The following is a 57,671-nucleotide window of genomic DNA, read 5'->3' on the forward strand; positions in this document are numbered from 1 at the left end:
CTATTCCTTAAAATCAAGTTAAAGATATCTTAAAGTCTTCCGTAAATAGTCAATTAGTCTATGCTTATTGTTAATTTAACGCAGAAAACTAATTAATCAAATCTATGTTAAGAAAATTACCATTATTTCTTTTGGGGATTTTGCTGATTTCTGTTACTTCTTGTTCGACGGCTAAAAAGGCTTCTGCAAGTAAAAAAGGAGCAACAGCTTCGGCAAAACAACCTTCTAAGATGCCAAAAAAAGGTGGCATTCAGCCATATAGTAAAGTTATTACTAAAGATGCTAAAAGTGATTCAGGGTTATTTACTGTTCATGAATTAGACGATAAATATTACTATGAAATACCAGATTCTCTTTTTAATAGAGAAATGTTAATGGTTACAAGAATTGCTAAAACTGCTTCAGGCTTAGGTTTTGGAGGAGGAAAACAGAATACGCAAGTACTACGTTGGGAGAAGAATAAAAAGCAAGTTTTATTAAGAGTTGTTTCACACAGAGTAGTAGCGGCAGATTCTTTGCCAGTTTATGAAGCGGTGGTCAACTCTAATTTTGAACCTATTTTATATGCATTTCCTATTAAAGCGTTTAGTAAAGACTCTTTAAATACAGTTATTGATGTAACACCTTTATTTTCAAAGGATATAAGTACATTAGGGATTCCTCAATTTAGAAGAAGACAATACAAAATTACTCGATTAGATGATTCAAGATCGTATATTGATAAGCTGAAAAGTTATCCATTAAATATTGAAGCACGTCACATCAAAACATATAATGCGGGCGCACCACCGTCAAACGAAAGTGTTGGTTCTATTTCGGTTGAAATGAGCAATTCTATGATATTATTGCCAAAAGAACCAATGAAAAGACGCTATTTTGATGAGCGTGTAGGTTGGTTCACTAGCAATCAAATTGATTACGGACTTAAAGCTCAAAAAAGTAAAACCATAACTTTTTTAGATCGTTGGAGACTAGAAGTTAAGGAAGAAGATATTGAAAAATTTAAAAGAGGGGAGCTAGTAGAACCCAAAAAACCAATTGTTTATTATGTTGATAGAGCTACACCAGAAGAGTGGAAACCATACATTAAGCAAGGTATTGAAGATTGGCAAGTTGCATTTGAGGCAGCAGGGTTTAAAAATGCAATTATAGCTAAAGACCCTCCTACTGTTGAAGAAGATCCAGACTGGAGCCCTGAAGATGTTCGTTATTCGGTGGTACGTTATTTGGCATCACCAATTCCAAATGCAAACGGACCACACGTAAGTGATCCAAGAAGTGGAGAAATATTAGAAAGTGATATCAATTGGTATCATAATGTAATGAGTCTATTAAGAAATTGGTTCTTTATACAAACTGCAGCAATCAACCCAGAGGCACAATCTCTAGAATTTAAAAATGAAGTAATGGGACGATTAATTCGTTTCGTATCTGCACACGAGGTTGGTCATACTTTAGGTTTGCCTCACAATATGGGAAGTAGTGCAGCTTATCCAGTAGATAAATTAAGAGATGCTGAATTTACCAAAAAGTTTGGAACAGCTCCATCTATTATGGATTATGCACGTTTTAATTATGTAGCGCAACCAGGAGATGAAGGAGTAGCCTTAATGCCAAATATTGGACCATATGATAAATATGCAATCAATTGGGGATATCGTCCTATATTAGAAGCAAAAACAGGAGAAGAAGAAAAAGCAATTTTAGACAAATGGATTCTTGAAAAAGATGGAGATCCTTTATACAGATTCGGACACCAACAAGTAGGAGATGTAGTTGATCCAAGTTCGCAAACAGAAGACCTTGGTGACGACGCAATGAAAGCTAGTGATTATGGTATTAAAAACTTAAAGCGAATTGTTCCTAATTTGATTAAGTGGACAGCAGAAGATGGTAAAAATTATGACGATTTGGAAGAAATGTACGGACAAGTATTAGGGCAGTTTAATCGTTATATGGGACATGTTTCCTCAAATATTGGAGGTGTATACGAACACTACAAAACATACGATCAAGAAGGAGCTGTATATACTCATGTTGACAAAGTAAATCAAAAAAGAGCTTTGCAATTCATTAATGAGCAATTGTTCCAAACGCCAAATTGGTTAATTAATCAAGACATTTTCGAAAAAACTCAATATTCTGGAGCTGTTGAACGTATTCGCGGAATGCAAGTTCGTACATTAAATAGAATTTTAAGTTTAGGAAGACTTGCACGTGTTATGGAAAATGAAACGCTCAATGAAAATGATGCATATAAATTTTTAGACATGATGCGTGATTTACGTAACGGAATCTGGACTGAGTTACGTTCTGGTAAAAAAATTGATGCGTATCGTCGTAACTTACAAAGAGCACATATTGACAGATTGGCATATTTAATGACTGCTGAAAATCAAAGTAAAAGTAGAGGCGGTGCCTATGTAAAATCTACAGCATTAAACACAAGTCAGTCTGACTTAAGAGCTGTAGTTCGTGCTGAACTAACTACGTTAAAAAATAATATCAGAAACGCAATTGGTCGTACAAGTGATACTATGAGCAAAATTCACTTGCGTGATGCTATTGAACGTATTGATGCAATACTAGATCCAAAATAAAACGATCTCACATAAAACCAAAAAAGCAGCCTTCGGGTTGCTTTTTTTTTACTGCAAAGACAGGAATATTAGTTTTTTTAGCTTCTAAAAAAAACGGTTAGCATGTATTTTTATACAAAATTCCCCTTAAATATGTATGCAATAATTGACTGTAACAGTTTTTATGCTTCTTGCGAAAGAGCTTTCGATCCAAGCTTAATAGATAAACCGTTGGCAATTCTATCAAATAATGATGGATGTGTAATTTCTAGAAGTAAAGAGGTAAAAGCTTTAGGAATTCCGATGGGTGCACCACTATTCAAATACAAAACACTTATTGCTGAAAAAAATATACAAATCCGTTCCTCCAACTATTCACTATATGGAGATATGAGCGAACGAGTAATGAAACTTCTAGAAGATTTTTCTCCAGAAGTAGAAGTATATAGTATTGATGAAGCCTTTGTCAAATTACCATATTCAGAAAACTATCAAGTCGTTGGTCTTCATATCAAACAATACATTTATCAGCGCACAGGAATTCCTGTTAGTATCGGAATTGCTCCTACAAAAGCACTCTCCAAAGCAGCCAACAATATTGCCAAAAAATTTCCTGAACAAACCCAAGGCTGTCACGTAATTGATTCTGAAGAAAAACGCATCAAAATGCTTAAATGGCTTCCTGTAAAAGCTATTTGGGGAATCGGAGTAGGTAATACCAAGCGCTTGGAAAACAAAAATGTACACACGGCATATGAGTTTACGCAACTTGCTGATGATTGGGTAAAACGAAACATGTCAATTATAGGATTACGCCTCAAAAAAGATTTAGAAGGAAAGCCTACTATTCAACTTGAAGAATCTGTAGTGCACAAAAAGGCCATTGCGACCACTCGAAGCTTTGAATTTACCTTTTCAGATCGCGAAAATCTAAAAGAACGTATTGTGACATTCGCTTCTCGTTGTGCTGAAAAATTAAGAGGACAAAATTCTTCCTGCAATGTAATCATGGTATTTCTTAGAAGCGATCGAAACAAGCACAATAATGTCTATGTCAGATCAAAAAGGGTGCTTACCTTACCCTATGCTACCAATTCAACACTTATTATCAATCAATATGCTTTAAAAGCACTTGCCGATATATACAAACCCGGAATAGCCTATAAAAGAGCAGGTGTTATTCTTACAGGACTTGTTGATACGAATGCATTACAGCTTGATTTATTTCAAAATGAAAACCCGAAACACAAAAAATTAATGGCAGCTATGGATGCCCTAAATGGAAAGTATGGTGTGCAAAAAATTAAGATGGGAAACCAAGATTTACAGCGCACTTGGAAAATGCGACAAGCTTACTTATCTCCCGAATACACCACAAAATTTAAAGACATTATTGTTTTAAACTGTGCTACGATTTAATTTTGTACACATGATGAAGAAGGAAGAAAATGACAAATTGTTAACATTCTACAAAACGCGACAAGGAAATACACAACTCGAATTTGTAGAAGCAGGAATCTCTGCGGGATTTCCCTCACCAGCAGACGATTTTAGAAACAAGCGCATCAGTTTGGACGAAGAATTAGTCAAGGATAAACAAAGTACCTATTATGCAAGAGTTAATGGCGAGTCAATGATTGGTGCAGGATTAGATCATGATGATTTATTAGTCATAGATAAAAGTATTTCTCCCAAAGATGGAAAAATTGCAGTATGTTATGTAGATGGTGAATTTACAGTAAAACGTTTAAAAATAACAAACGACTGTATTTATTTAATGCCTGCCAATGACAAATACAAACCCATTAAGATTACTAAAGACAAGCAATTGCTTATATGGGGAATTGTCACATACGTAATTAAGAAAGTGTAATAAATATAAACAGTCTACAAATCTAACATTCAACAGGTCTAATATGTCAAAAATTAAAGCTGACTGAGCTTGTCGAAGTCAAGCCTTAATAAAATCTTCGTACTCATAATAAAAAGCTTCAAATTGCAGCATGGTTTCATTGAGAAAAACCATAGTTTCTTGCCAAGTATTCTTATTATGAATAGAAACGTTGTGCTTTTCTATATATACTCTAGAAATCTCTTTTCCGTTTTTTAAAATATATGCCTCATCAAAAATAGCTTCAGGAAGAAACTCTTCAATCAGAATAGTTTTCAATGAAATCATCTTTTCCCAATACTTAATACGGTTTTCTAAGTTTTGGTCTTCAATATCTAGTGAAACCATTGCTTTCTTTGTGTCAAAATAAAACTTAAATGAAAAATCTTTAATCTTTGTATTATACAAAACCCACTTTCGCGGAAATGACTTCCCAAATGAGATCCAAAAATCTTCTCGTAACTTTCTTGATTCGGCTTTACTAAACATTAAAATAAAATAATCACTTTCGAGTACCAAAGATATTATATCTTTGGCAGAATATTTACAAAATAGAACGTACATTAATTAAATACACAATACTCGATGTCTGACGAAATGAAACCTTGTCCACAATGTGAATCTCCTTATGGATACTCTTTAGGAACTGGAATATATGCATGCCCAGAATGTGCACACGAATGGAATCCTGAAGAAGTAACGACAGACGATTCTCTAACTGTTATAGATGCAAATGGAAATGAACTAGCAGATGGTGATTCGGTAATCGTAGTAAAAGATTTGCCTGTTAAAGGAGCTCCGAAACCTATCAAAGCTGGAACGAAAGTAAAAAACATTCGCTTAAAAGAAGGCGATCATAATATTGATTGTAAAGTAGATGGTTTTGGTGCTATGGCACTCAAATCAGAGTTTGTTAAAAAGGCGTAGTATTGCACACATACGTCCTTACGTTATATAAAATAAGCAATTACTGTAGCAGTAATAATTACTAATAGTTTGGTTAAATTGAACTTGTGTCCTTCTGAACTTTCAAACAAAATCGTAGTAGAAATATGAAGAAAGATACCTATAACCAATGCAGAGATTTCATTTTGGTATGCTTCTAAAAAAGTCAATTGCTCAGACAAGAAACTACCCAATGGCGTCATAAATGCAAACAATACCAAGAAGCTCAAAATAGAAAGTTTGGACATTTTTGATTCATAAAAAAAGGTAGTCAATAAAATGGCAACAGGAATTTTATGTACCACAATTCCATATACCAAATGATCGTGATGATGCATAGGGAAGCCTTCCAATATCGCATGTACGCTTAAGCTTAAAAATAATAACCATGGAAACGTGCTGCGATCTTTCTTAATATGTACATGGCCGTGTTCAGCTCCTTTTGAAAAGAATTCTAAGAAAATTTGCAGCAAAATACCTGCCATGATAAAAATACCATAACTATTTTGGTAATGCCCAAAAACAACAGGAAGTAAATTAAATACTGTTATAGCCAACAAAAAAGCACCACTAAAGGCAAGTAGTAACTTCATGTGTTTTTTGTTGCGTAATCGAAATACCGTTACAAAAACAAAACCGAGTAATACGGCAATAATAGGAAGTAAATAATGCATCATTTAAAAATCATTATCAGCCTTGTGGAAGTTTTCTGATCAAACTTTCCTAAGTTATAATCTCCAAAAATAGCTAATAAATCAATACCTGCAGCAGTAAAATACGATTCAAAATCTTGTAGCGTCAATGCTTTTACCTTTTCAGTATACAAATGTTCTTGTCCGTCAGCTTCAAATCGAATTTCTTTATAAATGAATCCATCTTTAACATATCGGTGTAATGTAAACGTAATACCTTCTACTTCTTTGACTTCGTGTGGAACTAAATTTTCAATAACATAATCGGCATTCAAGAAATCAATTACACCAAAGCCGTACTCATTCAGTTCTGCTTTAATAGCTTGTAGTGTGCGTAAATTATCAGATTCATGTTCAAAATATCCAAAACTGGTAAATAGGTTACATACAGCATCAAACTGTTTTGGATAAGGCTTGCACATATCGTGTACTTCAAAGCGCAATGTGTCGTTTGCAAATTGAGAAGCGTATGCAATACTATTAGGAGATAAGTCAACACCTGTTACGTCGTATCCCATCGAATTCAAAAACACTGAATGCCTCCCTTTTCCACAAGCCAAGTCTAAAATAGTGGCTTTTTCAGGTAAATTCAAAAAGGCAACTAAATTTTTCATAAATGATTCTGCCTCGTCATAACCTCTATCTTTGTACAAAATATGATAATACGGTGTGTCAAACCACGATGCATACCACTTTGTTTCCTTTTCTTGCATAGTATTTTTTATGGGTTTTTCGTTGATACACGTCAACGCTATTCAGTGTATATTATTTGTATTCAATACAGTTAGTAAACTTTTATGTTAGCTTAATTTATCGTAACAAATAACAAAGCGCAAAATTACACTATTTTACATTTTTTACAGTCGTTGTATTGAGTAAATAATTTCAAAAAGATTCAATTTTAGGTGAAAAATCAACGTTTACGAGATAATCTTTATCGAGATGTTTCTCGAGAGTTTTCTATGACTAGTGTTTAGAAAGTTTCGGTAATGACATTTTTTATATAACGTTTTTAGTATATCACATACATTTTATTAACTATAAAAATCATGAAAGTTTCAGTAAAGGATTGATAATGTTATGTGAATCAAAAAAATATTACTGGATATAATTAAATATAAAATGCAGCATATAATAATTTGATTTTTAACATAAGGTTTGCTAAAATTCATTTAGTTTTAATTTGTAAATATGCCATAGAATATAGGTGTGTTTTCAACTTAAAAAATAAGCTAAATGAAGAAAACTATAATTGCACTAATAATAATCACTTTTTTTGGATGCACTAAAAACGAAAGTAAAGAAATAGAGTATAAACAACAACAGGCAGTACAACAACAGGATACTAATAAAGTAAAGGTGCTCAATTTTGGAACAATGCATTTAAGTGGAAGCGGAGACGCTTATGCATCAACAACCAATAGTAATGATTCTGTTGTAAAGCACAAACTACAAAAAGTTATAGACAAATTGGTCGCTTTTAAGCCAACGGTGATTTGTATTGAAATTCCTTGGGAATCTAATGATCACATTGCAGCAACCTATAAAAAGTATATAAAAGATCAAACGCATCGCTTAAATTGGTCGGAAGAAGTTAATGTATTAGGACTTGAGGTTGGAAGGCTTTCAAATACCAAAAGAATATACGGAATTGATAATCCGTCAGGGTTGGAATGGGGAAGGTTAGTGGAAATGGCCAATACTAAAAAAGAAGATAGTATCTTTTTAAAAAATATTTTGGATGGTTATGAAGGCTTTTATAAGCTTGATATACTAGAGCAATTTAAAAAAATGAACAGTACAGAGTATAAAAGAGAAACGTTTGATTTGTATAATTTTTTGGCAACCACCTATGAAACAGAAGAAAAAAGATATGAGGGTTCTGAAATTGTTGCTGGATTTTATAAACGAAATTTACAGATGTACACTAATTTTAGAGCAATTCCTCTATCAAAAGATGATAGAGTATTAATCATTTTAGGAACAACACATACGGCATATTTAGACGAATTTATAGGTAATAGCTCTCTCTATCATTTAGAAAATGCTGAAGAGTATACTAATTTCTAATAAAAGTAATAACATATATTTCTTTACTTAAAACTCAGTTCGTTTTGCTAACTTTAACACATCAATAATAAAGAAAGTTCATTTTTTTGTTATAAATATCTACGTAAAACCGTATCATACCATACTGCAAAAGGTTAATTAGATTAATGAAACAAAGCATAACGTATTATATTACTTTATGGGTTATTAAACTCAAAGGAATTAAAAAGAAATTCAGTAAAGATCCTATAAATTATAAAAAGGTTAGGAAAGAAGATGTTCCTGTTCCTAAAGGAGCTTTCTTCAAAAAGCATCAATTGCGTACGTTTACAGTTTTAAAAACGAAGGTAACCGAAATAACGGCTAGCGAACATTCAACACATCTATTAATCTTCATACACGGAGGTGCATTTATTTCAGGTCCTGCACAACATCATTGGGATACGGCAGCATATATAGCAAAACACACACAGCATACTCTTTGGATGGTAAATTATCCAAAAGCGCCTGAAAATCAAATCAAAGAAATATCAAACAATATTGATGCAGTATATACTGAGGCCTTAACAAAATACTCGGCAAATCATATTTGTATCATAGGCGATTCTGTTGGAGGTACTTTAACCGCAGCTCTCGTACAACGATTGGTGTTAAACAACATAAAAAGTCCTAAAAAAATCATTTTGGTGTCGCCAGTAATGGATGCAAGTATGTCAAATCCAGCTATTGAATTATTAGAAAAAAAAGACCCAATGCTTTCCAAAGCAGGAGTGTTGAGTGCCAAAAAAATGTGCGCAGGAACAATAGATTTGAAAGCACCTATACTGTCTCCTTTATACGGTAGTTTTACAAAATTTCCGCATACATTTTTATTTCTTGCTCAAAATGATATAACGTATCCAGATGCAAAACATGCAGCACTTAAAATGAAGGAAGCAGCCATTTCTGTTGAAGTAATTGAAGGAGCTCATATGCCACATATATGGCCGTTCTTGCCAGTTATGAAAGAAGCAAGGAATTCTTTAAACCAAATTATTCAAATTTTGAATACACACTAAATGCATCCCAATTTAATTGAATACATAAAAAGATATGTTTCTATTACGGAAGCTGAAATTGCTATTTTTCAAACATATCTACATTCTAAAAAAATAAAGAAAAAAGAATTTTTACTAAAAGAAGGTCAATTTTGTAAATCGAGATACTTTATCATTAAAGGTTGTGTGCGTTTATTTCATTTTGACAATAAAGGCAACGAACAAATTATACATTTTGGAATTGATAATTGGTGGATAACCGAATATGAAAGTCTAATAAACCAAATACCTTCTCAATTGAATATACAAGCCGTTGAAAATACAGAATTACTTGAATTACCGGAGGCTTATTTTGATGAATTATGTGAAAAAGTACCAATCATAGAACGATTATTTCGAAAAATTATGGAAAAAACGTATATCGCTATTCAAAAAAGAATTGAATACATATACAGTCTCTCAGGCGAAGAACAATTTCGTTTCTTTATAGATGCAAACCCAGAATTTACACAAAGAGTCCCACAATATATGATTGCATCTTACCTAGGTATGTCGCCAGAGTTTGTAAGCAAAGTGAAAGCCAAAATAAAGTAAATACATTTCTTAATCATGATTAAGTTTTTTTAAGTAAAAAGGACAGACCTTTGCTTAAAACAATATTAAACATGAAAAAAATACTCGTACTGTGCGTCATTGGTCTTGTTACTTTTAGTTGTAATTCAGATAAGTCATCTTCACAAATTACGACAGAAACAACCCAAACAACTAGCAATACAAAAACAGCGGCAACGCATGTTCGTCCTTTTAATAAAGAGCTTCCAACCATTGGACTTTTAATGTATGATGGTGTTTTGCAAGGAGAAGTAATTGCTACATCAGATGTGTTTGCAAAATTAGACATAGAAGGAAAGCAACTTTTTAATGTTATCTCCATTGCAGAAACCCAAGCTCCAATTATTACCGAAGAAGGAATGAAGTTTGTGCCCGACTTTACGTTTGATAACTGTCCAAAATTGACAGCACTATTTGTGCCAAGCGCCTACGATATGTATGGGCAAGTGAACAATCAAAAAATAATTGATTTCATTAAAAAGAAAAACGAAGAAACCGAATATATTGTAAGTAATTGTGCAGGTGCTCAGTTAATTGGAAAATCGGGTATTGCAGATGGACATAAAATTGTTACTTGGATTGGAGGAGGAACACAGTTGCAAACAGATTATCCAAATCTAAAAGTACAAAATGACAGTATAGTAACTTTTGTAGAAGATGGAAAGTTTAGCTCGTCTAATGGCAATTTGGCAAGTTATATTTCTGCCTTACACTTGTTAGAAAAAATGACAAGTACTGAGCATAGAGTCTTTGTAGAGGGCTATTTATATCTTGACCGACTTCAAAACTGGAAAAAATAATGTACAGATGTGATGTGTGTTTTAAATGAACAAAAACTAGTATTTAAATTCGAAATCTGTATTTCGAAAGGAGAAAATCAAATACTATCATTACTTATTCAGTACACAAATTATATTTTCGAACAGGTGAATCATCAATTTAATGTACTTTTGCAGATAGATGACAAAGTACATGGGAGAAAATTTTAAAATGGTAGCCAAAACCATGCATGGTTTTGAAGACTTACTGGAGAAGGAATTACTACAATTGGGAGCGCAAGATGTGCGCAAAGGAACTCGAAATGTAAGTTTTCGTGGCGATAAAGGCTTTATGTACAAAGCTAATTTATGTTTGCGTACTGCAATTAAAATCTTAAAACCTATTAGATATTTTTCTATACGCAGTGAAAAAGAGTTGTATGAACAGGTGTATAAAATGCCTTGGGACAAATATTTGACAGCAAATGATACTTTTGCAATTGATGCGACGGTTTCTTCTACACAATTTACACACTCTAAGTTTATTGCCCTTAAAGTAAAAGATGCCATAGCTGATAAGTTTAGAAACACTGAGGGCAAGCGTCCTAATGTTGATTTAAAATTCCCAACCTTGCGAATTCATGTGCATATTCAACATAATGAATGTACAATTTCGCTAGACAGTTCTGGTGGATCACTTCATAAACGTGGATATAAAACAGCTACTAATATTGCTCCTATCAATGAAGTATTGGCAGCAGGATTAATTATGCTTTCGGGTTGGGACGGACAGTGTGATTTGCTCGATCCAATGTGCGGAAGCGGAACCATTGCTATTGAAGCTGCTATGATTGCATGTAATATCCCTGCAAACATTAATCGTAAAGAATTTGGCTTTGAAAAATGGCAAGATTGGGATGTTGATTTGTTTGAAACGATAGAAGATTCAGTACTAAACAAAGTTCGTGAATTTCATCATCATATTTACGGATACGATAAGGCTCCTTCAGCGGTACATAAAGCAAAAGATAATGTGCGCAATGCAAATCTAAGTGAGTATATACAAATACAACAAGCAAATTTCTTTGAAACAAAGAAAGAAACCGAAGGAAAACTTCATATACTATTCAATCCGCCTTATGGGGAGCGTTTGCACATTAATATGGAAGAGTTTTACGCACAAATAGGGAATACATTAAAGCATGGATATGCCGATACAGATGCATGGTTTATTACCTCAAATATGGAAGCTTTAAAATCTGTTGGATTACGTCCGTCGAGAAAAATAAAAGTGTTTAATGGAAAGCTTGAGTCTCGATTAGTGAAGTATGAAATGTATGCCGGAAGTAAAAAAGCAAAATACCTAGATAATAATTCCTAAAGAAAATTTTATGAAACCTAAAACGAAAGCCATACTATACAATTTTATTGCGTTTATGTTGATCTTTTTAGCATTTCGTCTCACAATTGGTTTTGTTCTAAAATTAAATACCTTGTGGTTGGCGTTGATATCTGCCGTAATAGCAAGTATCTTAGCTCCAAAATTTGCAGTTGTCAATGAAGGAGGTAAAGAAAAAGTACTAATGAGTTCAATATTTACCAAAGGTCATAAAGAAATGTAATAGGAAAGGGCTTGACTATTAGTCAGTATCCTTTTCTTTTTTCTTCTTTTTTGCCTTTTTATAAATTGGAATTGAATAACTGATTGTATAGTTGAATCCTGCGCCCACATTATTGTCGGTGGTAACTTTGTTAAACCCTGGAATGAAAAGGTTTTGAAAATTCTCAGGCTCTTTTGTATTTAACAAGCGATTCAAACGAAGACTGAATCCCATGTATATGTTTTGTAGTACTTCAACTTTAATTCCAGCAACAACTTCTACCCAATGACCGTTTAAGCTAGAAAATTCTGTACCAGGCATTAATAATAATGAATCTTCACCTTCTACATGTTGATTGGTTTGGTAAATAGTGTAACTATTTAATGTCTGCTTGTGTGTACTAAATCCATAACGCAATCCTACATAAATAGAATTTCGCATTCCAAACCAGTTTTCATAAGCATTATAGTCAAAACCAATCTTGATGAAACTTCCTTCAGTAGTAAAGTTAATTTGGTCTTCATCAACTGTTTTTTTCTCAGTTCCTAGTTCTGCTGCTATATAAAATTTATCTGTAATTCTAAAATCCCCAACAATTTCCAATCCTTGATAATCATCTTCAAGTAACATACGGATGGGTTTGCTTATATCTACTCCAACACGAAGTCCATACGTTTCTTTGGCAGGAATAGAATCATTTGTTTTTAGAGTACCAGTTTCTTGGGCAAAACTTACGCTACCCACAAAAAACGCAAGAATACTAATGATATATTTTGACATGTGTAACGTTTTCATTTTGAATATTAATTTCTGAAACTTGTATACCAAAAGCTGGGTTGATCCAATTGTTTCCATCATCAGTGACAACAGCACCATTTGAAACATTCATGGTATAATTGGTAATATAGCCACATGCTCTTGAAAGGAAAATTTCTCGTGTAGTATAGTTGAATGTTATGATATCTTCATTTCCTAACTGTCCGCCCATATCGTCTAACTCGTAATTAGAAATAAAGCGATATTGAGTACTATCGTCTTGAGTTCGAAGCGGAATACTAACAGTATTTGTTGTTTGAGGAGATAGTTGTATGGGGTCTACAATTACACCATTATCGTCAGTGTTAGGATTTACAGCTTCTACCCAAAGTTTGGTTACATTTTTAGCAACTTCTTCGCCACTGGTATTATTGGCATCGAAAAACTCAATGACTAGTAAAGGAGTTGTTATTGTACCTTCTACACAAATATCATCTTTTTCGCATGAAAAAAACAAGCTAGTTAAGATGAGTAAACATAGAATGCTTCCAAGAACGGAATATTTTTTAATCATATTATTTTCTCTTTTCTAATAGTACAACATTTTCTATGTGATGGGTTTGCGGAAACATATCCACCGCTTGTACTTTGGTTACTTTATATAAATTATCCATCAAAGCAAGATCACGAGCTTGTGTAGCACTATTACAACTTACATATACGACTTTTTTTGGTGCAATAGCTAAAATTTGTTCTACTACGTCAGCATGCATGCCATCACGTGGCGGATCAGTAATAATTACATCAGGAGTGCCATGTGTTTCAATAAATGAAGCGTTGAACACTTTTTTCATATCACCAACATAAAACTCTGTATTGGTAATAGTATTATGTTTGGCGTTTTCTTTGGCAGCTTCAATGGCTTCTGGAACTGACTCGACACCAATTACTTTTCTTGCTTTTTTAGAAACGAATTGTGCAATAGTTCCTGTTCCTGTATACAAGTCATAAACCAATTCATCTCCTTGTAAACCTGCAAAATCACGTGTGATTTTATACAATTCATATGCTTGTTCAGAATTGGTTTGGTAAAAGGATTTCGCATTGATTTTAAACTGCAAACCTTCCATTTCTTCAAAAATATGATCACGACCGTGATAGCAAATCACTTCTTGATCGTAAATGGTGTCATTGCCCTTTTCGTTAATTACATACAACAACGATGTAATTTCAGGAAATGTTTCTTGTACGTAATTTAGCAATAATTCACGTTTTTCTTGCTCATCTTTATAAAATTGGATCAATACCATCACTTCTCCAATTGATGAGGTGCGAATCATCAAGGTGCGTAACAAACCTGTTTGATTGCGTGTGTTAAAGAAAGGTAAATCATTCTCTGTCGCAAACTCTTTAATTGCATTTCGAATAGCATTTGAAGGATTTGCTTGTAAATGACATTTATTAATATCTAATATCTTATCCCACATACCAGGAATATGAAATCCGAGTGCATTTCTACTACCCAAATCTTCCTGCGAATCTACTTCCTCTTGCGTCAACCAACGACTGTCGGAAAACGAAAACTCCATTTTATTGCGGTAAAAATATTCGTTGGCACTTCCTAAAATTGGTGTGAGTTCAGGCAATTCTATTTTTCCTAAGCGAGTTAAGTTATTATATACTTCTTTTTGTTTGTAAAACAATTGATGTTCGTATGCCAAATGTTGCCATTTGCAACCGCCACACACACCAAAATGTTCGCATACAGGTTCTGTACGCTTGTCAGAAAGTGAGTGAAACTTTACCGCTTTCCCTTCATAATATGCGCGTCGCTTTTTAAACGTTTGAATATCTACCACATCACCAGGAACGGCATTTGGAACAAAAATGACGGTGCCATCTTCTGTTTTGGCAACCGATTTTCCTTTCGTAGCGGTGTCAACTACAGCTACTTGTTCAAACAATTTCTTACGATTCTTTCTTCCCATTCGGCAAAAATAACAATAGCAATAAATATACAGCTAATTTATACAGTCAATATTTAAAAAAGTGTGAAAAGTTTTGGTTGATGGTTTATCAGATTATTTTCTGTGTAGTAGAAGATATAATTCAACATTTAGCTACTCAAACTTCTCCATCAAGTCATTCACAACGTTTTCTGTGATACGATACTTTTCTTCTTTCTGTAGAATAATTGGTGCCGCTTTCCGAACTTCACAATCTGTAATCGCACAGCGTTCACATGTGACGCCTACATTTCTGGTTGGAATGGCATTATCTTCTATAAAAGATAACTTGCGTTGCAACTGCTTATCAATCAATAAACCTACACTAATACTGCGATACTGATTTTCTTTAAAAGGATCTTTAGTAGCGGAAGAAAGTACTAAATAATTCATATTGTCTTCTGGATAGTGTGAGATTTGAAGGTCAAATACATGTGATTTGTTTTGTTGTGAAATAGTTTTCAAAACATCCAAAGAAACCCAACGACGGCAATAATGTTCATTTGTTTCATTTGCATGTGGCGAATGTTGATGTGATAGATGTAACTCTTTCTTTAAATGAAACTTTTCAGAGCCTTTTTTGTGAGTAAAACGAAGAAAAAATAAATTTTGGATGTTAAAATCTTTAGGCAAAATGTTTGTTAAACGTTGATAAAATGCCTCAGGTGACGCATTATAGTTAGCAATCAATTGTAAAAAAGCATTTTTTTGAAAAGTTTTTTGCTCAAATAAATTTGTCAATTGTTGAGTTAACGAAGCTCGTGGGATCATTAATGCGCCCGCAAAATAGGACGCATAAAAATTATTCAGTACTTGGTCAAAATTATCAAACTTAATCCAAGAAAACGTATACAATCGATCTTCAATATCCAAGTAATGATAAGCTAATTCTTTTCCATAAATAAATGTACGTTGTGCGTCGTCAATATGATTAGATAGCAACAATGTTTTTGTTTTAGGAACAAAAATAGAGCGTAAATTTCCCAACTCGTGATGCTTGGTCAGCTCTTCATTATTAATGGTATATCCAAATTCTTCAACTAAAATATCTTCCAATTCTTGAGAAGAAATGCGTTTTGTCAAATCAACTTGATATGTTTTGGCAAACGCTACTACTTTTTGCTCTAAATCGTCAAAATAATTATTGTTTGCTTCTTGAAATGAACGTACAGAAGCCAAGTAAAAACTTTCTCGGCTAAAATTATAATGTTGAGCGATTTCGATTATTGTACTAATAAAAGCATTTACCTTAACGGGTGCATTAGCAACAATGTCAATTAAAGTACTCTCTTGAATTCCAAACAGTTCAAGCGGAATCTCTTTAAGGATTTTGGATTGAAGAATTTCACCAATAGGAGCTAAATTTTTATCCAACTTCAATGACACCAAATGATCATAAGGGACTTCTAACTTTTCAGCAAGAACGACAATTTTGTCTGTTTTTGGAAACTTTTTTCCTTTTTCAATCTCGTTTAAATATGATTTTGACAACCCTGTTAATTTGGAAAGTCCGAACAAGGATAAATTTCTCTCAGTACGAATTTGCTTGAGTTTCAAGCCAAAAATCAATTTGATGTATTCTTCTTCCATAAAGACAAATATAAAACAATTTGCGAACAATAATTTTTTAGCGAATAAAAATAATTTAGCGAACGTTCGCTAAATTCAAAAAAAAGTTTTAATATTGTTGCATAAAATTATGAGTCATGGAAGAAACTTTATTACAACAATCTAAAATTCAGTTCGCTAAAACAGTGAAAAACTACTATCCTGAAATTCTAAATGATGAAGCATTAGCATTTATTATTGCTTTGCATGAAAAGTTTAATGCAAGTAGATTAGAACTGTTGGAAAGGCGGAAGTTGCAACAAGAGGTGTTTGATAAAGGACGATTTCCTGAATTTCCAAGAGAAACAAAAAATATACGAGAAGGCGAGTGGAAAGCGGCGGAAATTCCACAAGATTTATTAGACAGACGTGTAGAGATTACCGGACCAGTGGATCGTAAAATGATTATCAATGCATTAAATTCTGGAGCAAAAACATTTATGGCAGACTTGGAAGATAGCAATGCTCCAAGTTGGGCAAATGTGATTGAAGGACAGCAAAATTTATTGGATGCCAACAAACGAACAATCTCTTTATATGATGTGAAACGCGATAAATCATATAAATTGAATGAAAACGTAGCAGTTTTATTAGTGCGTCCGCGTGGATTACACTTAAATGAGTGTCACATCCTTATCAATGGAGAAGAAACTTCTGGAAGCTTAGTTGATTTTGGGTTATATGTCTTTCACAATACCAAAACACTACTCCAAAACAATACAGCTCCCTACTTTTACCTACCAAAGTTAGAACACTATTTGGAAGCACGTTGGTGGAATGATGTATTTGAATTTGCGCAAGCGTATCTTAAGGTAAAAAAAGGAACTTTTAAAGCAACAGTTCTAGTTGAAACCATTACAGCCAGTTTTCAATTAGACGAAATCATTTATGAATTAAAAGAACATATTGTAGGGCTAAATTGTGGAAGATGGGATTATATATTCTCTTACATCAAAAAATTTAGAAACCATAAAAACTTTATGGTGCCCAATAGAGATCAAGTTACAATGACTACACCGTTTATGGATGCATACTCCAAACTGGTCATTCAACGATGTCACAAACGTGGAATTTTGGCAATTGGAGGAATGGCAGCCCAAATTCCTATAAAGAATAATAACTACGCCAATGAAATTGCATTAGAAAAAGTACGAAAAGACAAAGAACGTGAAGTTAAAAATGGACATGATGGAACTTGGGTAGCACATCCTGCCTTGGTAGAAGTTGCGATGGACGAATTTAATAAGCACATGCCTTTGGCGAATCAATTGCATGTAATGCGAGAAGATATTCACATTACAGAAAAAGATTTGGTAGAACTTCCTTTGGGAACTGTGACAGAGCAAGGAATTCGTAAAAATATCAATGTGGGGATTTTGTATATCGAAGCTTGGTTGCGCGGTTTTGGAGCAGTAGCATTGTATGATTTAATGGAAGATGCAGCCACGGCTGAAATCTCTCGTACACAAGTTTGGCAATGGTTGCAAAATGAAGTAATCCTTGATGATGGACGAAGGTTTGATGACACTCTGTTCAAAGATATATTTGATGATGAGGTTGAAAAATTGATTACAGAAATAGGAGAAGATACACTGCCTTCAACCAAATTCAGTTTGGCAATTACACTCTTTAAAAAACTTGTTACTACAGAAGCATTTGAAGAATTTTTAACGCTTCCGGCATATCAATATTTATAAAAAAACAATCCTGCGATTGCGGCAACAATCAACAGGATCTAATTATTAATAATAAATAACAGTACACAAATTTATGAAATCTCAAGACAGAATTCAAGCATTAATTGCAGATTGGACTACAAATCCTCGTTGGGAAGGTGTTGAACGCCCATATACTGCAGAAGAAGTAGTGAAATTACAAGGCTCATACAAAATTGAACACAGTATTGCACGTTTAGGAGCTGAAAAGTTATGGCAAAAACTAAATGATCAAGACTTTGTGGCAGGTTTGGGAGCATTAACAGGAAACCAAGCAGTGCAAGAAGTAGAAGCAGGTTTAGAAGCTATTTATCTAAGTGGTTGGCAAGTTGCCGCAGATGCAAATTTAGCGGGTGAAATGTATCCAGATCAATCGTTGTATCCGGCAAACAGTGTTCCTCAGGTGGTTAAACGAATTAATAACGCACTATTACGTCGCGATCAAATTCAATGTGTTAATGGAGCAGAAAAAAAATTAGATTATTTAGTGCCAATTGTAGCGGATGCGGAAGCAGGTTTTGGTGGAAATCTAAATGCATTTGAGCTCATGAAAGCAATGATTGAAGCTGGTGCAGCAGGTGTACACTTTGAAGATCAATTAAGTTCTGCAAAAAAATGTGGTCACTTAGGAGGAAAAGTATTAGTGCCAACGCAAGAAGCTATTAATAAATTAGTGGCTGCTCGTTTGGCTACAGATGTAATGGGAGTGCCAACATTAATTATTGCACGTACAGATGCGGATGCTGCAAATTTATTGACGAGTGATATAGATACAAGAGATGCAAAATTTATTACTGGAGAGCGTACCAATGAAGGTTTCTTTAATGTAAATAACGGAATTCAACAAGGAATTGCACGCGGATTGAGTTATGCGCCGTATGCAGATTTAATTTGGATGGAAACTTCCAACCCTGATTTGGAGTATGCAAGGGAATTTGCAGAAGCAATTCATGCGCAATACCCAGGAAAAATGCTAGCATACAATTGCTCACCATCGTTCAATTGGGCAGCAAAACTTAGTGTTGCAGAAATGGAAACCTTTAGAGAAGAATTAGCAGCAATGGGATACAAGTTTCAATTTATCACCTTGGCAGGTTTCCATGCGCTAAATACAAGCATGTTCGAATTATCAAAAGCTTATAAAGAACGAGGAATGGCGGGTTATTCAGAATTACAAGAACGTGAATTTGCTTTGCAAAAAGACGGATTCAATGCCGTAAAACATCAAGGTTTTGTGGGAACTACTTATTTTGATGCTGTGCAAAATACAGTAACTGCTGGGGCATCAAGTACTGTTGCGATGAAAGACAGTACCGAAGTTGCACAGTTTTAGGTGTAAGTAGTTTGAATTTTTTTCGATAAGAAAGCTTCTGTTTTGCAGAAGCTTTTTCTTTGTCTATCTTTCTTTAGTTTTCCGAACGTTTGATATGTGTTGCGATTTTGTAGCAAAAAAATCTTAAAAAAAATGAACCTTTCCAAACTTTCTACGTCAGTATAATAAAACAGGATGTTTTTTATGCATAAAAATGATCATACAGAAGCTAGTGAATTGGTACGACAATATGTGCTTGGCAATTCTGAAGCGTTGACACAGTTGGTCAAACGATTTCACAAACGCTTTTGTAATCATGCGTATTACATAGTTAAAGATGTTGAGGTAGCAAAAGACATAGCGCAAGATAGTTGGAATGTAATCATGAATAAAATTTCAAAACTACAAGATCCTACACAATTTAAAAGCTGGTCATTACGTATTGTGCATCGAAAAGCAATTGATTGGACAAGGAATCGTTTGAAACAACAACAGCAAAACGATGCATATCAAGTTACAAAAACCATTCATGAATTGCCTTCAACAGATTATTCACAAGTAAAACAACAATTACGAAGTGCTATTCAAGAGTTGTCAATACATCATCAACAAGTGATTCGTCTGTTTTATGTGGATGAATACTCATTAAAAGATATTGCAAATACATTACAGATTTCAGAAGGTACCGCAAAATCCAGATTATTCCATGCAAGAGAACAATTAAAAAAACAATTAAAAAAATAAAATCATGAGTACAGAAAAAGACATTGATAAGTTAATCAAAGAGACATTAACAGAAGAAGAAGCTAAATTTTATGACGAGCTTGAAGAACAAGGGCTTTTAGGGATGTTGGGAAGTACTTTTAAAGGAAAACTAGCATGGCTAGCAGTCGTGATGAATGTGGTAAACTTGGTAGGATTTGCTTTTTTCGTGTATTGCGCTGTTCAGTTTTTTAATACCGATGTTACCAATGAATTGATTCGATGGGCGGTTTTTGGCTTTATAGCGTGGTCATTTATGGCAATGATTAAACTATTTGTTTGGATGCAAATGCACAAGAATACACAGATTAGAGAAATTAAGCGTTTGGAATTGCAAATTTCAATTCTGTCCAACAAACTTTCAGATAAAAATTAAGTTTAGTATGAATTGTTTTTTCAATCGAGGAATAATGTTACAATGAGACCTGTTGGGATGTATTTAAAATGGCATATTGTTTTTAACTTTTAACAGCATCAATATATATGTTTGAGCTGATAACTACTGCAATTCTTCACATTTAAATAATACTAATAAATTATAATGTTAAAATCTGCCATAATAAATTTCAATTCAAAATGAATATTTAGTATTTTGCAAGCTCTAGGGATGATTTCTCTCCCACGCTGAATTTTCGAGTTCTTCGAAAGGATAAAGGTACAGTAGGAATGGTTATTTTATTCACTTAAAAATTTATTAAAATGGCTGTTTTAGAACAACTAACATCTCAAAAAGCAATCGAATTAGAAGACAAGTATGGAGCACACAACTACCATCCACTACCAGTGGTTTTGAGTAGAGGAGAAGGTGTCCATGTTTGGGACGTAGAAGGAAAACAATATTATGATTTTCTATCTGCCTATTCTGCTGTTAATCAGGGGCATTGTCATCCAAAAATTGTGGATGCTATGGTTTCTCAAGCAAAAACGTTAACACTGACATCTCGTGCATTTTATAATGACATGCTGGGACGCTATGAAAAATTTGCTTCAGAGTATTTCAATTTTGACAAGTTATTACCTATGAATACAGGTGCTGAAGCGGTAGAAACTGCTTTAAAGATTTGTAGAAAATGGGCTTACGAAAAGAAAGGAATTGCAGAGAACGAAGCCGAAATTATTGTTTGTGAAAACAACTTTCATGGACGTACAACCACAATCATATCATTTTCTAATGATCCTGTAGCACGCAAGAATTTTGGACCGTATACAGACGGGTTTATCAAAATAGAATACGATAATATATTAGCATTAGAAGAGGCTCTCAAAAACAATCCAAATGTAGCAGGTTTCTTGGTAGAGCCGATTCAAGGAGAAGCAGGTGTATATGTGCCATCAGAAGGGTATTTGGCTAGAGCAAAAGCATTATGTGCGCAGTACAATGTATTATTCATTGCTGACGAAGTACAAACGGGAATTGCTCGTACTGGGCGATTATTAGCAACTTGTGGAAATTGTTCATGTGAAAAGAAAAACTGTAGCGGAACTCCAGAGGTAAAACCAGATATCTTAATTTTAGGAAAAGCCTTATCTGGCGGAGCGTATCCAGTGTCGGCAGTATTAGCAAATGATGATATTATGGGAGTAATTCGTCCAGGAAATCACGGTTCTACTTTTGGAGGAAATCCTGTAGCAGCAGCTGTGGCAATGGCAGCATTGGAAGTAGTAGCTGATGAAGAATTGGCGGAGAATGCATATCAACTAGGAGAATTGTTCCGTAGTGAACTGAACAAATACATTGAAACAAGCAATATTGTTACCTTAGTGAGAGGAAAAGGACTATTGAATGCAATAGTAATCAATGATACGGAAGATAGTGACACAGCGTGGAATATTTGTGTAGCACTAAAGGAAAATGGATTATTAGCAAAGCCTACACATGGAAACATTATCCGTTTTGCACCGCCTTTAGTAATGACAAAAGATCAGTTGCTTGAGTGTGTTTCAATAATTACAAAAACACTTAAAAAATTTGAATAGTGCCTATTCGCAAAGAAGAAAATAATTCGGTTTTTGATAACTTTGAACTTCGATTAAATGAAAGTTCTAAAAAGTTTTTACGTGAAACTTCTAAATGGGCTTTCGTACTGTCTATTGTTGGGTTTGTAATTGTAGGACTGTTTGTCTTTATGGCTGTTTTCTTCTTTGTGATGCTAGTAGATGTTCGCAGTAACTTAAATCCTTTTCACGAACTTGGTATGCCTGCATGGTACTTTGGTTTGGTGTATTTGCTTATTGCAATCATTTACTTTTTTCCAATCTTGTATTTATATAAATTTTCTCGTAAAATGAAGTCTGCATTGATTGATAAAAGTACTGAAGATCTTACAGCTGCATTTTCGAACTTACGATCACACTATAAATTCATCGGAATTATTGTATTAATCATTGTCGGAATTTATATTTTGCTATTTGGAATAGGACTTGTAACTGCTTTGTTACAGTAATTAAGAAAAACTCAATAAATAAAAAAGCGGATACTTATATTGTATCCGCTTTTTTTAATTTTATTGTTGAAAATATTCTTGAAGAACTCGTTGAAACTCTTCTTTATCTTGAACAACTTCCCAACCAAAAGTCGTAATAGCCCAAACCACAAAAAGTATACTTAATACATTTAAAACGATTCCAATAATGGCCAAAACTTTTCCAATCACAACTGTAGAATGATTGTCCCAAGCCGAAGGATCTTCTTTATATAGTTTAGTTGCTTTAAAACCGTAATAAAGAGCTATTAATCCAAGGATTAAGCCGACGTAGTAAAAACAACAACCAATGATTGATAATGCTCCTAAAACAACAATTAGCGTAGCATTGGGTAAATTTCTTTGTTCCATAATAATAGTTATATTGATTAGTTAAAAAAGTTTATTTTATTGTCTATTACGTTCAAATTCTTCCATTGCTTTTTGCCACTCAATCATAAATTCGTCCCAACCACCTGTCATAAAATAGTAAACAGTATACAAGAAATGTAAAATGTTGATGATTAATATAATTAAAGCTACAATTTTAGCCGTTTTCATCGCATTAATATCACCATGGTAATTATCAGGCTCAGTTTCTAATTTTTTTAAATTGTTTTCAGCAATGTAGTAAGCAGGAATTCCTAAAATAAATCCCAAACCACCAAAGCAACAGCAAAGAAGGCTAATTACTGATAAGACATAGGATACTGTAGTGTTTAATTCTTTTTTCATGGCACTTATAAAAGATGTTTAATTGAAAAATTAATAATAATGATTAAAATATTAATAATAGCTAAAATTCGAATTAGGCGTTGCGAATTATTGAATTTATAAAAGATACTAATAAAAACTACTCCAAAAAAAAGAAGTAAAGTGTAAATAGCAGGATACATTTTAAATGCAGCTACCAATTCTCCACGCATTATCAAAGCTAATGCACGTTGAATACCACAACCAAAACAGTCAAAACCAAAGTACTGTTTTGTCAGGCAAGGAAGCATATAATCCTCTATTGAAAGCAAGAGTAAAAAATTCAAAATAATATAGAATTAGTTCTGTAAAACTACTTAAAAAAATATGTTTTTATATCTCTATGTGCAATAAGTATTGTTCTGGGGAGTTTTGTTACACCATAAAAATGATTTATTAAATCAATTCAATATACAAAAATGTATTGTTAGTTAGAATGTAGTACTTTTGTAGTTAAACAAAGTAGTAGAGTGAAGAAAAAATACACGACAACCATTTATTTTGCACTAGCGCTTTTTAGTGCAGGATTCTTGTTTTTAGGAGAATATTTTTTTGAAAAAAAACCAATTATACCCACTATACTTGCCGTTGTAGTACTGATGTTTGGAGTATATCGAATGATTTCATTGCAAAAATCAAATATACATACTGAATACAAAGATCAAGAGTATTTTAATGGTGAAAAATATTGGAAAGACGAGGAAGAATAAAAAGAATTGAAGATGAATTTTGAAGTAGGTGATCCTGTAGAAACGATTGATGATATTATTAAAGGAGTTGTAACAAAAATAGATAACACAACCATTACTATTGAAACGCTAGAAGGTTTTCCGTTGAAATTTGAAGCGAATGAGTTGGTAAAAGTACAAACCGATGAAATTGCGGGCGATTTGACTTTTCAAAAAATTCACTCAGCAATGCAGGAAAAAGAAGTTCGAAAAAGAAAAAAACAAACGCTACCGAAGTCGAAAAAAGAACGTGTAGAACATATTTTGGAAGTTGATCTTCACATCCATCAATTAACAAATTCATATAAAGGAATGAGCAATCATGAAATGCTCGAGTTACAATTGGATACTGCGAGGAGACAGTTGGAATTTGCCATTCGAAACCGAATTCCTAAAATTGTATTTATTCACGGAGTTGGCGAAGGTGTGTTGAAACTAGAATTGGAATACTTATTTGGTAGATACGACAATATCAACTATTATGACGCAAACTATCAAAAGTACGGATTAGGAGCAACCGAAGTCTATATATATCAAAATCCAAGATAAAGATTAATTAGTAACAGCAGTCTTAATAGTTCCAAATTCAAAAAGGCCATAGCGAACATCTTGTCCATTGTCTCCTGTAAATACTACTTCTCTTAATCGGATAGTGTGTTCGTAACTTTCTACTACAGAACCATTCAAAATTTCTACAGTAGTAACTTCAAGTGTGCCTGCAACAGCAACATATTCTAAATTAGAACTAATATTGGAAGGAAGTTCATCACAAAAATAGGAACTACCAATACTTTCGTTAAAACTTCTATAATAGCAAGATGCTTGACTTGTATTTAATGTTTTAGTACGAGGTACAGGAACCATTTCTCCATCTACTTCTTGAAAATCAGTTTCTTCATTGATAAAAACATCATCTGAAGTTTCAAGGATTAAAGTTTCAGTCCCATTGATTTTAAACAACAAAGTAACACCTTCTTGAGTTTCTTCATTTTCCATTATACACGCTTGTACATTGGCAGTTGAAGTCAAATCAATCTCTTCTAACGTAAGATCTCCATCATCACAACTTACAAAAACCGTCAATAACACAAAAAACAAGCAAAATTTTTTCATCAAAAAAGACTTAAATATTATCATATGAATAGCAAAAATAGGAGAAAACTCTATTTATAACGAAACTTATTGTAAATAATTTTATTTCCGTTATTTTTGCTCATCTTTAGTATACCCAATCCTATTTATATAAACAACAGCATGAAAAATGTATATTTTGACAGTGCCGCAACTACACAAGTTCGACCAGAAGTCGTAGACCGTATCAAAAAAGTATTGGAGGAAAATTATGGAAACCCTTCTTCTACACATAGTTATGGACGATCGTCTAAAACATTAATTGAAACAGCACGAAAAACAATTGCCAAATACTTAAATGCATCTCCACAAGAAATAATTTTTACTTCAGGAGGAACAGAGGCAGATAATATGGTATTGCGCTGCTCTGTGAGAGATTTAGGCGTTACGACAATTATAACTTCTCCAATTGAGCATCATGCTGTGTTACATACAGTAGAACAATTGCGTATAGAATGTGATATCAAAGTAACGTATGTAAAACTACAACCGTGTGGAACGCCTGATTATGATGATTTGGAAGCGTTGTTAAAAGCAGATAATTCAAAAAAAATAGTGAGTTTAATGCATGTAAATAATGAGATAGGGAATATTCTAGATGCAGATCGCGTAGCAAAATTATGTACGGAGTATGGTGCATTATTTCATTCAGACACAGTGCAGTCAATAGGACATTTTGAATGGGACGTGCAGAAAACTTCCGTAGATTTTATGGCAGCTGCCGCACACAAATTTCACGGACCTAAAGGAATTGGTTTTGCGTTTATTCGAAAAGATTCAGGATTAAAACCCTTAATTTTTGGAGGATCGCAGGAACGTGGATTTAGAGCTGGAACTGAAGCAGTGCATAATGTAGTTGGATTGGAAGAAGCATTTCGTTTGGCGTATGATAATCTTGCAGAAGAAAAAGCGTATGTAGAAGCGTTGAAAGTGTATTTTATGGAAGAACTTAAGAAAGTTTTACCTGATGTCAAATTCAATGGAAACTGTCATGAAACGACTAAAAGTACATACACGTTAGTAAATGTATGTTTGCCGTTCGATCAACAAAAAGCGTTGATGTTGTTGTTCCACATGGACTTAAAAGGAATTGCATGTTCCAAAGGAAGTGCGTGCCAGTCAGGAAGTAGTAAAGGTTCACACGTTTTGCGTGCTATTTTAAGTGACGAAGATTTAGAAAAACCATCGTTGCGTTTTTCTTTCTCAAAATTCAATACCAAAGATGAAATTGATTATGTAGTGCAAGTACTGCATGAGTATGCAAATTCATAAGACTAAACATATAGTGAAAAGGCGAGTTACAATAGAAACTCGCTTTTTTTTGTAGCTACACTATCAAATATTTATATGTAGGCTTTAAATTTTAGTTACTGCTTTTCTTCATACGGAAACTTTCTAGAAGCTTGTCGCATCATTTTATCAATGATTGCATTGGTGTTTTTTCCAGATTTCCGATCAATAGTTTTTTCATAGCGCCACAGTAACTTTCCGGTATGTTTATCACTAAGTTTGATGATAATTTTTCCGTAATCCGATTTTCCTTTTAAAAAAGTAATAAAGTCAAAAGACGTATCAACTTCTTTTGAGATTAGTAAGCGAGATGTTAGTGAACCGCTAATGATGGCATCAACTTTAAGAATCTTACAAAGTTCTTGCGGAGCATAAATATCAATATTATCCATTGATATGCCTGCTTTTTTTAACAAACGATTTGTGGTATCAATGTCTTGAAAATCAATTTTAAGCTTCTTCTTACGTTTTCTATTTAAAAAATAACTTTCAAGTGCTTGTTGTACAGCAATACCTTCTTTTTCTTCAAACGTTTCTATTTGCTCTTCTGTATACTTCTTTTTATCAGATTTCAAATTGAGCGTAGTTTGAAAAGGGAGTATTGCAATAATTTTATGATCCTTGGATAATTCTTCAAAAGCATCACTTTCGTAAATCTTTTTTTGAGCATTACTTTGTTGAATTCCCAATAAAATCAAACAACAAACAACAATTTTTTTAAGCATCATTTTCTTTTTCAAGGTAAAAGGGTCGTTTTTTGAGGTTAAGAATTTTAAATAGATAAAAAGAGTGTTTAAAAACGAGAGCTCAATTTTATATTAAATACACGGCCTGTTAAGAAATTTGGAATTCCAAACTGACGTTTTGTATACACGTCGCGAACCCATGTGTTGGTGATGGAATTTTGCACATCAAATACATTGAAAATCTCAAAACCTACACTCAAGTCTTTAAATGTCGATAGCCAATGTCCTTTATCAAATTGTTTATCTTTATCTACTAATACATATGAAAACCCTACATCAGCACGCTTATAATCCGGTAATTCACTTTGAAACAAATATGGGTCAGAATAGCTAGGCGATCCTCCAGGAAGTCCTGTATTGTATACTAAATTCAAGTACAATTTTAAATTTGGGATTTTTCGCATATAATCTTGAAATAATACAGCAAATTTTAGTCGTTGGTCGGTTGGTCGTCTAATATAACCACGATTATTGATGTTTTCTTCAGTTTTTAAATAGCCAAAACTTACCCAACTTTCTGTGCCTGGTACAAATTCTCCATTCAAGCGCATATCCAATCCATATGCATACGCTTTGGAAATATTATCTGCACGATAACGAATCCGTACATTTTCAATGGTATAGGCATTTACATCAGAAAGATTTTTATAATAAGCTTCTGTGATAAGTTTAAATGGACGATTCCATAGTTTAAAGCTATAATCATTTCCTAAAACTACATGAATAGATTGTTGTGCTTTTACATTTGGATTTACTTGTCCGTCAAAACCACGTAACTCTCTATAAAATGGCGGTTGGTGATAAAATCCTCCAGACAAACGAAATAACATGTCTTTTTGCCAATCAGGTTTAATTGCAATTTGTGCTCTTGGACTTACCACAGTTTGTGTTACACTTTCAATACCATCACCACTCACAGTCCAATTATGCGCACGCACACCAATATTAGTCCACACTTCATGATTGCCAATAGAACTTTTTTTGCTCCATTGTGCGTATCCAGAAATACGATCAATTTTTGTATTGTTTCGAGCTCTCACAGTTTGAAAAGGTTCTATAGGGCCTTCATAAGGTGTATATGGCTGATTGTTGGAGAATTGAGGAAGTGGAGGACGAATAGAGAAGCCCGCAGAATCAATTACTTCCCATTCAATCAAACGATCACGAATGTCTTCATGCGTATATTTAACGCCCCAATCAATCTGACTTTCTTCGTCATTAATTTGATAATTTCCTTTATGTTCTGCATTAAAAATTAATGCATCCAAATCGTTTCGACCGTGATTTAATTGCGAACCAATTCCTTCACTAAATTCAACATCTCCTAAGTTTTGATCGCCAATATTTGTATTCACTTCTCCTAAGCGATATTGTGCAAAAATATCAAAGTGTTCTTGTTCGGTTGTGTGATATGCAGATGTAATAAATTTTAAGGTAACATCATCGTTCAAGAAATAGTTAGCTTTTAATGCTCCGAAATAAGTACGATAACGGTCTTCTTCTTGTCCTTGATAAAAAATCAGCAATGCAATAGGATCTTGTAAAGTTCCAAAATTTGTTTGGCGTGTTAAGGGTTCGTAATCATAATCATTAAAAGAAACATTCCCTAAAAAGTTTACATGAAACTTATCTGAAAACTTATATGTGGCGTAGGTTTGAAAATCTACGAAACGAGGGCGAAAATTAGTTTCCGTTTGTTTACTGTTTACAAACAAGCTATTATCTCTATATCGAATACCCGAAATGGTGGTAAATTTACTATCGTTACTTGCGGTTTCAATAGAAGCACTTCCTCCAAGTAAACTCAGATTGACTCTTCCGCCAAAACGAACAGGTCTGCGATAGGTAATATCCAGTACTGATGAGAGCTTATCTCCAAACTTTGCTTGGAATCCACCAGCAGAAAAATCTACGTTTTGCACCATGTCAGTATTTACAAAGCTCAATCCTTCTTGTTGTCCAGAACGGATTAAGAAAGGACGATATACTTCAATTTCATTTACATACACTAAGTTTTCATCATAATTTCCTCCTCGTACAGAATATTGCGTACTCAACTCGTTATTATTACTCACACCAGGCAAAGACATAATTAAATTTTCCACACCAGGATTGGCTCCTGGAATCAAACGTACTGTTTCGGCAGAAAGTGTTTGAATGCCTTCTACAGCTTTACGTTTTCGAGAATCCAAAATTACAGCTCCAATCTGTTCTTCAGAAGTAGACATAATCGGGTAAAATTCGTAGTCTTCTCCATTTTTGAGTAGCACTGTAAGTTTAATATCTTTATGTGAAATGTGAGAAAATGTTAAGGTTATTTGAGTGTCTGCAGGAACAGAGATTATAAAAAAACCATTTTTATTGGTTTGTGTTCCCGTTCCTAAAGATGTTTTGACATTTACCGCTTCAATAGGGTGGTTTTTAGCGTCTAAAATGACACCTCTTACGGTTCCCGTTTGCGCTATCAAAAGGTTGGTTAACAACAAAAAACCGATAAAAAGTAAAGATTGTATTGGTTTCAAGAGTCTAGTTTTTTAATTTTTTCTATAAAATGTGCTGGTAAATGTAGTACTATTTCCAACATTATCAGTAACGATCAACTTTAAATTATGTTTTGCTTCTGTAAAATTTAGATCGTTAAAATCGTAGATTAGCATTTGTTTTTTAGGATCATATTCTAGTAAAATCCATTTTCCATTAATGGTTCCACGAAAACTTCGTACACCAGAAGTTTCATCATCAACTTTAATTTTTAAATATTTATGATTAGAAATCCATTTGTCTTTCGCAAAATTTACGGGGGTTACAATTGGAGGAATGGAATCTTTAGCTAGAAAATAAGTGCCTAAACTTTTTGTGCTTGTAGAAAATATGTTGCCTCTCTTTTTTGTAGTGCTATACGAAGGTTTGTCTTTGGAGTCTAAACTGGCAATAAATAATTGTTTGCGTTCTTCGGCAGAATAGTTGGAAACGTCAAATGAAATGATAAAATTTTTATGCGCAGCTACATTCTCATTGTGAATAGTATAATAACCATTAGTATCTTTTGACAAGTCAAAATAAAAATCTTCATAAAAAGTTTCTTTCGGTATATAGACGCTTACTAGTTCTTTTTGTAATGTGTGCGACTCGTTACGTGTTACAAAATGCGGTGTTTTTGCTTGTTCTTGTTGTAAAGAGATAGGTTGTTCTTTTCCAATCACAGGAATCGTAACTGTTGTTGTATTATTCTTAAAATCTTTAATTTTAAGAGTTACAGTGTATTCTTTTCCATCTTCTATGGTAATCATACCATTATCTATGGCTTTATCATAAATACTCAATTCATTTGCAGGTGTAACAAAACAGCGTTGTACCCGTTGTTTCATTTGTTTAAAACGCGTGTAATCAATCAGTGTATTGATATATCTAGATTCGCTAAATGAAAACTTGTCAAATGTATAGCAAAAATTTTCTTCTCCATTTACAAAACTTTTCAGTTGATAAATTCCATTCTTATTAAAGGCTAAATCTTGTCGATCATGTGCATTTACACCAAAACCAATTTTACCAGAAGCATATATTTTATCGGCTATGTAGCTGTTTTTTTCTTTTCCTTTTTTTAATTGTAGTTGTACGATTTTATTAGACGAATTGACTTGAGCAGTTTCAGAAAGTGCATAGGCAAACAAACCATTTACGGTTGGTGTATGACTATCTTTAACTTCAATTCCGAACAACATAGGATTCATTGGACGTGATGCATTGTCACGAATCTCAAAATGCAAATGTGGTCCGCCAGAAGAGCCGCTATTTCCTGAATAAGCAATCACTTCTCCTTTTTTTACAATCAATTCATCTTCTTTTGGATATAATTGAATTTCGTAACTCTCTTTATTGTATTGTTGTTTTTTTAAATAAGCTTCTAGCTTAGGAGCTAATTTTTTTAAGTGTGCATATACAGATGTATAGCCATTAGTATGTGTTACATAGAGAGCCTTTCCAAATCCCCAATGCTGAATTTTAATACGAGACACATGCCCGTCACCAATCGCAAACACTTCAAACCCTTCTTTCTGTTTGGTTTTAATATCGATTCCTGAATGAAAATGATTACTTCGCAATTCCCCAAAAGTACCCGAAAGAACGATTGGAATATCTAATGGTGACCTAAAATCACTTTTAGAAATGGGTTGTTGAGAAAATATATATGAGGAAAAAAATAAAAAAATATAAAACAGTCTGTACATAGATTAAAAATGCGTTTGAGCAGCTAAAATAGCTAATACTTAGTTAATTTCGAATCTTTGAATTCAAAAACTACACCAAAAATAAAGACACATCTTAAAGTGATACTTTAAATAATAGCTAAAACGCTTGCGAACTAATTTTATGAATACTAAATTTGTAACAATATGCATTGAATAGAAATGTAATGAATAGTACTTTGAAAATCGTTGATTCTCTTGAGAATAGAGTGAGTAAAGTGCTCCATAAGCTTGAAGTTTTGGAACAAAAAAATCAACAATTACGACAAGAATTAGCGAATTCAAGGGAAGAAATGCAACGTTTGCACAATGAAATCTCTCAATGGGAAGAAAAGTTCAACACGTTAAAAATTGCAAATTCAATGCTTGGCAGTGATAACAACAAAAAAGAAGCTAAGCTTAAAATAAATACCCTAATTCGGGAAATTGACCATTGTATTGCACAATTGGCTGAATAAAAGATGAGTTCTTTACACTATGGAAAATAAGCTCAAAATAAAGCTTTCTATTGCAGATAGAGTATATCCGCTAACGATTTCCGCTAGTCAGGAAGAAGGTTTGCGTAGTGCTGCAAAGAAGATAGAAGCAATGATTAAGCAATTTGAGCAGAGTTATGCCGTTAGAGACAAGCAAGATGTATTGGCTATGTGTGCTTTGCAATTTGCGGCACAAGTAGAGCAAAAAGCGATAGATAAAGATGCCCATCAAACCGCATTAGAAGAAAAGCTCAAAGCGCTTGATAATTTATTGAAAGCGCAGCTTAGTTCTTAAAAAAATAAGTTCTTTAAAATATAAAATAGGTTACTGCCTACATTGATTTTTATTTTTGATAAACTCAACGTTACTATCATTAAAAAGAGTAAGTCATGGTTGTAAAAGCAAGCTGTTAATACTTTTGTATTAGGACAGATCCTTGATCAATCTGTTAGCTCTAAACTTGTTTTTTGGAGTTTATACAAAAAACTCTTATCAATGTAGGCTTTTTTTTATGAATAAAACACAGTTTTGATATGTTTGAGAATGGCACTTCAAAATTGCTAGTCGTTTGTCCATTTCAAAAAAATGACATTCGATGTTCTTTAAAATTAGTATATAATCAAGATCGATAGATGATGGATAGTATTACAATCATAATTGCAGTCGCCGTAGGTGCGGTTGGTATAATCATAGGCTTTCTTATAGCCAAAAGTTTAGAAAAAAAACAAGCTTCAAAAGTAATTGAAGAAGCAAAAAAAGAAGCTTCATCTTTATTAAAAGAAGCCAAAGCAGGTGCTGAAAATGTTAAGAAAGATAAAATTCTTCAAGCAAAGGAAAAATTTCTTGAACTAAAAGCAGAACACGAAAAATTCATTTTGTCGAAAGACAAAAAAATGGCAGAAGCTGAAAAACGTACACGTGACAAAGAATCACAAGTTTCAAGTGAATTATCAAAAAATAAAAAACTTAATCAAGAGCTTGAGTCAAAACTGAAAGATTACGATTATCGTTTAGATTTTATAGAAAAGAAAAAGTCTGAAGTTGAGCGATTACATAAAAGTCAGATAGATCAATTAGAAGTAATTTCTGGATTGTCAGCAGATGAAGCAAAGGAACAATTAGTTGAATCTCTCAAAGAAGAAGCAAAGAGCGATGCAATGGGCTATATTCAAGCAAAACTTGAAGAAGCAAAACTTACAGCACAACAAGAAGCCAAAAAAGTGATTATCAACACAATTCAACGAATTGGGACTGAGGAAGCGGTTGAAAACTGTGTATCCGTATTCAATATTGAATCCGACGATGTAAAAGGTCGTATTATTGGTAGAGAAGGGCGAAACATTAGAGCATTAGAAGCAGCCACAGGTGTAGAAATTATTGTAGATGATACGCCAGAAGCAATCATTTTATCTTGTTTTGATTCTGTGAGAAGAGAAGTAGCTCGTTTGTCTTTACACCGATTGGTAACAGATGGACGAATTCACCCAGCACGTATCGAAGAAGTAGTAAAGAAAACACGTAAGCAAATCGATGAAGAAATTATTGAAGTAGGAAAACGTACTGTTATTGATTTAGGAATTCATGGTTTGCATCCAGAGTTAATTAGAACAGTTGGTAGAATGAAATATCGTTCTTCTTACGGACAAAACTTATTGCAACACTCTCGTGAAGTAGCAAAACTTTGTGGTGTAATGGCTGCTGAACTCGGATTGAATCCAAAATTAGCAAAAAGAGCCGGATTGCTTCACGACATAGGAAAAGTACCTGATACTGAAACCGAAGTGCCTCACGCAATATTAGGAATGCAATGGGCAGAAAAATATGGTGAAAAGCCTGAAGTTTGTAATGCTATTGGAGCGCATCACGATGAAATAGAAATGAACTCGTTACTATCACCAATTGTACAAGTGTGTGATGCTATTTCAGGAGCACGACCTGGCGCACGTCGTCAAGTACTTGATAGCTACATACAGCGTCTTAAAGACTTAGAAGATATTGCTTTTGGATTTACAGGAGTAAAAAAGGCATATGCAATTCAAGCGGGTAGAGAATTACGTGTCATTGTAGAAAGTGAAAAAGTAGACGATGCAAAGGCAGCAGAGTTGTCATTCAATATATCACAAAAAATTCAAACAGATATGACATATCCTGGTCAGGTAAAAATTACTGTGATTAGAGAAACACGCGCTGTTAATATTGCAAAATAAATAATTCAATAACTTATAAATATATAAAACGTGAATAGCGTAGTAATAAGAAGCTACGGTATTCACGTTTACTTTTTATGGCAAACCAATGACAGGGAGGATTTTTTTATATGTAATTTTAGGTATAACCTAAATAAAAATCAAGTATGTTAAAGAAAATTTTAAGCCTTACTGGTGTTGACATGCTTTCAAAAACCCAACAAGTTGGCACTCAAGATGAACGAGGTATGACACTAAAATCTTCTTTTATGTGTTATTGCAATACGATTTATGTCGGAAAGAAAAACTCTGTGAAAGATTGTTGGAGTGCTTGCTAAAAAGTAAAGAGACTCAGTGAAAAGAAGCAGCAAGTATTTAAGTAAAATACTTGCTGCTTTTTTTAGTTTCTTGGATGATATTTTTGCATAATTTTAGCCAAATGGCTTCTGTCTACATGCATGTAAATTTCTGTAGTGGTAATGCTCTCATGACCTAGCATTAACTGAATAGCTCTTAAATCGGCACCATTTTCTAACAAATGTGTAGCAAATGAGTGTCTGAAAGTATGTGGCGAAATATTTTTCTTTAATCCTGTTTTTTCAGCTAAACGTTTAATAATTGTAAAAATCATTACACGCGTAAGTTGCTTTCCTCGTCTATTCAAAAAAACAGTATCACTAAACTCAGGAACTTCTTTTACAAAAGGGCGAATTTCTTTAAGATATAAATTAATATGTTGTTGCGTGAAATGGCTAATAGGAACAAAACGTTGTTTATCACCTTTTCCTGTCACTCTTATAAATCCTTCTTCAAAAAATAAGTCAGATACTCGCAATCCAACCAATTCGCTAACTCGCAATCCACAACCATACAAAGTTTCAAGAATAGCTTTATTGCGATGTCCTTCGGGTTTGCTCAAGTCAATTGCTTCAACAAGTCGTTCTATATCTTCCAACGCAAGTGTGTCTGGTAGTTTTCTTCCAATTTTAGGGGCTTCGAGTAATTCTGTAGGATTATCCTTTCTATAATCTTCAAAAACCAAATAATTAAAAAAACTTTTCAATCCTGAAATGATGCGCGTTTGTGAACGAGCATTTAGTATTTTTGCAATTTCATAAATAAATTGTTGAATAGTATTTTCATCTATGGTAAGTGGAGAATGATGTATATTATTGTCTTCAATAAATTGAATCAATTTTTCGATATCATGTGTATAATTTATGATGGTATTCTCCGATAAACCACGTTCTATCTTCAAAAAATGCTGAAAATCTCGTAAAGTATGTGCCCATTTCATGTACTTTTTTGTGTTAGATTAACTTTTGTTTCAAATTAAACATATGCTACTGAGATTGTTATAAAAATAAGCTCAAAATTTGTTAATAATTAGTTAAGAAATGTGTGTTAATTTACAAAAAAGTAGTTCTTTTGTAAGTGAATTAATTAAAAAACTATTTAAGATGAAAAAAATTATTTTAGCAGCTGTAGCTGTTTTTGGATTCGCTTTTACGGCAAACGCACAAGACGATGATAAAGCAACTGGGCAAACAGCAAAAGGTAAATGGTTAATTGAAGCTAACACAGGAAACGCTGTATTAGGGACAACAGGTATTTACTTTACTTCTTCTGATGGAGAGTCTACTTTCAACATCGGTTTAGATGGAGGTTATTTCATCATGGATGACTTAGCTTTAAAAGCAGGTTTAGGGTACGGATCAAACTCTTTAACTGATACAAGTGTTTTCTCTTACCGTTTAGGAGGAAAGTACTATATCAACAGCATGATTCCTGTATCTTTAGACTTAACAGGTTCATCAATTGAAGACGCTAATGAAAATCCATTATGGTTAGGAATCGGAGCAGGATATGCTTGGTTCATTGGAAACAATGTTTCTATCGAGCCAGGACTTCGTTACAACCACTCTTTAAATGAAGACTTCACTGATGAAGGAGTTTTCCAAGTAAACATTGGATTTGCTTTACATTTCTAAGAGAAAAATAACTAGGTATATAAAAAGAGGAAGTTTTACTTCCTCTTTTTTTTTGTTCTATACAGCATATAATCATCCCAAAATTGTTATTATCTATAATTAATAAATTTGAAAGTGTGTTCTTCAAAATATTTTCTATATCTGTTCCTAGAAAGTTTATCCGATGAAAATTATTTCAATTTAAGAAAGAGTATTTTTTCTTTTGGCAAATAATTCAGATAGTATACATTTGCCGAATATTAAAAGTCAAAAAATAAACATTATGAAAAAACTATTACTTATAGTTATTGTCCTTACAGGACTTACAGTAAACGCTCAAACAGAAAAAGGAAAATGGATCATCTCTGGAGGAACATCTGTATCTTTTGCAAGTACCAATCTCACTTTAGAATTGGATGGGCAAGAAATTAGTGATGACACTAGCGGTTCTATATTTACGCTGTCACCAAGTGTAGGTTATTTTGTAATTAATAATCTTGCTGTAGAGTTTGATTTAGCATTTACTTCAAACAAGATTGATAATGGAACTACAGAAACTAAAACTTCTTCTTTGATGTCAACTCTTGGTGGAACTTACTATTTTGATGCTGGTAGCAAAATAAAGCCTTTCTTAGGACTTGGAGCAGGTTATATAACTACAAGTAGCGGAGACAGTGATGCTTTAAAATCTAATGGATTGGCATTAACTGGTAAAGGAGGTATTGCTTACTTTATTAGCAATTCAATTTCTGCTGATTTCTTTGTTCAGTATTTGAATTCAAACCAAAAGAATAAAGCAAACAGTAACTTAGAAAGCAAAAACTCTAGCTTAGCTTTAGGTTTAGGATTTTCTCTATACTTATAATATCATATAATATATCTGTAAAAGGTCTTTCAATCATTGAAAGACCTTTTTTTATAATAAAATTTTGAAACGTTCTTTAGAAAATTCACATCATCTTTTTTAATATCTTAGCTGTCATGAAAAAAATTATCATCATTAACGGGCCTAACTTAAATCTCTTAGGAAAGCGTGAACCTGAAATTTATGGGAGCGCTACATTTGAAGACTATTTTAAATCTCTACAAACTCAATTCTCACATATAGAGTTGAGCTATTATCAGTCAAATGTAGAAGGTGAGTTAATCAATAAAATTCAAGAAGTAGGCTTCACGTATGATGGTATTATTTTAAATGCAGGTGCTTATACGCATACTTCTATTGGAATAGGCGATGCAATTAAAGCCATCGAAACACCAGTAGTAGAAGTACATATTTCTAATACGTTTGGTAGAGAATCTTTTAGGCATCAATCCTATATTTCTCCCAATGCAAAAGGTGTGATTTTAGGTTTCGGAATGCAGAGTTATGAATTGGCAATTCAGAGTTTTTAGCTCTTAGCATATGAAGAAAGCCTATTTTAACTGGAGCTCTGGAAAAGATTCAGCTCTAGCCTTATATCAAGTTTTACAAGCAAAAGAGTACAGTGTTACACAATTGGTAACTACAGTCAATAAAGATTTTGAACGTGTATCTATGCATGGATTACGGGAAGAGTTATTGGATGCTCAAGTAGCACAATTACAAATACCATTACAAAAAATATATTTTCCTGCAGAAGTTTCTATGACAGCCTACGATACTACCATGCGGATAGCGACTCAAAAATTATCTGACCAAGGTTTTCAATATGGTATTTTTGGAGATATCTTTTTGGAAGACCTCAGAAGCTATCGTGAGCAAAAACTAAAAGAAGTAGGTATTACAGGTGTTTTTCCTCTATGGAAAAAAGATACAAAAACATTGCTAAAAGAATTTTTACAATTAGGTTTTAAAGCAATTACCGTGTGTGTAAATGCTCAATTACTAGACGAATCGTTTGTAGGGAGAATTCTTGATGAGAGTTTTATAAACGATTTACCTTCTGGTGTAGATCCATGCGGAGAAAATGGAGAATTTCATACATTTGTTTTTGATGGGCCTATTTTTTCAACACCTATTCAATTTTCTGTTGGAGAGAAAGTGTTAAAAACATATTCTTCGTCAAAAGATGAAGATTCTTGTACTACCAGCAACTCTTCTTGGGATACTTCTTTTTGGTATTGCGATTTAGTGCTTAAAAATAGCACAGCTTCTTAAAAATTAACAAAATTCTATAAAAACCTTACCAAAATTTTGGCATTTAATTGGCAACAAATTAAGAGTCTTGCACCCTATATTTGATGCTGTAAACCAGTGTATGGTTTTGCGCAATTTTTTCATAACTGAAGGTGGGATATCAGTTATTTTAGGTTGGTTGAGGGAAAAGTCATTCGGGAAACTGAATGACTTTTTATATTGTTTATTCTAAAAAGCTACGTTTAGAAATTTTAGTTGTGATCACAACCAGGCGTAAGCTGTTTTTCTTTTTCGCAGGTTCCATACGATTGATCTTGACAACAAGCAGATAATTCACTTCCTCCTCCTTTGATGAAATACTGATTGAAAGAAGAAATAGGAGTTTTACGGAGTCTTAAAGATGTAATCTCTCTTTTTTTCATGATAGTATGTGTTTGGTTTATACTATAGGAAGATACATAGTTTAATTATCAAGTAGTTACGGGATTACCATACTTAACAGAGTAAGATGTGTTGCTAAAGGAAAATAATATACAGAGACAAAAAAAGCGAACCGAAGTTCGCTTGTGTTTGATTAAAATAATGTATCACAAATATTATTACATGACTCATCATACAGCGAAGGAATATGTTTTTTTCCTCCTTTAAGCTCTTTAAATTTTAGATTTGAAATGGCTTTTTTGCGTAAAACCAGTGTTTTAAATTCTTGTTTTTTCATCTTTTATTACTTTTTAAATTAATTGTGATAAAGCTATATTATAGATGAATATATCAACTCGTACAGAATGAACGATTTTTTATAAAAACAGAGAATACTAGTTTGCTCGAAGGTATTTTTTCTCAATATAAAAAGTTGCAAAAGGAAGTAACGAAGCTATAAACAAGATTGCAAAACGTTTCATACTCCATTTTTGTTCTTCGGTAACCAAATAAGCAAACAACACATAGGCCAAAAACAAGATACCATGTGCCATTCCGACAATCTTGTTAGGCAATGGCATTTCCATCATGTATTTTAAAGGCATAGTAATGAAAAATGCTAAATAGGAGATTCCTTCAGCAATCGCAATCCAGCGAAATGTTTTTAAAGTTTTGGTTTCTTTTAAAATGGTATCCATATTAATTAATGCTATTTTTTAATTTATTCATTCCGTAATACAAAGTTTTCATAAACATGATTTCGTCTCTAGGATCACATTTGTATTTTACAGAATCATAATACAAGAGCTTTTTTGCACGTAAATCAAAAACATATAAACGAATGGTATTAGAAAAACTACCATCTTTTACATATGTTCTTACTTCTACGAATAATTGTTTTGAACTATTCAGATTAGGAATCGTTAATTTGCTTACTGCTTTTTGGTCTTCGTTATTGAGTCGAATATCTGTTGTATAAAACATAATGTCGTTGTATTTTTTATGTAACAGCAGTGTTTCATCTAAAAAAGTAGATTCTGGAAATACTTTTTTTACAACTTTTTTGGCAGTTTTATTAATAGAAAAACGAATTGAATCTTTCTCTAAGGAATCTGTTAGAGTATGAATCATGGTGTAAGTTGCTGTATATGATAATCTCGACAAATTAGTAAGTGAATTAGTGTCAAACTTAGTGTCTATGTCATAAATCTTGGCATTTTCATCACATGAAAGCGAAGAAGGCAGTTTAGGCCTAATTCTACTTGAGGCACATCCCACTAATATGATTCCTGTTAGTGCAAAAAATAAAGCTCTCATTTGTAAATTTATAAAGAGTAAAAAAAAGCTGCTCATTGAGCAGCTTCTTATATTATTAAATGTGAATCACTTCGTCATAAGCGTCTGCAACGGCTTCCATCACAGCTTCACTCATAGTTGGATGCGGATGCACGGCTTTCAATACTTCATGTCCGGTAGTTTCTAATTTTCTACCGAGTACTGCTTCTGCAATCATATCTGTTACACCAGCACCAATCATGTGGCAGCCTAACCACTCTCCATACTTAGCATCAAAAATTACTTTTACAAAACCTTCTTTATTTCCTCCAGCACTTGCTTTTCCAGAAGCTGAGAATGGAAATTTACCAACTTTGATATCATACCCTTGTTCTTTCGCTTGATTTTCAGTCAATCCAACCGAAGCAATTTCAGGTGTACAGTACGTACAACCTGGAATGTTACCGTAGTCTAATGCTTCTACATGCATTCCAGCAATTTTTTCTACACACAAAATTCCTTCAGCAGAAGCAACGTGTGCCAATGCTTGCCCAGGCGTTACATCGCCAATAGCATAATATCCAGGAATATTGGTTTGGTAGTAATCATTGACTAAAATTTTGTCTCTATCAGTAGCAATTCCAACATCTTCCAATCCGATGTTTTCAATATTTGTTTTAATTCCAACTGCTGATAAAACTACGTCAGCTTCAAGTATTTCTTCTCCTTTTTTAGTCTTTACAGTTGCTTTTACACCTTTTCCAGAGGTATCTACCGAAGTTACTTCAGCAGAAGTCATGATTTTGATACCACTCTTCTTGAATGAACGTTCTAACTGTTTTGATACTTCATCATCCTCTACAGGAACAATTTTTGGCATATATTCAACAATAGTTACTTCAGTTCCCATAGAATTGTAGAAATATGCAAATTCTACTCCAATAGCTCCAGAACCAACTACAATCATCTTTTTAGGTTGTTTCTCTAACGTCATTGCTTCACGATAGCCAATAACTTTTTTACCATCTTGAGGTAAACTTGGTAATTCGCGTGAACGTGCTCCTGTAGCGATAATAATATGTTTAGCGCTATATTCAGTTGTCTTTCCGTCTTTGTCTTTAACTTCTAGTTTTTTGCCTGCTTTTACTTTTCCAAAACCTTCAATAACGTCAATTTTGTTCTTTTTCATTAAGAATTGAACACCTTTGCTCATTCCTTCAGCGACACCACGACTACGTTTTACAACGGCATCAAAATCTTTATCATATTCTTTTACGGACAAACCATACTCTTCAGCGTGTTTTAAATATTCAAAAACTTGAGCAGATTTCAATAAAGCCTTCGTTGGAATACAACCCCAATTTAAGCAAACGCCCCCTAAGCTTTCTTTTTCTACTACGGCAGTTTTAAACCCAAGTTGCGAAGCTCTGATGGCAGTTACATAGCCGCCAGGACCACTTCCTAAAACGATGATGTCATATGTATTCATATCTTAAAATTTTGTTGTCTGTTTTCAAAGGGGCAAATTTACGGAATTCTGTTTGAAGAATAAATTATAAAGAGTTGTTTTTACTTTTAAGGATGTAGCTGCTAATATGGATAATTGCATGAACAGTAATTGCGATATTATTTTACGGTTCCGTGTCAAAAAAAAATTACAAATCTTCTGTAAAATGACGTCTGTCTTTAGCTTTATTGAACTTTTCAGTATTATATGTCACTGATTTTCCTTTTGGGATAGACAAGGATTTCCATTTATCTGAGCGAATCTGCTTAGCAACAAAAACCAATTGTCCAATATGATAAGGATAATGACACAATTGACGGGTAATTGCTTCTAAAACCGTGTGTCCTTGATTTCGAATATAAACAATACGTAAGGCATCTTCGGGCTGTAAAGAATGGAGAGTCGTAAACAAACATTTCCATCCTTTCTCCCAAGCAGTAATCATTTCTGTTTTTGTTTTATAAGTTGCTTCAAACTCAGTATCACGATGACGCCACTCTTTTTCACCATCTTCCGTAAGGAAATTGGTCCAACGACTTAGCATATTGCCAACAATATGTTTTACAATAATTGAAATACTATTACTATCGTCGTTTGCTTGCCAATGAATATCATTATCATTCAATTGGTCAAAAGTTTTATCTCCCAAGCTCTTATAATAAGTGAATTGTTTATAGGCGGTTTCTAGAAAATTTTCAGCAATTGAGCTCATACGTTTTGTAGTTGATGATTAAAATGCGTGCTTATGTAATTTTGAATATCTTTTGTTTCTTGAGGATCATCTAACTTGATACTATAACTAATTTGTTGATTCTTACTATTTCGGAACGTTAGTTTCAGAACAGTAGAAATGATGGATAAATGAATAACTTTATTCAGAGGAATCTTAAAATACTGGATTTTATTCCTACGATTTAAAAGATGTATACCACTCATTAGTAACAAAACAATAAAAGTGTCTTCAAAAGGGTTGGTTATTTTTCCGAAGATTAGAAACAATAAAAAAGTAATACTGATGATTGTATATATTGTATTAATAATATGGTTGGAAATGTAAAAAAATGTCAATCTCGGATTTTCAGTTTCCTCTAAAATTTTGCAAGCTTCCCAATCACCATGATTACTGAAATAAAAAAACTGGTCATCAATATTCAAATATCCTTTCTTTAAAACAAAATAACGTTTTTCCATAGCTTAAAGATACTAAAAACAGTTGTTAAAAACGCACATACGTATGCAGTAAACTAAAAGGAATTTTCAGCATATGAAATTAAAAAAAGAAGGCTACTGATTTAAAATGGTTGCAACTCTACGTTGTAGCTCAGGAAGTACGTTTTCTTCAAACCAAGGATTTTTATGAAGCCAAAAACGATTTCTAGGTGATGGATGCGGTAATGGAAAAAACGCAGGCAAAAAACAGTCATAATTAGCCACAGTTTCAGTTAGCGTTTTTTTTGCTTTCTCCTTTAAATAATATTTTTGAGCGTACTGTCCAACAAGCAATACCAATTCAGCTTGTGGCATATAGTGTAAAAGTTGATTGTGCCATGCTTCAGCACATTCTTTTCTTGGTGCTAAATCACCAGACTTTCCCTTTCCAGGATAACAAAACCCCATAGGAATCAACGCAATTTTTTTCTCGTCATAAAAAACAGCATCAGGCACATTTAGCCATTGGCGAAGTCGTTTTCCACTCATATCATTCCATGGAATTCCATTCTGATGCACTTTTAACCCTGGCGCTTGTCCAATTAAAATAATCTTAGAAGAAACATGGGCAGACAAAATAGGATTGGGGCCAAGAGGCAAATGTGCTTTACAAATAGTGCAGCCCAGTATTTCTTCTAACAAATTTTTCATAAAAATGAAATCGTATCTATTTAATTAGGGACAAACTTTAAGGCAACTCCATTAATACAATGGCGTTTGCCTGTGGGTTTTGGACCATCATCAAAAACATGACCTAAATGCCCGCCACAAGTAGCACAATGTTCTTCGGTACGCGCATAACCAATCTTATAATCAGTGCTAAATGCTACATTTCCTTCAATTTCTTTATAAAAACTTGGCCAGCCTGTTCCAGAATCAAACTTGTGCTCGCTTTTAAACAAAGGTGTATTACAAGCAACACAATAATACGTTCCGTTTTCATAATTTTTGTTCAGGGGACTGCTAAAAGCACGTTCTGTTCCCGCTTCTCTCAACACGTAATATTCCATCTCAGAAAGCTGTTTTTTCCATTCAGCGTCAGTTTTAGAAACCTTAAATGCTTCTCCTTTTTGAGCAGCAGTTTCTTGTTTTTTTTGTGCGTTGGAATTACAACTAAAAAATAATCCAATCAGCATTAAAGCAATCATTTTTCTCATACAATAGTGTTTTTCTTTTTCAATCATTGTATCTTAAAAATACAACTTTTTATATGAATCGTTGGTCGTGAATAAATTATAATCATTACGAAAATGTTTTCGTTTCATTAAGAAGAGGAAGAGTTGGAAAATATTGCTTAAAAGTCAGATGAATTGATTAATTTTAAGACCATTACCCATTATAAACCATTAAAAAGTCATTTAAAAAAGATCATGAAAGTACTTTTCTTTACCAAAGAATTTCCTCCTTATGTATATGGAGGAGCTGGTGTACATGTAGAATATCTAGCTGATGAATTAAAGGAATTGATGGAAGTAGAAGTGCGTAGTTTTGGTGATCAAAACACTCAAAATACACAGCTTACCATTCAAGGATTTTTAGGAAATCATAATGACTTTACTAAAACAGATAAAAAGTTACAACCCATATTCAATACGTTGCAAACCAATTTGCACATGAATGCACAAGCGATTGATGCAGATGTGGTACATTGTCATACGTGGTATGCACAGTTTGCAGGAATCATGGCAAAGCTTTGTTATGGAAAACCATTAGTCATTACGACACATTCATTAGAACCGTTACGTCCGTGGAAGCGTGAGCAACTAGGTCGTGGATACGATGCTTCTTCATGGATTGAAAAAACAGCAATCGAAATGGCAGATGCAATCATTGCTGTTTCTGAAGAAACCAAAGCAGACGTGCTCAAGCATTTCAATGTTCGTGAAGAAAACATACAAGTTATCTACAACGGAATCAATCTGCAGCAGTATCAATACACAAATCATACTAGCGTTTTAGAACGTTTTCAAATAGATACTTCCCAACCATATGTACTATTTGTAGGACGAATTACCCGTCAAAAAGGAATCATTCATTTGGTAAATGCCATCAAATATATTGACGAACATATACAAATTGTGTTATGTGCAGGTGCGCCAGATACAGAAGAAATTGCACTCGAAATGAAAGAAAGTGTGGATGCGGTACAACAAGTACGTGATAATGTATTTTGGATTGAAGAAATGTTACCCAAAGAAGACATAATTCAGCTGTATTCGCAAGCAACTGTATTTTGTTGTCCATCTATTTACGAACCGTTTGGCATTATCAACATAGAGGCAATGGCGTGTAAAACAGCAGTTGTAGCAAGTGCTGTTGGCGGCATCAAAGAAGTTGTAGTTCATAATGAAACGGGTATTTTGGTAGAAGTAGCTCAACAAAATACAGCTCCTTTTGAACCTATAGATGCAGCACAATTTTCAAAAGAACTAGCAGAAGGAATCAACAAAGTAGTTCGTAATCCTGAAATGAGAAATCGTATGGAAAAAGCAGGACGAAAACGTGTTGAAGACTTTTTTGACTGGAAAGCAATTGCCAAACAAACAGAAAACCTATACAAATCCATTATATAACACATCATGATAAACGATAAAGTACTTAGCATTATTCTTGGAGGCGGGCAAGGTTCACGCCTGTACCCACTTACAGCAGCACGTTCAAAACCAGCGGTTCCGATAGCAGGAAAATACCGATTGGTAGATATTCCAATTTCCAACTGTATCAATTCGGACATCAAGCGTATGTATGTGTTAACGCAATTCAACTCTGCTTCATTAAATAAACATATTTCCAACACCTATCGCTTTAGTTTTTTTAGTTCGGCCTTTGTTGACATTTTAGCTGCAGAACAAACTATTTCGAGTGATAAATGGTTTCAAGGAACTGCCGATGCTGTTCGCCAAAGTATGCATCATTTTTTAAAACATGATTTTGAATATGCACTGATTCTCTCTGGAGACCAATTATATCAGATGGATTTTAACGATATGATCCATCAACATGAAAAATCAGGAGCAGAAATTTCAATTGCAACCTTGCCTGTCAATGCGAAGGATGCAACATCATTTGGCATCATGAAAACCGATGAAGAAAATGTGATTACATCGTTTATAGAAAAACCTTCGGCAGAGGTGTTGCCCGATTGGACATCGGATGTGAGTGATGACATGAAAAGAGCAGGAAGAAAGTACTTAGCATCGATGGGAATTTATATTTTCAATCGTGATTTGTTGATTGCATTAATGGACAATCCAGATACAGTTGATTTTGGAAAAGAGATTATTCCGCAAAGTATTGACAAACATAAAACTGTAAGTTTCCAGTATGAAGGGTATTGGACAGATATTGGAAATATTGAATCTTTTTTTGAAGCCAATTTAGGGCTCACAGACGATATTCCTAAATTCAACCTCTACAATCAAAAACGACGTATTTACACCAATGCACGCATTTTGGCAACTTCCAAAATTTCGGGGACTACATTAAACAATACTGTCATTTCTGATGGTTGTATCATTCATGCATCCAAAATAGAGCGTTCTGTCATAGGAATTCGCTCCCGTATTGGAGACGATACAGTGATGATTAATACCTATATGATGGGAAATGATAGCTACGAATCGTTAGAAGAAATTGAAGAAAAAAAGATTGATATTCTAATGGGCATTGGCGAGCGTTGTTACATTAAAAACGCAATAATAGATAGAAATTGCCGCATTGGCGACGATGTAAAAATTAATGGAGGTAAACATGTCGCAAATACTGAAACAGACACCTATTTTGTAAAAGATGGTATTGTAGTTATCAAAAAAGGCGCAGTCATTCCCAAAGGGACGATTATTCAGTAGATAATAGGGTTCTTTGTTTTTAAGAAGTATGTAAGAACAAGGAATTGCTACTTGTATTATTGTTAACTCCAGTTATTTTTGTTCTTCTCCGCAATATGGACAGAAAGCAAACCCCTCATCCAATCGATTATTACAGTTTGAGCAAAGAGTTATTTGTTCAATTACAGACTTGAATGGAATACTCGTTTTAAATGTAAAGTCGTCTGGAATTTCTTTTAGAAAACTTGATTCGTTTCCTTTTTCGGTAATTAAAAACAAATCGTCTTTTGCTCTTGTAATGGCTACATAAAAAAGTCTTCTTTCTTCTTCAAGCAACAAATCGTGATTTGATTCCTTAATTACCTGATAAATTCTATCTTCCATCCAAATGTCAGGAAATCCGCCATTTCCTTCTGTTAGTCCAATAATAAACACAGCTTTTGCTTCAAGTCCTTTGGAAGCGTGAATGGTCTTGCCTGAAACAAATACTCTCTCTTGTTTAAACCGTTCAAAATACGAGCTATACATTTTACTTCTTCTATACAGAAATAATATATCCTCTTTTGTGTATCCTTTATCTTTTAGCTTGTTAACTTGGTCAAGTACGTATTCTATATTTTCAGCTTCATCTTTTCCTGCGTAAATATGAATTTTGCTACTTGACTTTTTGTTTGAACGAACATCTTTATCAACTTTGAATTTATTGTGTTTGATTACTTCGTTACTCGCACCGACAATATGTTCAGTACTTCTGTAATTCATACTCAATTTTATAGTTTCTGAGTTTTTAAAATGTTCTTTAAAATTTACAATGTAATCTACATTGGAACCTCTAAAGCCATAAATACTTTGCCAATCGTCTCCTACACAAAAAAGTTGGTTTTTGTCCGTTAGCAAAAGTTTGATAAGTTCTACTTGCAAATTGTTTACATCTTGAAACTCATCAACCAATATATATTCATATTTCCCTCTAAACTTTTCGGCTATTTCTTTGTGATTTTTAAATAGCGAAATGGTTTTTGTAATCATATCATTGAAATCGAGATATGATTTGTTTGTACAATAGGCTTGGTATTGTTCTATGATTGGTATTGCAAGTTTATAAAAATCCCGAACCCTTTCATGTTGGTCTTTCTGTGAATTTTCTAATACGGTTTTGGTTGAAATGTTTTCAACTTTTACCATATCAATTACTCGCATTGTTTGGCGTAAAAAGTCCTTGACTTCTTTGTGATAAGAGTTAAATTCTTCCTCGAAAGACAACGCTGTCGAAAAATGATAACTTGAAGGAAGTCTGTTTTTTACAATTCTTTCCAATGCCAAATTAAAAAGCGCAGTATCTTTTGTTTGGTGTTCAAATGTTTTTACTAGTAGTTTGTTTGCTTTGTTAAATTGTTGCTCTTTTCCATTCGTTGGATAACTTTTATTACTGACGTGTTCAATATACAAATTTGCTTCAGGAACGAAAAAGTCAGGTCTGAAATCAAAATCCCTAAAGTTTACTTTAGGTTCGTATTCAAATTTTATACTGTGGCGATATAACCAATCTGCAATGTATTGTTCCGATTTTGAACGGACTTTAGTTCCATTTAAGGTTGTGTAATACTTCCCATCTTTAGGTAAAGAAAGACGGTTGTCTTTTTCAATATGTATTTTATCAATCATATAATCCAATATATATCTTTTCAAATTGAGCAGATATTCGTTGGATTCGCAGTTTTCGATTAGGATTTTATGAACGACTTCAAAAGCTGTTTCAGTCGCAGAATATTTTGCAAATTCATCATTGGTTGCTTTTGTATCTCCAATTATTTTGAATTTATTGTCAAATTCATTTACTCCAAAATTCTTGATGATACTATAACAAAGGCTGTGAAAAGTCCTTAACGTTAAGTTGTCAATCCATTTATGCTTTTTTGTGAAAAAGTAACGTTCTGTGTCTTTCTCTTTGGCAGTTCTGTTTTTGTCAGCAAGAATTTCGGCATACTCTTCGGTATCGTCTGCTGAAATAATTAATCTGTCAAGCATTTCGTTGGCAGCATTTTTTGTAAATGTGATTGCCAAAATATTGCTTGGATTTACGCCTTTTTCTTCTATAAGATAGATTAGTTTTTGAAGTAGTGTTTTGGTTTTTCCCGAACCTGCACCCGCAAGAACGAGAAGTCGTTTACACTCGCTAACTACTGCTTGACGTTGTTTTTCATTAAGTCCGCTTAAATCGGTTTTGGTTTCTTGCATAATTTATTTTCTTCCAAAATCTGCTGGAATTTCGCCCCAAGCTTGAGTTTCCCACTTTAGAATTTCATTTTCAATTTGATTTTTCTCTAGCCATTTTACTGCTCTGTCCATAAGTTCAAATGACTTTGAGTTTCTTTCGTTTTTTTCAAGACTTGTTCTATAAGTCTTTCCTTTTACCCAACTTATTGCAGTTTTACTGTCCGTATAAATAGGTCTTCTATCATTAGTCTTTTTTAAGTGAGCAAGGGTATGAACTAATCCAAGAAATTCCCCAACATTATTTGTGGATTCATAGAGGGGACCAAAATGGAATATTTGTTTTTTTGTATTCGTATCAACGCATTGATATTCAACAATTCCTGGATTTCCACTACAAGCTGCATCAACCGAAACCGAATTTAAGTTAGGTTTTCCGATTAGTTCTAATTGTTCTTTGGATAATGTACTTTCAAATATGGTTTTTCCTTTATACTCATCATAATTTTCGGAAAATGCTTTTTTTGCTAATTCAAGTGTTGTAAAGGATTTATATTCTGCCCCTTTAAAACCGTGAATTGATTTTTTGCATTCTTCCCAAGATTCCAAAATTCCTGTTTTTGAACCTTTCCAAACAACGTAATATTTTTTCTTCTTTTTACTCAATTTTCTTTAGTAGGTAAAACTTGTATCACAACGTAATATATACATAGAATTCCTTATTTCATACTAAATCAGTTATATAACAGGAGCTCTTTTTATAAAAACTATGTATTATTTTTTCTAAAAGTAAAACAAAACTTACATATATGCAATGAGGTTTTCCGTAATGAAATATAAAAATTATAGTAAAAAGAAAATGTCAAGCAGTTTTTAAAAAACTTTAAAACTAGCAACTGTCAACTAAATGCTATATAAAAGAACCTGTTTATGGTTGTTTAGTAAATATAATAGGTTGTATAAGTAACTATAATAGGTTATCCAACCCATTACAATTGGTTGCATGTGGAAAATAATCTATAAGTAACCGTTTTTAATGACTTCATCGAGAGGTTCATACCTATCTTGAACTGCATATACGCAATCCAAAACTGCTTCGAGGTGGTTCTGAACTCCATATATTCGGTTCCGAACCAGATAAAAGCGGTTGTCTGAGAGGGGCTACCCCCTAAAAGAACCGTCTCGAAGGGGTTCCAAACCGAATAAAAGGGGGTATCCAAGGGGTTCTACCCCCAAAAGAACCACCTCGAAGCGGTTCAAGACCACCTCGAACCACTTCGCCGAGGGGTTGATACTTATCTTGAACCACATACAAGTAGTAAAGAACCACTTCAATGGGGTTTTTAACCCAATATATTTGGTTACAAACCAGATAAAAGCGGTTGCCTAAGGGGTATATTCCCTAAAAAGCGCTTCGAAAGGGTTCCGAACCAATTCGAGCCATTTTACTAAATGGAGGAATCGTATTTCAAAAACATAATTCGAAATTATGAATAAATCAACTTCGCAATCGTTGTAGTTTAAAAATCAATAAGATAATAATGAATTGACTATGTAAATTGCTGCTAATTTTAGTAATTTCGGAATCTATAACGCTAATAATTCCGAAAAATGCAAAACCAAAAACGTGTCGTAATCGACCACATTTCTCCACAACTAAATGGAGGTGAGTTTTTTATCAAGCGAATTGTCAACGAAATTGTTCATATAGAAGCACATGTGCTTGTAGATGGACATGATGTCATCGCCGCTTCTGTATTGTATAAACATGAAGATGAAAAACAATGGAGTGAAGTGCGTATGCAGGATAGCGGGAATGATGAATGGCAAGCTTCGTTTACAGTAACAAAACAAGGATTTTATAGTTATAAGGTACAAGGATGGGTAGATTATGCCTTGAATTGGCAACATGGTACAGAACGAAAAATCGATGATCAACAACATATTACTTCAGAGCTATTGGAAGGTGCAGAATTATTAAAACCATTACAAAAAGTAGTTTCTAAAGACGAGAAAGAATATTTGGGCGATTGTATTGATGCGTTTCAAGATCCTGCGCGTTATGAAGAAGCTGTTGCGTATGCTAAAAGTGAAGCACTACATAAAATTCTTTTACAGTACCCCGAAAAAAAATTAGCCAATGAATCAAGAGTGCTACAAGTATATGTAGATCGCAAAAAAGCACAATTCAGTACTTGGTATGAATTTTTTCCTCGTTCGGCTTCTGAAACGGAAGGGCAACACGGAACGTTTAAAGATTGTGAGCGTTTACTTCCTCGTGTAGCCAATATGGGATTTGACACACTCTATTTTCCACCAATTCACCCTATAGGCGAAGTAAATCGTAAGGGAAAAAATAATACTACAGAAGCTAAAAAAGGGGATGTAGGTTCCGCTTGGGGAATTGGTTCTAAGTATGGCGGACATAAAGACACGCATCCAGAACTAGGAACTATTAACGATTTTAAACGATTGGTCGCAAAAGCCAAAGAATTGGGGATTGAAATAGCGATGGACTATGCCTTGCAAGCAGCGCCCGATCATCCGTGGGTAACCTCGCATCCTGATTGGTTCAAATGGCGACCTGATGGAACGGTACAATATGCTGAAAATCCACCAAAAAAATACCAAGATATTTTGCCAATATATTGGGAAAGTGATGATTATAAAAACTTATGGAACGAATGTTTAGAAATTCTTTTTCACTGGATTGATTGTGGTATTCGTGTATTTCGCATCGATAATCCGCACACAAAACCATACTATTTTTGGAATTGGATTATTGCTGAAGTAAAGAAAAAATTTCCAGACGTACTCTTTCTTGCGGAAGCATTTACAAAACCAAAAGTAATGCAACAATTGGCTAAGCAAGGGTATACACAATCGTATACATACTTTACGTGGCGAAACAATAAGCATGAACTGATTGAGTATATGAATGAGCTCACACAAACTGATCAAAAAGAATACATGCGACCTAATTTTTGGCCGAATACGCCCGATATCAACCCATATCACTTGCAAGGAGCAAACGAATCTAAATACATTCAACGATATGCACTAGCTGCCACATTAAGTTCAAACATTGGAATTTACGGGCCTGTATTTGAGCAAATGATAGATGATGCCATTCCAGGCAAAGAAGAATACTACATGTCAGAGAAGTTTCAACTGTGCCACTATGACTGGTTTAAGGAAAACAAACTTACCACATTAATTTCGCGCATCAATCACATTCGACACGAACATGAAGCATTGCAACAAACCAATAATATTAAGTTTTGTCATATTGAAAATGATAACTTGCTAGGTTTTTACAAGTGGAATCAAGACAAAACAAGCGAATTGTTGATTATCATTAGTTTAGATCCTTACTATTCGCAACAAGGAACCCTGCAATTGCCGTTACACGAATTGGGAATTCACCAAGGACACAAAGTAGAAGTACACGATTTGGTAACCGGCAATAGTTACAATTGGTATGACGAATGGAACTATATAGAATTGCATCCTGCGTTGCCATTTCATATATTTAAAATTAAGAAATAATAGCACAGCTCATGGCTAAAAAAACCACCAAAACCAAACTGCCAGCACAGTACAAATTTGACGATGCTTGGGAAGAATTGTTAGAAAACAAAGACTTTGTCAAAGCATTTTTGTCGGATGTATTGGAAGAATATATAACCAAACAACGTTGGTATGGTGGAAAAGCGAGTAAACTAAAATACATTGAACTCTCAGAATATTTTCGCATTCAGCAACATGGCGAAGTGTACTACGGGTTAATACTAGAAGTGAACTTTAAAGAAGCGTTCTATCAGCATTACTTTTTGCCAATAGCGTTTGTGTCGGATGAAAGTTTTGCCAAGGAAGACCGTATTTTACCAATCAGCATCAAAAATCAAGAAGGATTTATCATTGACGCTACGAATCTTGAAGCATTTCGAAAACTTGTTTTTGAACGCATTCTCACCGCAATTCCAAACGATCAAACACGCGTGCAATATCATAAAAGTGCGCATTTTGATGATCAATACGAATCGTCGCGACCTATGGGATTGGAGCAAAGCAATACTTCTATCGTGTATAACGAAAAATACGTGTTGAAATTTTTCCGTAGAATTTATGCTAACAAAAATCCAGACTATGAAATGAGTCGTTTCTTGTCGGAAAAAAAACAATACAAAAACACGCCTGCCTATTTGGGAAGTGTGAGTATTGTAGATTCTGAAAAAGACAACATCACGATTGGACTCATGCAAGAAATGGTAAAAAATGAAGGCGATGCATGGGAATACATGTTAAAAGAATTACACAAGGTATTTCTAAATCTGGAATCAAAAAACATAGACATTGCTACCTTACCAGAAACAGAACTATTTGAACGATTGAGCATTCGTGATGTTTCTCCTCGAATTATTGATTGGGTAGGGCTCAACTTGTTCTTAAAAATTCAAACTTTGGCAAAGCGAACGGCTGAAATGCATATTGCTTTGGGAAGTGAGTTTGAAGAGACCGCCTTTACTCCAACACACTTTAATGGCGATTATACCGTATGGTTAAAAAATAGATTGCTCTATCAATTTCAAAACCGATTAAATACGGTAGAAAACAACTTGCACAAATTAGAAGGTTTGTCATTGCAATTGGCGCAACAGTTTTTAGACAATAAAAATATTATTCGTAAGCGTTTGGTTACGTTTGATTGGACAAAGTTGAAAGGGGAACGTATTCGAGTACATGGCGATTATCATTTAGGGCAAATCTTGGTAAAAGACGATGATTTTTACATTCTTGATTTTGAAGGAGAGCCTGAAAGTACCATTCGTGATCGCAAAGTAAAACAACCACCATTAAAAGATGTGGCAGGACTGTTCCGGAGTTTTCACTATGCAATTTATGCAACTATTTTTAATCATAATGACGAGTACAAACACTCGCAAGAAGAGCTGTTTGACGCAGGCGAGTTGTTATATACCTATTTTATAGGTGTATTTTTAAAAACCTACATTGCCAAAATTCAAAATGCAAACTTGAATATTGGTTACAACCAAGAACGCATCTTTTTACTAAAATATTCACTGCTCGAAAAAGCAATCTACGAACTTGGGTATGAACTCAATTCACGACCACGTTGGGCAGTCATTCCGCTGAAAGGCATCACAAACATTATCAATCACTAACTATGGCAAAAGTACTTCCGCACAGTTTATTTTCTGAATTTGACATCAATCTATTCAAAGCAGGACAACATTACAAACTCTATGAAAAGTTTGGTTCACACTTAATTACGGTTGATGGTGTTGAAGGAACCTATTTTGCAGTGTGGGCGCCAAGTGCCAAAACCGTTTCGGTGATTGGTGATTTTAATTATTGGATTGAAGGCGAACATCAACTCAATGTACGTTGGGACTCGAGTGGAATTTGGGAAGGATTCATTCCAAATGTTCAAAAAGGAGCAATCTACAAATACAAAATTCAGAGTCATCACGGCGATATCAAAACGGAAAAAGCAGATCCGTATGCACGTCGCTGTGAACATCCACCAAAAACGGCGTCGATTGTTTGGGATGCTGCGCATGATTGGAATGATGGCGATTGGATGAGCAAGCGTAAAAAGCACAATGCATTAGATGCACCATTTTCGGTATACGAAGTACATTTAGGTTCGTGGAAACGCAAGGCTGACAACGAATTTTTAAGCTATCAAGAATTGGCAGATGACTTAGTGAACTATGTAAAAGAAATGAATTTTACGCATGTAGAACTCATGCCTGTGATGGAATATCCGTACGATCCGAGTTGGGGCTATCAATTGACAGGATATTTTGCGCCAACCTCACGTTTTGGGAATCCGGAAGACTTTAAATTGTTGGTGGATACACTCCATCAAAACGATATCGGAATCATTTTAGATTGGGTACCGTCGCACTTTCCTGAAGATGCACACGGACTCGGTTTCTTTGATGGAACACATTTGTACGAACATCCAGACAAGCGCAAAGGATATCATCCTGATTGGAAAAGTTTGATTTTTAATTACGGGAGAAATGAAGTAAAATCATTCCTTATAAGCAATGCGATTTTTTGGTTGGAACACTATCATGCAGATGGTTTGCGGGTAGATGCGGTCGCGTCGATGTTATTTTTAGATTATTCTAGAAAAGAGGGTGAATGGGAACCGAATCAGTTTGGCGGACGCGAAAACCTAGAAGCCATTGCGTTTATGCGTGAAATGAATGAAGCCGTATACGCTATGTTTCCTGATGTACAAACCATTGCAGAAGAATCTACCTCGTTTCCTATGGTGTCACGACCAGCTAGTATTGGTGGACTCGGTTTTGGTATGAAGTGGATGATGGGGTGGATGCACGATACGCTTCAGTATTTTGCTAAAGAACCCATTTATAGAAAACACCATCAAAACGATTTAACGTTTAGCATGACCTATGCGTTTACGGAAAACTTTATGTTACCGTTATCACATGATGAAGTGGTGTATGGAAAACATTCAATTTTAGGGAGAATGCCGGGCGATGAATGGCAACGCTTTGCAAACATACGCTTGCTATATAGTTATATGTTTACACATCCAGGAACGAATTTGCTCTTTCAAGGAGCTGAATTTGGACAAAGTGAAGAATGGAACTTTCAACAAAGTCTCGATTGGCATTTGCTACAATACGACGTTCACAAAGGAGTACAAACACTTATAAAAGATTTGAACGCACTATATAAAGCTGAACCAGCGTTGCACGAAAAACAATTTACGGCAGATGGGTTTGAATGGATCGATTATAACGATGCAGAAAACTCGGTGTTGGTTTACATTCGTAAAGGAAAGAAACCTGAAGACGATTTGATTATTGCCTGTAATATGACACCAATTCCACGAGAAAACTATCGTATTGGTTTGCCGCAAAAAGGAATCTTAAAAGAAATTTTTAATAGTGATTTAACAAAATATGCAGGAACGAATGATTTCATCAACAAAAAAATCACTTCTGAACCTCAAGAATGGCAGTTTAGAAATCATTCGGGAACTATTAGCATTCCGCCATTAGGTATGGTCGTGTTGAAGTATGATTTTTAGACTTTAAGACGGTTAGAATCGTCACTGCGAGGAAACATGACGTGGCAGTCTCGTTATCAAACAACAGTTCCTTTATTTTGAAGTTAAAGTTTGTTTGGTCGCACTCGCTACTCGTAATGGCAAGTCAAATTCTCAAATTAACGAATTAAAAAAATATCTTTTCAATCCTTGAATCTTTCAATCTTTTAATTTCATAAAAAATAACCACCAACTATAACGTTATCGTTAATAAGTAGCTGATTGAAAGCTTTTAAATCTCTAAACTTTTACGTTTTTTTACAACTTATCTTAAAAATTGCAAGATGATTGTAAATACGGAGTTAGAAAATAAAGGAAATCAGTTTCCAACCAAAATAATAAACTTTAGAAAAGACGTTGATACGCTATATTTTTCAGCAGATAATGATGTTGTGTTGCAACTTCGTATTGTTCGAGATAGTGTACTGCGTTTTCGATATACGACGACAGGAACGTTTAAAAAAGATTTTTCCTATGCAATTACTAAATATGCAAGTACTGGATACAATCATTTAGAGATTAAAGAAGACGATGAAAAGTATATTGTTACTACGTCCAAATTGATCTGCCATATTTCAAAAGAAGATATGCGTGTACAATTGTATGACGCAAAAGATAATGTACTGGTCAATGAAGATGAACTAGGATTTCATTGGGAAGAAAGCTATGAGTTTGGCGGAAATATCGTAAAGATGAGCAAAACTGTGAATGAACGTGAAAGCTATTTCGGGTTGGGAGATAAGCCAGAACATTTAAACTTAAAAGGAAAGCGTTTTCAAAATTGGGTAACCGATTCGTATGCGTATGGCAGACATACCGATCCTATATACAAAGCAATTCCATTTTATACTGGGTTGCATCATAACAAAGCCTATGGAATTTTCTTCGATAATACCTTTAGAAGCTATTTTGACTTTGCGCACGAACGTAGAAATGTAACGAGTTTTTGGGCGCAAGGTGGCGAAATGAACTACTATTTCATTTACGGACCGCAAATGCAAGATGTGGTTGAAAATTACACGGATTTAACAGGTAAACCTCATCAATTGCCACCATTATGGGCGTTAGGATATCATCAATGTAAATGGAGCTATTATCCGGAAAGCAAAGTAAAAGAAATTACTCAAAAGTTTAGGGAGCTCCAAATTCCATGTGATGCTATTTATTTGGATATTGACTATATGGATGGTTTTCGTTGTTTTACATGGAACAAAGAACATTTTCCAGATCCGAAACGTATGGTCAAAGAACTGGCAGATGATGGTTTTAAAACCGTTGCGATTATAGATCCAGGAATTAAGATTGATAAAGAATATAGTGTGTTTAAAGAAGCGCTAGAAAAAGATTATTTCTGTAAGCGTGCTGATGGGCCTTATATGAAAGGGAAAGTGTGGCCAGGCGAATGTTATTTTCCAGACTTTACACGTCCAGAAGTGCGTGATTGGTGGTCAGGATTATTCAAAGAATTGATTGAAGATATTGGTATAAAAGGAGTATGGAATGATATGAATGAGCCTGCCGTGATGGAAGTGCCAAACAAAACATTTCCAGATGATGTACGTCACGATTATGATGGAAATCCTTGCAGTCACCGAAAAGCACACAATGTGTACGGAATGCAAATGGCAAGAGCAACATACCAAGGCTTAAAAAAATTCAACTATCCAAAGCGT

The 57,671-nt window shown here is 33.9% G+C and carries 58 protein-coding genes and 1 other RNA gene (1 of these 59 running past the window's edge); 33 read left to right on the forward strand and 26 right to left on the reverse strand.

Annotated features, from left to right (window positions below; genetic code table 11):
- Positions 1 to 104: 104 nt before the first annotated feature.
- The 3 genes from AA088_RS14440 to AA088_RS14450 all read left to right on the forward strand — a co-directional run bounded on the left by AA088_RS14440 (position 105) and on the right by AA088_RS14450 (position 4,452).
- Positions 105 to 2,600, forward strand: a complete 2,496-nt coding sequence (locus tag AA088_RS14440) for a zinc-dependent metalloprotease (RefSeq protein WP_046745746.1) — start codon at positions 105 to 107, stop codon at positions 2,598 to 2,600.
- A gap of 132 nt (positions 2,601 to 2,732) precedes the next feature.
- Positions 2,733 to 3,998 carry a Y-family DNA polymerase gene (locus AA088_RS14445; RefSeq protein ID WP_046745747.1) on the forward strand — a complete coding sequence of 422 codons (1,266 nt, stop codon included), beginning with the start codon at positions 2,733 to 2,735 and terminating at the stop codon, positions 3,996 to 3,998.
- 10 nt (positions 3,999 to 4,008) lie between these two features.
- Positions 4,009 to 4,452 carry a LexA family protein gene (locus AA088_RS14450; protein WP_082106776.1) on the forward strand — a complete coding sequence of 148 codons (444 nt, stop codon included), beginning with the start codon at positions 4,009 to 4,011 and terminating at the stop codon, positions 4,450 to 4,452.
- Positions 4,453 to 4,530: 78 nt separating this feature from the next.
- Here AA088_RS14450 and AA088_RS14455 read toward each other — a convergent pair whose 3' ends face one another.
- Positions 4,531 to 4,959, reverse strand: a complete 429-nt coding sequence (locus AA088_RS14455) for a DUF4268 domain-containing protein (RefSeq protein ID WP_046745834.1) — start codon at positions 4,957 to 4,959, stop codon at positions 4,531 to 4,533.
- A gap of 96 nt (positions 4,960 to 5,055) precedes the next feature.
- On the opposite strand from AA088_RS14455, the gene AA088_RS14460 reads away from it, so the two are divergent.
- Positions 5,056 to 5,397 carry a zinc ribbon domain-containing protein YjdM gene (locus AA088_RS14460; RefSeq protein ID WP_046745749.1) on the forward strand — a complete coding sequence of 114 codons (342 nt, stop codon included), beginning with the start codon at positions 5,056 to 5,058 and terminating at the stop codon, positions 5,395 to 5,397.
- 23 nt (positions 5,398 to 5,420) lie between these two features.
- Here AA088_RS14460 and AA088_RS14465 read toward each other — a convergent pair whose 3' ends face one another.
- Both AA088_RS14465 and AA088_RS14470 read right to left on the reverse strand, forming a co-directional pair.
- A complete protein-coding gene (locus tag AA088_RS14465) occupies positions 5,421 to 6,092 on the reverse strand; it encodes a ZIP family metal transporter (protein ID WP_082106778.1) in 672 nt (223 codons plus the stop codon).
- Complete coding sequence (locus AA088_RS14470) at positions 6,089 to 6,820, reverse strand: class I SAM-dependent methyltransferase (RefSeq protein WP_082106780.1); 732 nt, start codon at positions 6,818 to 6,820, stop codon at positions 6,089 to 6,091. Before AA088_RS14470 ends, AA088_RS14465 begins: the two co-directional genes overlap by 4 nt.
- 523 nt (positions 6,821 to 7,343) lie before the next feature.
- On the opposite strand from AA088_RS14470, the gene AA088_RS14475 reads away from it, so the two are divergent.
- From AA088_RS14475 to AA088_RS14500, 6 genes are all read left to right on the forward strand, one after another.
- A complete protein-coding gene (locus AA088_RS14475; protein WP_046745750.1) occupies positions 7,344 to 8,177 on the forward strand; it encodes a DUF5694 domain-containing protein in 834 nt (277 codons plus the stop codon).
- Between the two features lie 137 nt (positions 8,178 to 8,314).
- Entirely contained in the window at positions 8,315 to 9,214 is a 900-nt protein-coding gene (locus AA088_RS14480) for an alpha/beta hydrolase (protein ID WP_262494936.1), read from the forward strand.
- Positions 9,215 to 9,787, forward strand: coding sequence for a Crp/Fnr family transcriptional regulator (locus tag AA088_RS14485; RefSeq protein WP_046745752.1), 573 nt, complete (start codon positions 9,215 to 9,217; stop codon positions 9,785 to 9,787). It begins immediately after the preceding gene.
- Positions 9,788 to 9,858: 71 nt separating this feature from the next.
- Positions 9,859 to 10,605: a DJ-1/PfpI family protein gene (locus AA088_RS14490; RefSeq protein ID WP_046745753.1), complete on the forward strand. Its 747-nt coding sequence runs from the start codon at positions 9,859 to 9,861 to the stop codon at positions 10,603 to 10,605.
- A gap of 172 nt (positions 10,606 to 10,777) precedes the next feature.
- Positions 10,778 to 11,944 carry a THUMP domain-containing class I SAM-dependent RNA methyltransferase gene (locus tag AA088_RS14495; RefSeq protein WP_046745754.1) on the forward strand — a complete coding sequence of 389 codons (1,167 nt, stop codon included), beginning with the start codon at positions 10,778 to 10,780 and terminating at the stop codon, positions 11,942 to 11,944.
- A gap of 10 nt (positions 11,945 to 11,954) precedes the next feature.
- Positions 11,955 to 12,185, forward strand: coding sequence for a hypothetical protein (locus AA088_RS14500; RefSeq protein WP_046745755.1), 231 nt, complete (start codon positions 11,955 to 11,957; stop codon positions 12,183 to 12,185).
- Between the two features lie 18 nt (positions 12,186 to 12,203).
- Here the strand turns inward: AA088_RS14500 and AA088_RS14505 are convergent, their stop codons facing one another.
- The 4 genes from AA088_RS14505 to AA088_RS14520 all read right to left on the reverse strand — a co-directional run bounded on the left by AA088_RS14505 (position 12,204) and on the right by AA088_RS14520 (position 16,516).
- On the reverse strand, positions 12,204 to 12,944 hold the full coding sequence (locus tag AA088_RS14505) for a DUF6048 family protein (RefSeq protein ID WP_046745756.1): 741 nt from the start codon (positions 12,942 to 12,944) through the stop codon (positions 12,204 to 12,206).
- Entirely contained in the window at positions 12,925 to 13,494 is a 570-nt protein-coding gene (locus AA088_RS14510) for a DUF6452 family protein (RefSeq protein WP_046745757.1), read from the reverse strand. The genes AA088_RS14505 and AA088_RS14510 overlap by 20 nt, the downstream gene beginning before the upstream one ends.
- 1 nt (position 13,495) lies before the next feature.
- Positions 13,496 to 14,908 carry a 23S rRNA (uracil(1939)-C(5))-methyltransferase RlmD gene (rlmD, locus tag AA088_RS14515; RefSeq protein WP_046745758.1) on the reverse strand — a complete coding sequence of 471 codons (1,413 nt, stop codon included), beginning with the start codon at positions 14,906 to 14,908 and terminating at the stop codon, positions 13,496 to 13,498.
- Positions 14,909 to 15,040: 132 nt separating this feature from the next.
- Complete coding sequence (locus AA088_RS14520; RefSeq protein WP_046745759.1) at positions 15,041 to 16,516, reverse strand: helix-turn-helix domain-containing protein; 1,476 nt, start codon at positions 16,514 to 16,516, stop codon at positions 15,041 to 15,043.
- Positions 16,517 to 16,632: 116 nt separating this feature from the next.
- Here AA088_RS14520 and aceB point away from each other — a divergent pair, with 116 nt between their 5' ends.
- The 6 genes from aceB (at position 16,633) to AA088_RS14550 (ending at position 22,767) form a co-directional block, all read left to right on the forward strand.
- The gene (gene aceB, locus AA088_RS14525) at positions 16,633 to 18,231 is read left to right on the forward strand and encodes a malate synthase A (RefSeq protein WP_046745760.1); all 1,599 of its coding nucleotides are present in this window, start codon (positions 16,633 to 16,635) and stop codon (positions 18,229 to 18,231) included.
- A 73-nt stretch (positions 18,232 to 18,304) separates the two neighbouring features.
- Positions 18,305 to 19,582, forward strand: a complete 1,278-nt coding sequence (aceA, locus tag AA088_RS14530) for an isocitrate lyase (RefSeq protein WP_046745761.1) — start codon at positions 18,305 to 18,307, stop codon at positions 19,580 to 19,582.
- Between the two features lie 183 nt (positions 19,583 to 19,765).
- Complete coding sequence (locus tag AA088_RS14535; RefSeq protein WP_046745837.1) at positions 19,766 to 20,305, forward strand: RNA polymerase sigma factor; 540 nt, start codon at positions 19,766 to 19,768, stop codon at positions 20,303 to 20,305.
- A 4-nt stretch (positions 20,306 to 20,309) separates the two neighbouring features.
- A complete protein-coding gene (locus AA088_RS14540) occupies positions 20,310 to 20,699 on the forward strand; it encodes a DUF6768 family protein (protein WP_046745762.1) in 390 nt (129 codons plus the stop codon).
- Positions 20,700 to 21,022: 323 nt separating this feature from the next.
- The gene (rocD, locus tag AA088_RS14545; RefSeq protein WP_046745763.1) at positions 21,023 to 22,300 is read left to right on the forward strand and encodes an ornithine--oxo-acid transaminase; all 1,278 of its coding nucleotides are present in this window, start codon (positions 21,023 to 21,025) and stop codon (positions 22,298 to 22,300) included.
- Complete coding sequence (locus AA088_RS14550; RefSeq protein ID WP_052752921.1) at positions 22,300 to 22,767, forward strand: DUF5362 family protein; 468 nt, start codon at positions 22,300 to 22,302, stop codon at positions 22,765 to 22,767. Before rocD ends, AA088_RS14550 begins: the two co-directional genes overlap by 1 nt.
- A gap of 60 nt (positions 22,768 to 22,827) precedes the next feature.
- Here AA088_RS14550 and AA088_RS14555 read toward each other — a convergent pair whose 3' ends face one another.
- The 3 genes from AA088_RS14555 to AA088_RS14565 are packed head-to-tail and all read right to left on the reverse strand — an operon-like array spanning position 22,828 to position 23,810.
- Complete coding sequence (locus tag AA088_RS14555) at positions 22,828 to 23,157, reverse strand: CCC motif membrane protein (RefSeq protein ID WP_046745764.1); 330 nt, start codon at positions 23,155 to 23,157, stop codon at positions 22,828 to 22,830.
- A gap of 36 nt (positions 23,158 to 23,193) precedes the next feature.
- Entirely contained in the window at positions 23,194 to 23,520 is a 327-nt protein-coding gene (locus AA088_RS14560) for a CCC motif membrane protein (RefSeq protein WP_046745765.1), read from the reverse strand.
- 5 nt (positions 23,521 to 23,525) lie between these two features.
- Entirely contained in the window at positions 23,526 to 23,810 is a 285-nt protein-coding gene (locus tag AA088_RS14565) for a DUF2752 domain-containing protein (RefSeq protein ID WP_241483425.1), read from the reverse strand.
- Between the two features lie 198 nt (positions 23,811 to 24,008).
- Here AA088_RS14565 and AA088_RS14570 point away from each other — a divergent pair, with 198 nt between their 5' ends.
- Together AA088_RS14570 and AA088_RS14575 are read left to right on the forward strand one after the other, a co-directional pair.
- A complete protein-coding gene (locus AA088_RS14570; protein ID WP_046745767.1) occupies positions 24,009 to 24,248 on the forward strand; it encodes a hypothetical protein in 240 nt (79 codons plus the stop codon).
- Positions 24,249 to 24,260: 12 nt separating this feature from the next.
- Entirely contained in the window at positions 24,261 to 24,815 is a 555-nt protein-coding gene (locus AA088_RS14575; protein ID WP_046745768.1) for a Smr/MutS family protein, read from the forward strand.
- Positions 24,816 to 24,818: 3 nt separating this feature from the next.
- Here AA088_RS14575 and AA088_RS14580 read toward each other — a convergent pair whose 3' ends face one another.
- The gene (locus tag AA088_RS14580; RefSeq protein WP_046745769.1) at positions 24,819 to 25,379 is read right to left on the reverse strand and encodes a hypothetical protein; all 561 of its coding nucleotides are present in this window, start codon (positions 25,377 to 25,379) and stop codon (positions 24,819 to 24,821) included.
- 141 nt (positions 25,380 to 25,520) lie between these two features.
- On the opposite strand from AA088_RS14580, the gene AA088_RS14585 reads away from it, so the two are divergent.
- Positions 25,521 to 26,669, forward strand: coding sequence for a cysteine desulfurase family protein (locus AA088_RS14585; RefSeq protein WP_046745770.1), 1,149 nt, complete (start codon positions 25,521 to 25,523; stop codon positions 26,667 to 26,669).
- 95 nt (positions 26,670 to 26,764) lie between these two features.
- Here AA088_RS14585 and AA088_RS14590 read toward each other — a convergent pair whose 3' ends face one another.
- The 3 genes from AA088_RS14590 to AA088_RS14600 all read right to left on the reverse strand — a co-directional run bounded on the left by AA088_RS14590 (position 26,765) and on the right by AA088_RS14600 (position 31,662).
- Positions 26,765 to 27,415 carry a DUF4136 domain-containing protein gene (locus AA088_RS14590; RefSeq protein WP_316931687.1) on the reverse strand — a complete coding sequence of 217 codons (651 nt, stop codon included), beginning with the start codon at positions 27,413 to 27,415 and terminating at the stop codon, positions 26,765 to 26,767.
- Between the two features lie 65 nt (positions 27,416 to 27,480).
- Complete coding sequence (locus AA088_RS14595) at positions 27,481 to 29,955, reverse strand: TonB-dependent receptor (RefSeq protein ID WP_046745771.1); 2,475 nt, start codon at positions 29,953 to 29,955, stop codon at positions 27,481 to 27,483.
- 12 nt (positions 29,956 to 29,967) lie between these two features.
- Positions 29,968 to 31,662 (reverse strand): M23 family metallopeptidase, encoded by a 1,695-nt coding sequence (locus AA088_RS14600; RefSeq protein WP_046745772.1) that lies wholly within the window; start codon positions 31,660 to 31,662, stop codon positions 29,968 to 29,970.
- 185 nt (positions 31,663 to 31,847) lie between these two features.
- On the opposite strand from AA088_RS14600, the gene AA088_RS14605 reads away from it, so the two are divergent.
- The 4 genes from AA088_RS14605 (at position 31,848) to rny (ending at position 34,364) form a co-directional block, all read left to right on the forward strand.
- Positions 31,848 to 32,138: a hypothetical protein gene (locus AA088_RS14605; RefSeq protein ID WP_046745773.1), complete on the forward strand. Its 291-nt coding sequence runs from the start codon at positions 31,848 to 31,850 to the stop codon at positions 32,136 to 32,138.
- A gap of 19 nt (positions 32,139 to 32,157) precedes the next feature.
- Positions 32,158 to 32,451, forward strand: coding sequence for a cell division protein ZapA (locus AA088_RS14610; protein WP_046745774.1), 294 nt, complete (start codon positions 32,158 to 32,160; stop codon positions 32,449 to 32,451).
- Positions 32,452 to 32,513: 62 nt separating this feature from the next.
- A non-coding RNA gene (ssrS, locus tag AA088_RS17890) (6S RNA) lies at positions 32,514 to 32,633 on the forward strand.
- A gap of 159 nt (positions 32,634 to 32,792) precedes the next feature.
- Positions 32,793 to 34,364, forward strand: coding sequence for a ribonuclease Y (rny, locus tag AA088_RS14615; protein WP_046745775.1), 1,572 nt, complete (start codon positions 32,793 to 32,795; stop codon positions 34,362 to 34,364).
- 379 nt (positions 34,365 to 34,743) lie between these two features.
- Here the strand turns inward: rny and xerD are convergent, their stop codons facing one another.
- Positions 34,744 to 35,640 (reverse strand): site-specific tyrosine recombinase XerD, encoded by an 897-nt coding sequence (gene xerD / locus AA088_RS14620; protein ID WP_046745776.1) that lies wholly within the window; start codon positions 35,638 to 35,640, stop codon positions 34,744 to 34,746.
- A 163-nt stretch (positions 35,641 to 35,803) separates the two neighbouring features.
- Here xerD and AA088_RS14625 point away from each other — a divergent pair, with 163 nt between their 5' ends.
- From AA088_RS14625 to AA088_RS14640, 4 genes are all read left to right on the forward strand, one after another.
- Positions 35,804 to 36,334, forward strand: coding sequence for a hypothetical protein (locus AA088_RS14625; RefSeq protein WP_046745840.1), 531 nt, complete (start codon positions 35,804 to 35,806; stop codon positions 36,332 to 36,334).
- 262 nt (positions 36,335 to 36,596) lie between these two features.
- The gene (locus AA088_RS17775) at positions 36,597 to 37,178 is read left to right on the forward strand and encodes an OmpW family outer membrane protein (protein WP_052752922.1); all 582 of its coding nucleotides are present in this window, start codon (positions 36,597 to 36,599) and stop codon (positions 37,176 to 37,178) included.
- Between the two features lie 116 nt (positions 37,179 to 37,294).
- On the forward strand, positions 37,295 to 37,708 hold the full coding sequence (aroQ, locus tag AA088_RS14635) for a type II 3-dehydroquinate dehydratase (RefSeq protein ID WP_046745777.1): 414 nt from the start codon (positions 37,295 to 37,297) through the stop codon (positions 37,706 to 37,708).
- 10 nt (positions 37,709 to 37,718) lie between these two features.
- Positions 37,719 to 38,453, forward strand: a complete 735-nt coding sequence (locus AA088_RS14640; RefSeq protein ID WP_046745778.1) for a Dph6-related ATP pyrophosphatase — start codon at positions 37,719 to 37,721, stop codon at positions 38,451 to 38,453.
- Positions 38,454 to 38,683: 230 nt separating this feature from the next.
- Here the strand turns inward: AA088_RS14640 and AA088_RS18440 are convergent, their stop codons facing one another.
- The 9 genes from AA088_RS18440 to msrB form a co-directional block, all read right to left on the reverse strand.
- Positions 38,684 to 38,854, reverse strand: a complete 171-nt coding sequence (locus AA088_RS18440) for a hypothetical protein (RefSeq protein ID WP_157547250.1) — start codon at positions 38,852 to 38,854, stop codon at positions 38,684 to 38,686.
- Positions 38,855 to 39,006: 152 nt separating this feature from the next.
- The gene (locus AA088_RS18445) at positions 39,007 to 39,150 is read right to left on the reverse strand and encodes a hypothetical protein (protein ID WP_157547252.1); all 144 of its coding nucleotides are present in this window, start codon (positions 39,148 to 39,150) and stop codon (positions 39,007 to 39,009) included.
- 97 nt (positions 39,151 to 39,247) lie between these two features.
- Positions 39,248 to 39,550, reverse strand: coding sequence for a DUF3817 domain-containing protein (locus AA088_RS14645; RefSeq protein ID WP_046745779.1), 303 nt, complete (start codon positions 39,548 to 39,550; stop codon positions 39,248 to 39,250).
- A gap of 1 nt (position 39,551) precedes the next feature.
- The gene (locus AA088_RS14650) at positions 39,552 to 40,169 is read right to left on the reverse strand and encodes a hypothetical protein (RefSeq protein WP_046745780.1); all 618 of its coding nucleotides are present in this window, start codon (positions 40,167 to 40,169) and stop codon (positions 39,552 to 39,554) included.
- Positions 40,170 to 40,224: 55 nt separating this feature from the next.
- Entirely contained in the window at positions 40,225 to 41,616 is a 1,392-nt protein-coding gene (lpdA, locus tag AA088_RS14655; RefSeq protein WP_046745781.1) for a dihydrolipoyl dehydrogenase, read from the reverse strand.
- Between the two features lie 166 nt (positions 41,617 to 41,782).
- Positions 41,783 to 42,346, reverse strand: a complete 564-nt coding sequence (locus AA088_RS14660; protein ID WP_046745782.1) for a DUF1572 family protein — start codon at positions 42,344 to 42,346, stop codon at positions 41,783 to 41,785.
- Entirely contained in the window at positions 42,343 to 42,825 is a 483-nt protein-coding gene (locus AA088_RS14665) for a hypothetical protein (protein WP_046745783.1), read from the reverse strand. The genes AA088_RS14660 and AA088_RS14665 overlap by 4 nt, the downstream gene beginning before the upstream one ends.
- A gap of 93 nt (positions 42,826 to 42,918) precedes the next feature.
- Positions 42,919 to 43,494, reverse strand: a complete 576-nt coding sequence (locus AA088_RS14670; RefSeq protein WP_046745784.1) for a uracil-DNA glycosylase family protein — start codon at positions 43,492 to 43,494, stop codon at positions 42,919 to 42,921.
- 20 nt (positions 43,495 to 43,514) lie between these two features.
- A complete protein-coding gene (msrB, locus tag AA088_RS14675; RefSeq protein ID WP_046745842.1) occupies positions 43,515 to 44,000 on the reverse strand; it encodes a peptide-methionine (R)-S-oxide reductase MsrB in 486 nt (161 codons plus the stop codon).
- 213 nt (positions 44,001 to 44,213) lie between these two features.
- On the opposite strand from msrB, the gene glgA reads away from it, so the two are divergent.
- Complete coding sequence (gene glgA / locus AA088_RS14680; RefSeq protein ID WP_046745785.1) at positions 44,214 to 45,416, forward strand: glycogen synthase; 1,203 nt, start codon at positions 44,214 to 44,216, stop codon at positions 45,414 to 45,416.
- A 6-nt stretch (positions 45,417 to 45,422) separates the two neighbouring features.
- The gene (locus tag AA088_RS14685; protein ID WP_046745786.1) at positions 45,423 to 46,691 is read left to right on the forward strand and encodes a glucose-1-phosphate adenylyltransferase; all 1,269 of its coding nucleotides are present in this window, start codon (positions 45,423 to 45,425) and stop codon (positions 46,689 to 46,691) included.
- A gap of 72 nt (positions 46,692 to 46,763) precedes the next feature.
- On the opposite strand, the gene AA088_RS14690 is transcribed toward AA088_RS14685, so the two are convergent.
- A complete protein-coding gene (locus tag AA088_RS14690) occupies positions 46,764 to 48,908 on the reverse strand; it encodes a UvrD-helicase domain-containing protein (RefSeq protein ID WP_064972172.1) in 2,145 nt (714 codons plus the stop codon).
- A gap of 3 nt (positions 48,909 to 48,911) precedes the next feature.
- Positions 48,912 to 49,550, reverse strand: coding sequence for a ribonuclease H1 domain-containing protein (locus AA088_RS14695; RefSeq protein ID WP_046745787.1), 639 nt, complete (start codon positions 49,548 to 49,550; stop codon positions 48,912 to 48,914).
- Between the two features lie 945 nt (positions 49,551 to 50,495).
- Here AA088_RS14695 and AA088_RS14700 point away from each other — a divergent pair.
- The 4 genes from AA088_RS14700 to AA088_RS14715 all read left to right on the forward strand — a co-directional run.
- Complete coding sequence (locus AA088_RS14700; RefSeq protein ID WP_046745788.1) at positions 50,496 to 52,433, forward strand: alpha-1,4-glucan--maltose-1-phosphate maltosyltransferase; 1,938 nt, start codon at positions 50,496 to 50,498, stop codon at positions 52,431 to 52,433.
- Between the two features lie 11 nt (positions 52,434 to 52,444).
- A complete protein-coding gene (locus tag AA088_RS14705; RefSeq protein WP_046745789.1) occupies positions 52,445 to 54,070 on the forward strand; it encodes a phosphotransferase in 1,626 nt (541 codons plus the stop codon).
- A gap of 2 nt (positions 54,071 to 54,072) precedes the next feature.
- Complete coding sequence (gene glgB / locus AA088_RS14710; protein WP_046745790.1) at positions 54,073 to 55,980, forward strand: 1,4-alpha-glucan branching protein GlgB; 1,908 nt, start codon at positions 54,073 to 54,075, stop codon at positions 55,978 to 55,980.
- Positions 55,981 to 56,282: 302 nt separating this feature from the next.
- On the forward strand, positions 56,283 to 57,671 hold the 5' portion of the coding sequence (locus AA088_RS14715) for a glycoside hydrolase family 31 protein (protein WP_046745791.1). Its footprint extends 1,014 nt past the window's final position; 1,389 of the gene's 2,403 nt are visible here — the first part of the coding sequence; it begins with the start codon at positions 56,283 to 56,285; its stop codon lies off the right edge, out of view.

The sequence above is a fragment of the Kordia zhangzhouensis genome (genome assembly GCF_001005305.1).
In the GTDB taxonomy this organism is placed as follows: domain Bacteria; phylum Bacteroidota; class Bacteroidia; order Flavobacteriales; family Flavobacteriaceae; genus Kordia; species Kordia zhangzhouensis.

Coding starts and splice junctions, on each gene's coding strand:
- lpdA (WP_046745781.1), bottom strand. CDS start 41,616: ATGAATACATATGACATCATCGTTTTAGGAAGTGGTCCTGGCGGCTAT.
- AA088_RS14580 (WP_046745769.1), bottom strand. CDS start 25,379: ATGAAAAAATTTTGCTTGTTTTTTGTGTTATTGACGGTTTTTGTAAGT.
- AA088_RS14700 (WP_046745788.1), top strand. CDS start 50,496: ATGCAAAACCAAAAACGTGTCGTAATCGACCACATTTCTCCACAACTA.
- AA088_RS18440 (WP_157547250.1), bottom strand. CDS start 38,854: ATGAAAAAAAGAGAGATTACATCTTTAAGACTCCGTAAAACTCCTATT.
- AA088_RS14640 (WP_046745778.1), top strand. CDS start 37,719: ATGAAGAAAGCCTATTTTAACTGGAGCTCTGGAAAAGATTCAGCTCTA.
- AA088_RS14540 (WP_046745762.1), top strand. CDS start 20,310: ATGAGTACAGAAAAAGACATTGATAAGTTAATCAAAGAGACATTAACA.
- AA088_RS14645 (WP_046745779.1), bottom strand. CDS start 39,550: ATGGATACCATTTTAAAAGAAACCAAAACTTTAAAAACATTTCGCTGG.
- AA088_RS14610 (WP_046745774.1), top strand. CDS start 32,158: ATGGAAAATAAGCTCAAAATAAAGCTTTCTATTGCAGATAGAGTATAT.
- glgB (WP_046745790.1), top strand. CDS start 54,073: ATGGCAAAAGTACTTCCGCACAGTTTATTTTCTGAATTTGACATCAAT.
- AA088_RS14440 (WP_046745746.1), top strand. CDS start 105: ATGTTAAGAAAATTACCATTATTTCTTTTGGGGATTTTGCTGATTTCT.
- AA088_RS14485 (WP_046745752.1), top strand. CDS start 9,215: ATGCATCCCAATTTAATTGAATACATAAAAAGATATGTTTCTATTACG.
- AA088_RS14585 (WP_046745770.1), top strand. CDS start 25,521: ATGAAAAATGTATATTTTGACAGTGCCGCAACTACACAAGTTCGACCA.
- AA088_RS14600 (WP_046745772.1), bottom strand. CDS start 31,662: ATGTACAGACTGTTTTATATTTTTTTATTTTTTTCCTCATATATATTT.
- AA088_RS14475 (WP_046745750.1), top strand. CDS start 7,344: ATGAAGAAAACTATAATTGCACTAATAATAATCACTTTTTTTGGATGC.
- AA088_RS14470 (WP_082106780.1), bottom strand. CDS start 6,820: ATGCAAGAAAAGGAAACAAAGTGGTATGCATCGTGGTTTGACACACCG.
- AA088_RS14490 (WP_046745753.1), top strand. CDS start 9,859: ATGAAAAAAATACTCGTACTGTGCGTCATTGGTCTTGTTACTTTTAGT.
- AA088_RS14520 (WP_046745759.1), bottom strand. CDS start 16,516: ATGGAAGAAGAATACATCAAATTGATTTTTGGCTTGAAACTCAAGCAA.
- AA088_RS14560 (WP_046745765.1), bottom strand. CDS start 23,520: ATGAAAAAAGAATTAAACACTACAGTATCCTATGTCTTATCAGTAATT.
- AA088_RS14495 (WP_046745754.1), top strand. CDS start 10,778: ATGGGAGAAAATTTTAAAATGGTAGCCAAAACCATGCATGGTTTTGAA.
- rocD (WP_046745763.1), top strand. CDS start 21,023: ATGGCTGTTTTAGAACAACTAACATCTCAAAAAGCAATCGAATTAGAA.
- AA088_RS14455 (WP_046745834.1), bottom strand. CDS start 4,959: ATGTTTAGTAAAGCCGAATCAAGAAAGTTACGAGAAGATTTTTGGATC.
- AA088_RS14685 (WP_046745786.1), top strand. CDS start 45,423: ATGATAAACGATAAAGTACTTAGCATTATTCTTGGAGGCGGGCAAGGT.
- AA088_RS14510 (WP_046745757.1), bottom strand. CDS start 13,494: ATGATTAAAAAATATTCCGTTCTTGGAAGCATTCTATGTTTACTCATC.
- AA088_RS14670 (WP_046745784.1), bottom strand. CDS start 43,494: ATGAAAAATTTGTTAGAAGAAATACTGGGCTGCACTATTTGTAAAGCA.
- AA088_RS14705 (WP_046745789.1), top strand. CDS start 52,445: ATGGCTAAAAAAACCACCAAAACCAAACTGCCAGCACAGTACAAATTT.
- AA088_RS14660 (WP_046745782.1), bottom strand. CDS start 42,346: ATGAGCTCAATTGCTGAAAATTTTCTAGAAACCGCCTATAAACAATTC.
- AA088_RS18445 (WP_157547252.1), bottom strand. CDS start 39,150: ATGAAAAAACAAGAATTTAAAACACTGGTTTTACGCAAAAAAGCCATT.
- AA088_RS14555 (WP_046745764.1), bottom strand. CDS start 23,157: ATGGAACAAAGAAATTTACCCAATGCTACGCTAATTGTTGTTTTAGGA.
- aroQ (WP_046745777.1), top strand. CDS start 37,295: ATGAAAAAAATTATCATCATTAACGGGCCTAACTTAAATCTCTTAGGA.
- AA088_RS14575 (WP_046745768.1), top strand. CDS start 24,261: ATGAATTTTGAAGTAGGTGATCCTGTAGAAACGATTGATGATATTATT.
- AA088_RS14500 (WP_046745755.1), top strand. CDS start 11,955: ATGAAACCTAAAACGAAAGCCATACTATACAATTTTATTGCGTTTATG.
- msrB (WP_046745842.1), bottom strand. CDS start 44,000: ATGAGAAAAATGATTGCTTTAATGCTGATTGGATTATTTTTTAGTTGT.
- AA088_RS14465 (WP_082106778.1), bottom strand. CDS start 6,092: ATGATGCATTATTTACTTCCTATTATTGCCGTATTACTCGGTTTTGTT.
- AA088_RS14460 (WP_046745749.1), top strand. CDS start 5,056: ATGTCTGACGAAATGAAACCTTGTCCACAATGTGAATCTCCTTATGGA.
- rlmD (WP_046745758.1), bottom strand. CDS start 14,908: ATGGGAAGAAAGAATCGTAAGAAATTGTTTGAACAAGTAGCTGTAGTT.
- AA088_RS17775 (WP_052752922.1), top strand. CDS start 36,597: ATGAAAAAACTATTACTTATAGTTATTGTCCTTACAGGACTTACAGTA.
- AA088_RS14625 (WP_046745840.1), top strand. CDS start 35,804: ATGAAAAAAATTATTTTAGCAGCTGTAGCTGTTTTTGGATTCGCTTTT.
- AA088_RS14605 (WP_046745773.1), top strand. CDS start 31,848: ATGAATAGTACTTTGAAAATCGTTGATTCTCTTGAGAATAGAGTGAGT.
- AA088_RS14690 (WP_064972172.1), bottom strand. CDS start 48,908: ATGCAAGAAACCAAAACCGATTTAAGCGGACTTAATGAAAAACAACGT.
- AA088_RS14505 (WP_046745756.1), bottom strand. CDS start 12,944: ATGTCAAAATATATCATTAGTATTCTTGCGTTTTTTGTGGGTAGCGTA.
- AA088_RS14665 (WP_046745783.1), bottom strand. CDS start 42,825: ATGGAAAAACGTTATTTTGTTTTAAAGAAAGGATATTTGAATATTGAT.
- aceA (WP_046745761.1), top strand. CDS start 18,305: ATGAAATCTCAAGACAGAATTCAAGCATTAATTGCAGATTGGACTACA.
- xerD (WP_046745776.1), bottom strand. CDS start 35,640: ATGAAATGGGCACATACTTTACGAGATTTTCAGCATTTTTTGAAGATA.
- AA088_RS14535 (WP_046745837.1), top strand. CDS start 19,766: ATGCATAAAAATGATCATACAGAAGCTAGTGAATTGGTACGACAATAT.
- rny (WP_046745775.1), top strand. CDS start 32,793: ATGGATAGTATTACAATCATAATTGCAGTCGCCGTAGGTGCGGTTGGT.
- AA088_RS14445 (WP_046745747.1), top strand. CDS start 2,733: ATGTATGCAATAATTGACTGTAACAGTTTTTATGCTTCTTGCGAAAGA.
- AA088_RS14650 (WP_046745780.1), bottom strand. CDS start 40,169: ATGAGAGCTTTATTTTTTGCACTAACAGGAATCATATTAGTGGGATGT.
- AA088_RS14450 (WP_082106776.1), top strand. CDS start 4,009: ATGATGAAGAAGGAAGAAAATGACAAATTGTTAACATTCTACAAAACG.
- AA088_RS14590 (WP_316931687.1), bottom strand. CDS start 27,415: ATGATGCTTAAAAAAATTGTTGTTTGTTGTTTGATTTTATTGGGAATT.
- glgA (WP_046745785.1), top strand. CDS start 44,214: ATGAAAGTACTTTTCTTTACCAAAGAATTTCCTCCTTATGTATATGGA.
- aceB (WP_046745760.1), top strand. CDS start 16,633: ATGGAAGAAACTTTATTACAACAATCTAAAATTCAGTTCGCTAAAACA.